Below are 50805 nucleotides of genomic sequence, written 5' to 3'. Positions count from 1 at the left end.
AATCACTGGGGGATAAGGCCCCCCACTGATTGAAGTTTCACTTTATCATTAATTAGTCCATTTCCCCCTGATGGTTTCACCTTCTGCTATAATCCGCTCGAATAGTTCTTCCACGGACGGGATATCCTTAATTAATCCCATAACTTGTCCAGCCCATGCAAACCCTTCCTGATCTTTCCCTTCATATATATATTTCTTATTAGCATTCCCGCTAATGTAATTTTTTAACTGCTCATAGCCGCCGTTTTGTTTTTCGATTTCCAGTATCTTATCCGACCATGGATTCGCAATCACCCTTGCAGGTGCACCTATAGTTCTTTTAATGACAACTGTGTCATTTTCTGTTCCTTCGACTAAGCGGTTTTTATATAATTCAGAAGCATGGACGCATTCCTTTGTTGCAACAAATCTTGTTCCCATCTCAATACCATCTGCTCCAAGACTTAATGCTGCCATCAAGCCCCTGCCGTCTCCGATTCCACCTGAGGCAATCACAGGTATGGAAACAGCATCGGCCACCTGAGGAACGAGGATGAAGGTTCCAATATCATCCCTGCCTAAATGCCCGCCACCTTCCTGCCCTACAACCATTACTGCGTCAGCCCCAAGCTCCTCCGCCTTTACTGCCTGCCTTTTTGCTGCCACAAGAACAAGCTTCTTAACATTTACACCCTTTAATTGATCAAAAATAGGTGCAGGATTTCCTCCTGTCATAGAAATAACGGGAACTTCTTCTTCAATGGCTATATCCAGATAATCAGAGAATGGTCTTCCATGCTGCCCAATCGCAAAATTAACCCCAAATGGCTTATCTGTCAATTTCTTAACCTTTTGAATCTCGTCTCTTAATTTTTCCGGACTGCTGAGAGACATTGCGGTAACCTGCCCTAAACCTCCTGCATTTGAAACAGCGGCAGCCAGATCTGAATAGGCAAGATGGGCAAGGCCGCCCTGTATAATTGGATATTTAATTTTCAGTAATTCTGTCACACGTGTATTCCAGTTCATTTATGTACCCTCCATTTCTTCATAACTTTTATTTCGATTTATATGGTTTAAATTCCTGTTAACTTCTAAAACTAAACGGAAACTGAATTGTGGAGGCGAATGTCCGAAAAAGACACGCTTTAACAGAATGAAAAAACAATAGAACTTTCTATGCAAAGGGATTGAATAATGCTATAATGCAAATGTTTTAAATCAGCTTGAAGCTTTTAGAAATATTATTATTAAAGAGGTGTGGGAATAAGTTGTCTCAATACAAAACACCGTTATTCAGCGGTTTGCTTGCACACGCAAAGAAGGATCCCGTACAGTTTCATATACCCGGCCATAAAAAAGGAGCAGGGATTGATCCGGAATTCAGGGAATATATTGGTGATAATGCACTTGCCATTGATTTGATCAATATTGGCCCGCTTGATGATCTCCATCAGCCAAAAGGCATTATTAAAGAAGCCCAGGATCTTGCAGCTGAAGCCTTTGGAGCGGATAAAACATTCTTTTCTGTTCAAGGAACAAGCGGAGCCATCATGACCATGGTTATGGCTGTATGCGGTCCAGGAGATAAAATTATTGTTCCGAGAAATGTTCATAAATCAGTCATGTCTGCTATTGTTTTTTCAGGCGCAACTCCTATCTTTATACATCCTGAAATTGATGAAAACCTGGGCATATCTCATGGGATTACAACTGAATCAGTATCAAAAGCCCTTGAACTTCATCCGGACGCAAAAGGGGTATTAGTGATTAACCCTACTTATTTCGGTGTTTCGGCAGATTTGAAGAAAATCGTCGAAATTGCACATTCATACAATGTGCCCGTACTGGTTGATGAAGCCCATGGTGTGCATATTCACTTCCATGATGAGCTGCCATTATCCGCCATGCAGGCAGGTGCTGATTTAGCAGCAACATCTGTCCACAAACTGGGCGGGTCCATGACGCAAAGTTCAATTTTGAATATGAAAGGTAATCTTGTTTCGGCTAAAAGGGTCCAATCCATTTTAAGCATGCTGACAACAACTTCCACTTCCTATTTATTGCTTGCCTCCCTGGATGTTGCCAGGAAACGTCTGGCTACAGAGGGAAAGGAACTCATTCAAAAGACGATTGATTTGGCCCAATCCATTCGCCGCCGCATCAATGAGATTGACCGGCTCTATTGTGTCGGTGAAGAAATACTGGAAACCAAAGCGGCGCATGACTATGATCCGACCAAATTGATTATTTCAGTCAAAGAGCTTGGCATGAATGGTTTCGATGTAGAGAATTGGCTTCGGGAACATCATAATATTGAAGTAGAAATGTCTGATTTATATAATATCCTTTGCATTGTTACCCCTGGTGACTCTGAACGGGAAGCCGATATTTTAGTTTCTGCTCTTGCCGAACTCGCCAGTGATCGCAAAGGGAATACTGAAAAGCTTGAAACTCAAGTGCTTCTCCCTAACATTCCCGTTTTATCGCTTACACCCCGTGATGCATTTTATGCTGATACAGAGCTTGTTCCATTCGACGAATCTGAGGGCAGAATAATTGCTGAATTCATTATGGTTTATCCGCCTGGGATACCTATTTTTATTCCGGGAGAAATCATAACCGGGGAAAACCTCCGTTATATAAAAACGAACATGGAAGCTGGACTGCCGGTTCAGGGACCAGAGGATTATGATTTCAAGTATCTTCGCGTTATTGAAGAGCACAAGGCAATCAGATAATATGCAAAAGAGCCTTCCATTTAGGAAAGGCTCTTTTTATGGTTAATGGTTATTTGTTTGTCTTCTCTGTTTTTTCTCCGTCGCAGCAATTGCATTTTTTTGAATATAAAACAGTTACTTTTTCATCCTCAAAGTGATCAATAGTTGAATTGCAAGCCTGGCATACGATTGTACCCATCTTTTCATTCTCCTTTTCAATGAGTTTTATTTGAAAGCGCTTTATCTTTAAATCTATAATAATATAACATTATTAATTTATCAAGCCTAATTGTATAACATAATTATTGTTTTAAATTGGCATTTCCCTTATTACCCATTAATACCCTTTATAAATAGTATGTCATAATATAAAAAACAGACCATTTATGGCCTGTTTTTTTATATTATTTTAGTCATATTGTTCCTCAAAACGGGCACCTGGGATTGCTTCTAAGAAAAATTCGCTTAAATCTGCAGCCTGTTCGTATAAATCAAGCTTGAATGCCTTTTGCAAATATTCGATGTCTTCGAGATCTTTAGGGTCGAGGAGGGTTGAGCGGCCTGTCTGCATACAAATAACCAGAGGCTTGGAAAAGAAGAGGTTTGTATATACGATTCCAAAATCATAACGCGTTGACTCCGTTGTAAAGCCAACAAAACGGACATTCACGTTTTCATGCTCATCATAGAGCTTCTCAAAAAAATCCATAAGATTCCTCCTTATTTATAATAATATTCTAAATATTATTATAATTCATTTTAGGCTATTTGACAAGTAATTTAAATTTCCCTTACTATTTTAAGTTGTCATAAGATTTTATCTAATGCTAGAATGGAAGAGGATGTTCATTACCATAATTATTGGGATAATGGGGGGAAAGAAGTTGGCAGCTAATTCATTTATCAAGCTGGTTCCTTCATCAGCTAAGGAAAATATTTCAACAGAAGAGCTTAAAGAACTTTTTTTATATTATAGGGATATTACTGGAAAAACAGGCAGCCAGATTAAATGGGAATATGATGATGCTGCTTTTCCTTATGAGATAAAAGAGACGCCTGAAGCAAAAGGAACCTGGTTTTACCTGCATTCTCAACATGACCGATATAACGCCATATTGCTTGGCATTGACAAAGAAAAAGTGAAGGATGAAGACGGTTCTGAACGTGAGCAGTCTTACATACAAGTTACATTGCCGGAAGGTGCTACATTCGGAGATAAAGGCAAAGCAAATGAATTTTGCAAATTTCTCGCTAAAAAACTTCAAGGTGAATTGCACCTTTTCAATGGAAGAGTTATGTATTTTTATAAAAGAAAATAATCGAATTATTTAAAAATGAGAACAGCAGGAGCTGTTCTCATTTTGTTTCCGTGCTGATCAGAACTGGATCAACTGGAGTAAATCCTTTATTCTTAAGCCCCTTCACAATATCCTCTAAGGCTTCTTTTGTCCATTCCCTATCATGCATCAATAAATTTGCACCTTTCGATAAATAAGGTGAATTAACCATTATATCTGCTAAGGCTTCTTTTGATTGATATTCCTTCTCCCAGTCATACCCGTATGTCCAATTCATGAGCACCATGTTTTCAGCTTCAGCAATTTTCCTGCTGTAGTCTGTATTAGACCCGAATGGTGCCCGGAAGAATTTTGGCCTCTCTCCAATAATCTCCTTAACTTGATCATTTAGGCCAACAATTTCTTTATACTGCTGCTCTTCAGGTAAGCTTTTCAGGTTGAGGTGGCTATTTGTGTGATTGCCAATAGCAAAGCCAAGTTCATGAATTTCCTTCAAAACTTTTGCTTCTTCCGGGGTATCTATGAAATGCCCATTAACAAAAAAGATTGCAGGTGCTGAAAGTTTCTTTAAAATCCTGGCCATTTCCAATGCATTTTTATCAGGAGCATCGTCAATGGTTAGTAATACTACTTTTGAATTGGCCTTATTGATTGGTTCTATTGACCAATTATGTTCATTTATCTTGTATTGCGGTTCTGGCAGAGATACCTCTTCTTCTTTCGGATTTTCACCTGCATCAGCTTGGGGTTTTTCAGTTTTAGCTGCAGGAACATTAGATTGATCAGCCAAGTTATTTTCTTCTTCTTTTTCAAAATCTGATTGCTTATCTTCTTCAGCCGAAAAATCCGTACATGCTGTCAGGATTATAACGAAAGTAATACAAATAAAAATTATAGCTTTTCTCATTGTTACCTCCTTAATGCATATTTCTTTAAACTCCCTTTCATAAGTGTTAGTATGTAACATGGCCTTTTTAAAAAAGTAGTTCCCCTTAGGATTCTTACTATTACCTACTGATTTTACCCGAAACAGTCTCGGTTTGAACATTAAAAGTAAAATTTAAAAATCAGATTGGATTTCTGTATTCTTTCGATTTTACTTTAAAGTCTGTTTCCGGGAAGCTGCTCTCCCCTGCTGAGCTCCAATTGCTTAAAAATCAAGCAAACACTATCAGGAAAGCAGGATGTTTAATGCCTGCATTTATAGGATTGGAAGTTTTACAGAATTATTTTAATTAGGTTTATTTTATTAAGACTGGAGGGATTTGATGAAGAAACTGACTCCCGTTTTTACGGTTTCAGTCATATTCACAGCAATATTTATTATATGGGGATTAGTTCCGAAGACCATACTGCCAAATGGTAACCTAGATTCTGTTACAGCATCTGTTCAGGGATTCATATTGGAAAAATTCGGGTGGTTTTACCTTTTATCAGCTTCTATCTTTTTAATTTTTTCAATCCTTTTGGCATTCAGCAAGTACGGAAATATTCGTCTGGGAAAGGATGCAGACAGGCCCGAATATAGCTACATAAGCTGGTTTGCCATGCTTTTCAGTGCAGGGATGGGAATTGGTCTGGTTTTTTGGGGAGTCGCGGAGCCAATGTATCACTACTTTGCGCCACCTTTCCTAGAAGGGCAGACACCAGAAGCAGCAAGAGCTGCCATGAGGTACTCTTTCTTCCATTGGGGGCTTCATCCATGGGCTATATATACAGTTATTGGGCTTGCACTCGCTTATTTTCAGTTCAGGAAAGGTGCACCGGGAGTTATCAGTTCCATTTTAAGGCCAATTTTAGGGAACAAAGTGGATGGTCCAATTGGAGTATTAATTGATTTTATAGCCGTCTTTGCTACTGTTTTTGGTGTTGCGACATCCTTAGGTCTCGGAGCCATTCAAATATCTGGCGGACTTTCTGAAACATTTGACAGCATCGGCAATAATTTCACCACTCAATTGGTTGTTATTTTGGTTGTGACAATATTGTTTATGATTTCAGCACAAACCGGTTTAAACAAAGGAATAAAATACTTAAGTAATTTAAATATTATTTTAGCTATCTCGTTATTGCTATTTCTGCTGTTTGTTGGGCCAACAAACTTTATTATGGATCTGTTTACAACGACGATCGGCTCTTATCTTCAAAATCTTCCTTCCATGAGCTTCAGGCTCAGTCCTTTTGATCAGGAGCTGACATGGTTTCAGGACTGGACCATTTTTTATTGGGCATGGTGGATTGCCTGGGCACCATTTGTCGGCACATTCATAGCCAGAATATCAAGGGGAAGGACAATAAGAGAATTCGTCATCGGCGTGCTTGCTGTTCCTACGCTCTTTGGAGCGCTTTGGTTCTCAGTATTTGGAGGAACAGGCATATACCTTGAATTCTTTGAGGCAAAGCCAATTATGGAAACAATCGAACAGCAGGGAATGGAAGTTGCACTGTTCACCGTGTTTGATAACTTCCCTTTCAGCACTGTCCTAAGCTTATTGGCTATATTCTTGATCAGTACATTCTTTATAACTTCTGCAGATTCAGCTACATTTGTTCTTGGGATGCAGACGACAAACGGAAGCCTGAACCCTTCGGGCAAAGTTAAATTTGTCTGGGGCATTATCCAATCTGCTTCTGCAGCCATCCTTTTATGGACGGGAGGGCTGGAAGCACTGCAAAGAGCTTCTATTATAGCTGCGCTTCCTTTTACTATCATTATGCTTTTAATCGTGCTCTCGCTGGCTAAATCGTTTAAAGAAGAAACCATACCAAAAAAAAAGAGATGATAAAGACTAAAAAAAATCGGCACCTGTAAATGGGTGCCGATTTTTTTGCTTGTATCTTCCCCAATTACCAATGTGTAATGTAGGACATCGCAAAATGAAAAGAAGCATATAAACTTAAGCTCATAACGGTAACCATAAATGTTTTCTTTGCTGACTTAATAACCCAATTCCCAATATTGATTGCCAAATAGAAGAAAACAAAAAACATTATAACTTTATAAACGAGCTGATCATATTTTGACAGCCACTCAATGAAAGTATATCCGCTCCAGATTAACATCTGCAGCAAAAGAGCTGTATAAATCTTCATACACTCCACCACCAAATTTTTTAATCCTTACCCGTTATTTTAATAGAAGAAACACTTGTGTTTGTAATATATGTTGAAAAGGATATTCTTATTTTTCATTTCTGTAACATTTGAATGACAAGCTAATATTTCCATTTACCATATGATAAAATACTCATAATTATTATGAATTGCTTACCTTCTGTCAAAAGGGTGGAAAATTCTCATGACTTCTATACTGTTTTTGCAGTTTTGTGTAAAAAGGTGGAATTTATTATAAAGTGAGGGCAAAAGGATGAAAGGTCTGCCATTGTTATTGATTACTGCACTCTTACTTGTCACCTCTTCATGCAATCATAAGGAAGTAAAAGAAGAGCTGAAGATAGACGACAGTGTTAAGCAGCTTATTTTTTTTACTGATAATAAACAATATGAGCAGGAAATCTCCTATTATGATGCCATCATCGAATTAAAGAGAAGCTATCCTGAACTGATTAAAGATATGAAAGTGATTACAGAAGTAGAAGCGAGTCACTTAAGCAATTATGAGGTAGAAAACTGTCCTGCCATGCTGCTGGTGTATCAGGACAAAGTTCTAGTAGAAATAAAAGGCACTGTATCTAAAGATAAGATCATTTATCCTCTCGCCAAAGCCATGGATAAAAAGATCGATAATCCGTAATCATCCACAAAAAAATCCTTCCCTGCCAGGGAAGGATTTTTTTGTATAATTATTTTACAATGTGAATTGGGCTTCCAATAGCAACTTCCGCTGCTTCCATTGTGATTTCACCCAATGTAGGATGTGCATGAATAGTCATTGCAAGATCTTCTGCAGTCATGCCTGCTTCAATTGCCAATCCAAGCTCTGCAATCATATCAGATGCACTTGCACCGGCGATTTGCGCACCAATTACAAGTCCATCCTCTTTGCGTGTAACAAGCTTTAAGAATCCATCAGTGGAATCAAGTGCAAGGGCACGGCCATTGGCTGCAAATGGGAACTTCGCTGCTGTTACTTCGATTCCTTCTTCTTTAGCCTGCTGCTCAGTATATCCAACAGACGCCAATTCAGGCTCAGAGAAAACAACCGCAGGGATAGCCAAGTAATCAATTTCTGCATTATGACCTGCAATGGCTTCAGCAGCAATCTTACCTTCGTAAGAAGCTTTATGAGCTAATTGAGGACCTTCAACAATATCACCGATCGCATAAATGTTGCTTACACTCGTCCGGCATTGTTTATCAATTTCAATAACACCGCGTTCAGTCATCTTAACGCCAGCTTGCTCTAAGCCAAGCTCGTCTGTATTTGGACGTCTTCCGACCATAACAAATACATAATCTGCATCAAGAGATTTCTCTTCGCCTTTTTCTTCAAACTTAACTGTAACTCCATTTTCATTCTCTTCAACACCTTTAGCAAATGCCTTTGTAATGAATTCAACGCCTTTTTTCTTCAGATTGCGTTTAACAAGAGATGTCATTTGCTTTTCGAAGCCGACAAGAATATCATCTGCACCCTCTAGGATCGTAACTTGTGAACCAAAGTTCGCATAAGCGCCGCCCAATTCGATTCCGATAACACCGCCGCCAATTACAACGATTTTCTCGGGAATTTCCTGAAGAGCAAGAGCGCCTGTTGAATCAAGAACACGTTTAGAGAATTTAAACGTCGGCAATTCAATAGGACGGGATCCTGTTGCAATAATTGCATTTTTGAACGTGTAAGTTTGTGCTGAATTTTCATCCATTACACGAAGGGTGTTACCATCAACAAAGTAAGCTTCACCGCGCACGATGTCAACTTTATTTCCCTTTAATAGTCCTTCAACTCCGCCTGTAAGCTTCTTGACTACACCGGATTTGAATTCTTGCACTTTTGTAAAGTCAACTTTTACGTTTTCAGCTGTAATTCCCATTACATCTGAGTGCTTAGCATTTTCGTAGCGGTGTCCTGCTGCGATTAAAGCTTTTGAAGGAATACATCCAACGTTTAAACAAACTCCGCCCATATTTGCTTTTTCTACGATCGTAACTTTTTGTCCAAGCTGTGCTGCACGAATTGCTGCAACATATCCCCCTGGACCCGCACCGATGACTATAGTATCTGTTTCGATTGGGAAATCTCCTACTACCATTTGTAATTACGCCTCCATTAACAATAGTTCTGGATCGTTCAGTAAACGCTTGATGTGATTCAATGCATTTTGTGCAGTTGCTCCATCAATAATTCTGTGGTCAAAACTTAGTGATAATGCTAATACTGGAGCAGCAACAATTTCTCCATCTTTCACCACCGGCTTTTCAGCAATGCGGCCAATTCCAAGAATGGCAACTTCAGGGTGATTGATGACAGGAGTGAACCATTGTCCGCCTGCAGAACCGATATTTGTGATTGTGCAAGAAGCACCCTTCATTTCGTCTGGAGCAAGTTTGCCGTCACGTGCTTTACCAGCCAATTCATTGATTTCATTTGAAATGGCAAATGTAGATTTGCGGTCTGCATCCTTAACAACTGGTACAAGAAGACCTTTTTCAGTGTCTGCCGCAATACCAATGTTATAGTAGTGCTTCTGGATGATTTCACCTGCTGCATCATCAATTGAAGTATTTAGCGCCGGGAATTCACGCAATGCACTTGTTAATGCTTTTACCACATAAGGAAGGAATGTAAGCTTAATTCCTTTATTCGCTGCAACTTCTTTAAACTTCTTGCGGTGTGCAACAAGTTTCGTAACATCAATTTCATCCATTAATGTAACGTGTGGAGCTGTATGCTTAGAGTTTACCATAGCTTTTGCAATAGCCTTACGGATTCCGCTCATTTTCTCGCGAGTTTCAGGATATTGTCCAGCAGGAATTGCTTGTGCAGCTGCCGGTGCAGTTTCTTTTGCTTCAGCTTGTGGAGCAGCTTCCTGTGCAGGCGCTTCATTAGCTTGAGCACCGCCATTTAAGAATGCATCTATGTCATCTTTCTGGATACGACCATTTTTGCCGCTTCCAGCTACCTGGCGAATATTTACGCCTTTATCACGAGCGTATTTTCTGACTGAAGGCATAGCAATAATGCGGCGGTTAGGATCCACATCCGTGTCAGAAATAACGACGCCTTCTTTTGGAGCCTCCTGTGCAGGAGCTTCCTCTTTCTTTACATCCTGACCAGCTTCAGCAGTAGCCTGTACCTGTGCTTCTGTTTTTTCTTCTTTAGGAGCCTCATCCTCATGGTCTCCCTTGAATTTAAGATCTTCATATCCTGGAGCATCAAAAGTGATCAAAACTTGACCTACAGTTGCCACTGTACCTTCTTCAACAAGGATTTCTTCAACTTTACCTTTAACTGGCGAAGGAATTTCTACAACCGCTTTATCATTTTGAACCTCACAAAGCACGTCATCTTCTTGTACTTCGTCACCCGGCTTTACAAACCACTTGACGATTTCACCTTCATGGATACCTTCACCGATATCAGGCAATCTAAATTGGAATGCCAATGGAATTCACCCTCCTATTATTTCAATCGTTCTAGTAAAACACGTCAGGGGGATATTTTCCCCCTTGTGTCATTAGTTATTCAATTAAAATTCAAGTACTTTTTTAGCTGTTTCAATTACATCTTTATAGTTTGGAAGCCAAACTGTTTCAGCCTGCGGGAAAGCAAATACCGTATCTGGTGCAGCTACACGCAGAACTGGTGCTTCCAGACTAAGAATTGCACGATCATTGATTTCTGCCACTACACTTGCTGCAATACCAGCTTGTTTTTGTGCTTCCTGAACAACAATCGCTCTTCCTGTCTTTTCAACAGAAGCAATAATTGTTTCAATATCAAGAGGTGCGACAGTACGCAAGTCGATAACTTCGGCAGATTTCCCTTCTTTTTCAAGTTCTTCAGCCGCTTTTAAAGACTCATGGACCATTGCCCCGTAAGTAACGATTGTCAGGTCTGAACCCTCACGTTTAACCTCTGCTTTGCCAAGCGGAATGGTATATTCCTCTTCAGGTACTTCCTGGCGGAAAGAACGATACAACTTCATATGCTCAAGGAAGATAACAGGATCGTTATCGCGGATTGCTGAGATAAGAAGCCCTTTTGCATCATAAGGAGTTGACGGAATAACAACCTTTAGTCCAGGCTGCTGCGCCATTAAACCTTCAAGGCTGTCAGCGTGCATTTCAGGAGTATGTACCCCTCCTCCGAATGGCGAACGGATCGTAACCGGTGAATTATATCTTCCGCCGGAACGGTAACGCATACGTGCCAGCTGACCGGAAATCGAATCCATTACTTCATAAACGAATCCAAAGAATTGGATCTCAGGTACCGGACGGAAGCCTTGTAAACCAAGACCGACAGCCAGACCGCCAATTCCGGATTCAGCCAGCGGTGTATCAAATACACGCTCTTCGCCAAATTCTTTTTGAAGGCCTTCGGTAGCACGGAAAACGCCGCCGTTAACGCCCACATCTTCACCGAATACCAATACATTCGGATCGTTGCGCAATTCTGTGCGAAGAGCATCAGTAATTGCCTGAATCATTGTCATTTGCGCCATGGCTTACTTCGACTCCTTTTCTTTGTATATTTCATACTGTTCTTTTAGGTTGTAAGGCATTTCTTCATACATGATGTTCATAAGGTCAGTAACTTTTTGCTTAGGTGTCTCATCAGCCTTTTTAATAGCTTCTTTAATATCTTCTTTTGCTTGTTCAATTACTTCGTTTTCCATATCTTCATTCCAGATTCCTTTGTCTTCAAGGAATTTGCGGAAACGAACAAGAGGATCTTTCTTTTCCCATTCATTATCAAGGTCAGAAGTACGGTAGCGGGTTGGATCGTCTCCAGCCATTGTGTGCGGTCCGTAACGATATGTCAGCGTTTCGATTAATGTAGGACCTTCACCATTAAGTGCACGTTCACGGGCTTCGCGAACAGCTGCATATACAGCAAGCGGATCCATGCCATCAACCTGAATTCCTGGAATACCGGCCGCCACTGCCTTTTGAGCAATTGTTTTAGCTGCTGATTGTTTTTCAACAGGAGTAGAGATTGCAAAACGGTTATTTTGCACAATAAAGATAGCAGGTGCTTTAAATGCTCCTGCAAAGTTGATGCCTTCATAGAAGTCACCTTGTGAAGCACCGCCGTCGCCAGTATAAGTGATGGCAACTTTCTTTTCGCCGCGCTTTTTCATGCCAAGGGCAACCCCTGCAGTCTGAATATATTGTGCTCCAATGATAATCTGAGGTGAAATAACATTTACACCTTCAGGCATATTTCCGCCTTCGAAGTGCCCGCGGGACCATAGGAAAGCCTGGTATAACGGAAGGCCATGCCAAATGATTTGAGGCACATCACGATAACCTGGAAGAATGAAGTCTTCCTTCTCCAGCGCAAAATGAGATGCAAGCTGAGAAGCTTCCTGTCCGGCAGTAGGAGCATAGAAGCCCAAACGGCCTTGTCTGTTAAGGGAAATAGAACGCTGATCAAGAATGCGGGTGTAAACCATGCGGCGCATTAATTCCTGAAGCTGCTCATCGCTTAAGTCAGGCATTGCTGAATCATTAACAACCTTGCCTTCTTCATTTAAAATTTGTAGAGTTTGGAACTGTTCTTCAACTGTTTCGAGCTGTTTTTTCGCATCGAATTGTGCCTTCTTTGTTTTAGAAGCCATATCAGTCACCCTTTCCTTTCATAAAAAGACGTTAATTAAGAGTTTTTATACACAAAATTTAGGTTACCCAAAACGAAGCCATATTAGATACTCTTTCAAAAAGCAAAAAAGTACTTTTCCAGGCATGTTTTTATTAGCATCTCTAAATAGCAGAACGTTCTTTTCTGCCATATGCATACTTACAACTAGTGTTCCACAGATCACTTCTAAAAAAACGTCTTTCTGTTCATCTTTAACTATCATATTCTGTATCAGTTTATTTTGCAACAAAATTGATACAGAAATACTTACGAGATTTAGTTTAATACACCTTCAGGACCTTCGTCAATTACCTTGCTTTTTGTTTTTTACAGTTACCATACTTTTTATATTCTATATCAAATTCCATAACTGTATTAACGCCTGCACCCTATCTGTATTATAAAAAACTATTATATTTTCATGTGTTATAGTAAAGAAATTTCACCTCTCATTATTTTGAAATAAAGACGCCTGCATAAATTTAAATAAGCGGATTCATAATGACCCGATGTCTCCATACGCATTAAAAGCCCAAAAATCAAAAAATGCCGCGCATTTACATGCCGGCATTAATATTATTCTTTTGTATTTATTTCGAGCCCTGCTTCTTTATAGAAATCCAGTTTTGCTTCATTATACTCTTTTGTTTTTTCATTGAAATGCTTATTTGAAGACAAGATCTTTTCATACATTTCATTTATTTCGTTAATTTGATTTTCAAGCTGCTCGAGAGTAAGGTCTTCCTTTTTAAACATTGCGTACAGCTCTTTATCCAGTTTAAGCGCTTTGGAATAGTCCTCATAAAGAGTGTCATGTATTTTATATCTTTCCATCATAATTTCTTGCAGTTTTTTAGCTTTATCTTTCAGCTTTTGACTCTCTATATCCTCTATTATAGGAGATAAAGATTCAAATTCCTTTTTGGATGCCTGGATGCTTTCCTGCTCTTTCTCCATATGATTTTTCCGCTTATCCACAATCGAGGAAGCCTCGTCAGACAGCTTCTTAATTTCCTCGAAGTCCTTCATTCCCAGGTTGATAATTTTATCGTATAATTCCTTTTCTCTTTTCTCCAGTTTTACCAGCGGTTCCTGCTGCTTTTCAAAGTCCTTTTCTTTTTCAACTACATTTTCCAGAACATCATACACTTTTTCCTCTGGTTTTGGCTTGTTCATACAGCCTGAGAGGAAGATAGCCAAGATTATAAAAACAAGCAACAGTCTGCTTTTGTTCAAAATTGACACGTTGAAACCTCCTTACTAATAACATTTTTAACTATAAAGGTACCCGCCCTGTTTGACAATAGCCCTTTGGTTTGACACTTTTCACAACAGTTCACAATTTGTCCTTTTTAGAAGTGTATTTAAAATTTATTCGCTGCATTTTTCCTTTATGACTTGGGCATAGGCCTACACCATTCATCATATAAAACATAGGCTATATTAATCGTCCGATGTGGCAAGGAAAAAAGATGGACGATAATCTTACTTTAGGGAGGTTATCCTTCATGTACGGATATGGCGGATACGGTTATGGATGCGGTTATCCAGTAGCGGGTGCCGGCTGCGGCAGAGGCTTTGCGTTAATTGTAGTATTATTCATTCTCTTAATCATAGTTGGCTGCGCTTGCTGGAAGTTTTAATTACTTGAGAAGGTGCCAAAAGCGCCTTCTCTTATTAACTTTTTTCCGCCTCTCTGATAGACTGAATATATTAATATTAACGTAAACCTGGCAAACCTTTTGCTATGCAGATGGTCTTCTTGCCAATAATTTAGCCATTTTTTTAATCTTTATTACATAGCGGGAGTGATAACCATGCTGAGCATGCAAGATATTATACGCGATGGCCACCCAACATTAAGGAAAATTGCCGCGGAAGTAAACATGCCTCCATCTCCAGTAGAAAAACAGATACTGAGGGAAATGATGGACTATGTAAAAAACAGCCAGAATCCAGAGCTTGCTGCTAAATATGGATTAAGGGCAGGCATTGGATTAGCTGCTCCTCAAATTAATATTTCCAAAAGGATGATTGCTGTCCATGTAACCTATAACGGCGAGCTGTTCAGTTATGCATTCTTCAACCCTAAGATCATCAGCCATTCTGTCCAGCGGTCTTATCTGGCTGCAGGAGAAGGCTGTCTGTCTGTTGATGAATCCATACCCGGTTTTGTGCCCAGATATTCAAAAGTTACTGTTAAAGGCATTGACCTGGATGGCAATGAAGTAAAACTCAAGCTGAAAGGTCTGCCTGCGATTGTCTTCCAGCACGAGATTGATCATTTAAACGGAATCATGTTTTATGATCACATAAACAAACAAAATCCTTTTGAGCCAATCGAAAATGCCATTGCTGTAGAACGCTAGAATGCCGATACATTCACAGCATTACAAAAGAAAGCCTCCAGCTATGAAACCGGAGGCTTTTTCGCTGCTATATTAATTCGAGCTCCTTTAATCCCTTCCAGATACCTTCCTTGTCAACTCCTGATGTTACGCGATCTGCTGCCTTCTTTACCACTTCTTCTGCGTTGCCCATTGCTATCCCTGTTCCGACAGCATTCAGCATCTCTATATCGTTAAGCCCATCTCCAAAGGCATATACATCCTTCAAATCAAATCCGAGTCTTTTAATCATTTGCTTGATCCCTTCAGCTTTAGACCCGCCAGCAGGCAATACATCTACGGAATATGGGTGCCATCTGATAAAGCCAAAGTCAGGATATGCAGATGAAGAAATATAGTTTTCCTCATCTTCTTTCTCGCAGAACAGAAGTGATTGATATAATTCCCTTCCGCTGTAAAACTCCCGGTCTTCCTCAGGAAGGGGGAACTTTAAGCTCCCCATGCTTTCCTCTATAAATGGATGATGGGATACTGAGGCTTTCATTGTTTTCTCATTCATAAACACTAATGGATGTCCGTTTGACTGTGCATGCCTATATAGCTTTTCAATTTCAGCCGTTTTTAAAGGATTACGGTATATCGGCTCGTGTTCAAATACGACATATTGGCCATTAAAGCTTACAAATGAATCAATATCTAGTTCATTGCGCAGGTTCTCATACATGAAAGGAGCTCTGCCGGTAGCAATCGCCACAAAGGTCCCGTTCTTTTTCAGCTTTTCTATTGCCTCTTTCGTACTATCCGGTAAATTTTTTTCGTGATCCAACAAGGTCCCATCTATATCAAAGAAAACAATCTTTTTCATATAAAACAATCTTCCTTTCAAGCAATATTCTGCTGGCTTTCATTACATATTTTATCGTAATAAAACACTAAACCCATAAAGTGAAAAAGTCAATTTCAATTGCTAAAAAGAATAGCATTTTCCATTTTTACCCACGATAAATTCATTTATTTTACCATATAATATAATTAAGAAAAGCGGAATCTCCTTGCCCGCAAAGGACGCAGATTAAAAAAAGCAGCCCGGTGGAGCTGAACAGCTTCAAAAAAACCACATTAATTACAAAAAACGTGTGAAAACGTCCTTGCTGCCTTTACTTTGGACAAGGATCGTTTAAAATAGAAAGTAAGGAGTTGATCCACTATGTTAAAGAAGCTGAGAAAAAAGCTTTTAAAACAGTGGAATGAAATGCTTCGAAAAAAATCTATTGCCTGACAAATTTGAGCCCTTCAAACTTGCGAAGGGCTCCTTCCTTATTGTAAATTGGTTATTAGTATACTTTTTACATAGATTCGGAAGCGTCTTGGCATTAAGAAGAATTAATATTCATATCCCGCAGGAAAAAACATGTAATACATGTTATTATTTTATATATTAGATAAAAGTTTTTTATCGGATTAAGGAGAGATAGTAATGATTTTCAAGGTATATTATCAGGATTCCAAGACAGAGGTACCGGTTAGAGAAAAAACAAAAACTATTTTTGTGGAAGGCGATTCTGAAAGAGACGTTCGCAAAAAGCTTGCTGACCGCAACTATAATATTGAATTTGTAGCATCTGTTCAGGGAGATTTCCTGGAATATGAAAAACAAAGTGAAGACTTTAAAGTATTGGAGATTGAGTAATTTATGAAATTTGTTAAAAATGATCAAACAGCCGTTTTTGCCCTGGGCGGACTTGGCGAAATCGGGAAAAACACTTACGCTGTGCAATTCCAGGATGAAATTATCCTGATTGATGCCGGAATTAAATTTCCTGAAGACGAACTTCTTGGAATCGATTATGTTATTCCTGATTACACTTATTTAGTTAAAAACGAAGATAAAATAAAAGGGTTATTTATCACTCACGGCCATGAAGACCATATTGGAGGAATTCCATATCTTCTAAGAGAAGTTAACATCCCGGTTTACGGCGGAAAACTTGCTCTGGGGCTCCTGAGAAATAAACTTGAAGAACACGGACTGTTAAGACAGACGACTCTTCATGAAATCAAGGAAGACGATATCATTAAATTCAGAAAAACATCCGTGACTTTTTTCAGAACCACTCATAGCATTCCTGATTCATATGGAATCGTTGTCAAAACACCTCCTGGACAAGTTGTTCACACCGGGGACTTCAAATTTGATTTCACCCCTGTAGGAGAGCCGGCTAACCTGACGAAAATGGCTGAAATCGGTAAAGAAGGCGTACTTTGCCTGCTTTCTGACAGCACAAACAGTGAAATACCTGAATTCACCATGTCTGAACGCAGAGTCGGCGACAGCATTCATGACATATTCAGAAAAGTCGAAGGACGGGTTATTTTTGCCACTTTCGCTTCCAACATCCACCGTCTTCAGCAGGTGACTGAAGCAGCCGTTATAAATGGCAGAAAAATTGCTGTCTTTGGCAGAAGTATGGAAGCAGCCATAAATATTGGACAGGAATTAGGATATATACAGGCACCAAAAGATACTTTTATTGATGCACATCAAATTAACAGACTTCCAGCCAACCAGGTAACAATTCTTTGTACAGGAAGCCAGGGAGAGCCGATGGCTGCCCTTTCAAGAATTGCCAATGGAACGCATCGCCAGATACAGATCATTCCTGGCGACACGGTTGTATTCTCTTCTTCACCTATTCCAGGAAACACAATTAGTGTCAGCAGAACGATTGACAGACTTTCCCGCGCAGGCGCAGAAGTCATTTATGGTAAATTAAGCGATATTCACACTTCCGGTCATGGCGGCCAGGAAGAACAGAAACTTATGCTTCGCTTAATAAAGCCAAAATTCTTCATGCCGATTCACGGTGAATACAGAATGCAGAAAATGCATGCCAAATTGGCTGTAGATTGTGGAGTTGAGGCAGAAAACTGCTTTATCATGGATAATGGTGAAGTTCTGGCTCTCAGCGATGATTCTGCTCAGGTAGCCGGAAAAATCCCGTCTGGGTCTGTTTATATTGATGGAAGCGGAATCGGTGATATCGGAAATATTGTTTTACGGGACCGCCGCATTCTTTCTGAAGAAGGTTTAGTGGTTGTCGTGGTGAGCATCAATATGAAGGATTTCAAAATTTCTGCAGGACCTGACTTAATTTCCCGCGGATTCGTCTATATGAGGGAATCCGGAGATTTAATCAATGACGCACAGTCACTCATCACAAAACACTTAAGCAAGGTTATGGAACGCAGGACAACACAATGGTCAGAAATCAAGAATGAAATTACCGACACGCTTGCACCTTTCCTTTATGAAAAAACCAAGCGCCGTCCAATGATTTTGCCGATTATCATGGAAGTTTAAAAGACCCAAGGCGTATATTCCATAACGGAAAGACCCTGTTTTACGGGATATACGGATCTATAAATATATACAGATAAAAAGGCTGTATCGCTCACATGAGCGATACAGCCTTTTTCTGATTATGACATCACTTTCTTTTCAAAGCGGTTGATATCTACGTCTGCTCCAATAACAATAAGAATATCGTCAAATTGTATTTTTTCATTCGCCTGCGGAGATACGATAATTTCATTTTTTCTTTTAATTGCTACAATGTTGATTCCGTATTTTGCCCGGATATCGAGATCAATAATACTGTGGCCGGCAAGTTTTTCATTAGCCACGATTTCTACTATGCTATGCTCATCAGAGAGCTCCAGATAATCCAGTACATTATTTGATACGATACTATGGGCAATCCTTCTGCCCATATCCCTTTCAGGATGAACAACCTGATCTGCCCCTATTTTCCTCAATACCTTAGCGTGATAATCATTTTGCGCTTTAACCGTGATCTTATTAACTCCTACCTCTTTTAAAATTAAGGTTGTCAGGATAGAGGCCTGAATATTATCGCCAATCGCCACAATAACATGGTCAAAATTACGTATTCCCAAACTCTTGATAACAGATTCGTCCGTGGTATCGCCAACTACTGCATGCGAAGCAACTCTTGCAAATTCGTTCACACGGTCTTCATTTACATCAATCGCCATAACTTCCATGCCTTCTTCAGCCAGAGTATGGCAGATGCTTCCTCCAAAACGTCCAAGTCCGATAACAGCAAATTCTTTCTTCATCCTATCTTCCTCCAGCAAAGTTAGCAATATAGACAATAATACCATAATAGCACAAACAGCAGTAAAGCTATTAGACCTTACTTCCCCTGACAAAATAAAACCTCCGCCAGGAGGTTTTATTTTGTTCATTAAATTGCTTCAAGCATATTGAATTGTGCCTTAACCAAATGAAAATATTCACCTTTTGCATTCATCAATTCGTTATGATTCCCCTGCTCTAAAATATTTCCATGATCGAGCACAAAGATTTGATCGGATTCCCGGATCGTCGACAGCCTGTGTGCGATAATTATGGCCGTTCTGCCCTTCAAAAGTGTCTTTAATGCCTGCTGGATCTTCATCTCTGTCTCTGTATCGATACTGGCAGTAGCTTCATCAAGTATAAGAATACGCGGGTCTGCAAGCAAGGCGCGGGCAAAGGAGAGCAGCTGCCTCTCTCCAACCGATAAAATATTCCCTCTCTCCTCCACTTCAGTTTCATATCCATTTGAAAGTTTATCAATGAACCCATGTGCACCGACAGCTTTGGCTGCTTCCACTACTTCTTCATCCGTTGCATCAGGCCTGCCAAAACGGATGTTATCGCAGATTGTGCCGGAAAATATGAAAGTATCCTGAAGAACGACACTGATTTGCTTGCGCAAACTTGATAAAGAAACATCCTGTAAATCATAGCCATCTATTTTTACAGTACCTCCTGTGGGATCATAAAAACGGCTGATTAAGTTCGCTATCGTTGTTTTTCCAGATCCTGTATGACCGACAAGCGCTGCTGTCTGCCCTGCTTTTATCTCAAGGGAAACTCCATTTAAGGCTGTTCTTTTTTCATCGTAAGAAAAAGTGACATTCTCAAATTCTATCTTGCCTTCTATCTCCTGCAAATTCACAGCATTTTCCCTTTCAGATACGATTGGTTTCTCATCAAGAAATTCAAAAATTCTTTCAGAGGAAGCCATACCCATGAGCAGCTGGTTATATACCATTCCAAGCCGGGAAATAGGCTCCCAAAACATCCCTAAATAAAAGGCAAAAGAAACAAATATGCCGATCGATATTGATCCGGTTTGAATCAGATGGGCCCCAAACCAAATCAGTACAGCGGTACCCAGGGCATTGGTCACTTCAACCAGCGGCCTGAACATAGCGTTTTTCTGGGAGGCAACCCTCCAGCTTTCAAAGTTCTCTGTATTCACACCATCAAAGAATGCCATATTCTCTTTTTCCTGTGTAAAAGACTGGGTAATCCTTATCCCCTGAATGCTCTCATTTAAGTGAGAATTCAATTTGGATTGTTTTAACCGGACAGTTTGCCAGGACCTGCGGATATTTCTCCGCAAACTGGTTGAAATAAAAAACATGATGGGCAGGATGATCATTATTGCCAGAGTCAGTTCAGGACTTAGTGTAAATAAAATAATAAAAATCCCTGCCAGCATGATCAAATCCATTAGAAGATTAATAACTCCATTTGTAAAAAGCTCCTGAAGCGAATTAATGTCATTCATGATTCTCACCAGTATGGAACCTGCCGAACGCTGATCAAAAAAACGATGTGAAAGCGTCTGTACGTGTGTAAATAAATGTTTTCGAAGATCATAAATAACACTTTGGCCGAGCTTATTCATCCATTTAATCCTGAAATAATTTGCAGCATATGAAATCGTGTAAAGGCCTGCAATCAAAGATACAAGGACAGCGAGCAACCGGCCGTCCTTTTCAATTAGCGCTTTATCTAATGTATACACACCGATTAGGATAGGAATGATCAGCCTGACTGCTGTATTAATTAATACCATAATAATAGAGAGCGGGAGTAAATTTTTTCTGTAAGGTTCCATATAACTGAATAAGCGCAGCATCTGCTTCCAGTTAAATGGCTTTTCGATTACTTCGTCAGCAGAGTATTGGAACCTGTTTAACACATTGTCATTTTTCGATTTATTTTTTTTCAAGGACGCACCTCCTAGCCTGCATTTGATTGGAGAACCTTATCCCGGTCCTGATATTGAATATCGTAAATCCGCTGATATGGGCCATTATTTTTTAGCAGCTTTTCATGTGTCCCTCGCTCAGCCACTTTCCCGTTCTCAAGTACAAGTATTTCATCTGCATGCTTAAGGGATGAAATCCGATGGGCAATGATAAACGTAGTTCGATCAGCCATTACTTCCTTCAAAGCTTTTTGTATTCTGAATTCGGTTTCCATATCCACAGCACTTGTTGCATCATCCAGAACTAAAATGCTGGGATCTGCACAAATTGCCCTTGCTATCGCAATCCTTTGTTTCTGGCCGCCTGATAGCCCCATGCCCCTCTCGCCAAGAACAGTATCGTATTGACCAGGAAGCTCCATGATAAATTCATGAGCCTGTGCACGTTTGGCAGCTTCAATAATTTCCTCCATGGTTGAATCAGGCTTCCCAAATGCAATATTCGCTTTAATCGAAGAAGAAAACAAAAAAGATTCCTGAAGAACAAAGCTGATGTTTCTTCTCAGAGACTGAAGAGAGTATTCCTGCACATTTACCCCATCAATCATTACATCCCCTTCAGCCGGCTCGTAAAATCTTGTCATAAGCTGCGTTAAGCTCGTTTTCCCAGATCCTGTAGAGCCGATTAACCCAATCACCTTTCCTGGCTCAGCATGAAATGAAATATCCGATAATGCTTCATTGACATCCTTGGAGTACCTCAGGGTAACATTGCGGAATTCGACATCACCATGCAAACGCTCTGCCTTTAGACATGTATCAGCATCCTCAATCTCATTATCTGCTTCCAGGATCTCAATGAGCCGCTCTCCGGAGGCTTTTGATTGTGAAAATAGGTTAACGATGAAGCCCAGGTTCATAATTGGCCACATAATATACCAGACAAGGCTATAAAAAGCGACAAGTTCCCCTGGCTTCAAACTGCCTGCCATAACAAGATATCCGCCGTAAGCCAGAAGCAGTACAACACTTAAATTGCCCAAAAACTCCATTAAGGGAAAATATTTGGCCCAAATATCAGATGTAAAAAGATATTTATCCTTATAATCACTGTTAGAGTCATTGAATTTATTAATCTCAAAATCTTCCCGGGATAATGATTTCACAGTATTAATTCCGCTTATATTCTCTTGAACCTTTGTATTCAGGTGCCCGAATGATTTTCGGATGCCCCGGAATGCGGGATGTACAGCTTTGTCAAATCTAAAGGTGACTACCGCCAGAAAAGGCAGCGTAATCAGTGTGACAATAGCCAGCGGAATAGAATAATAAAACATAACTGACATACTGATGAGGATCAATAAACCAAAACGAATGAGTTCAGAAAATCCGAATGAAAGAAAGAACCGGAATCCCTCGACATCTGCAGTCAGCCGGGACATTAAATCGCCTGTTTTGGCATTGTCATAATATCTAAAAGGCAGAAACTGCAGCTTTTCATAAAGTACATTTCTAAGCTTATAAACCGATGTGATTCCAAATAAATCACCGGTGTACTGATGAATATAAGTCGCTGCCCCCTTTACGGCCATTATGGCAATGAAACCTAAAGCCAAATATGGGATCCACCCATAATTCCCTCCAATGACCACTTCATCAATTGTCACCTGCAAGATCATTGGGTACACAACCGTTATTGCTGTCACAATAAACAGAAAAAGTATGGACCAAATAAAGTAATGTTTAAATGGCCAATAATATTGCTTTAACTTTTTAAATGTTTCCATCTGCATTCCCCCTTTTAGTTTGCGGAAAAATTAGAAAAGTTAGAACGTAATATTAAATATATCGAGTTTCGAAGTATTTTTCCACCCCTTTTTGTTTGATTTTGCACTTTTTTTGAAATCAAACAATGATTTTCCAAATATGTATGCCTCTCCATGCTGCGCGTATAAATTCCAAGCAAAAAGCTGATTTCATAGACCCTAAATGGAATCTTTGAAATCAGCTTTGTAAAGTGCCTTAACCTTTATACTTTAAATATGCTGCAATCAATTCAATTGCGGTTTCAATTGCATTTTCATTTGGATTCAGCCTGGCATGATGAAGTCCATATTCTGAATCGACCCCAAGCCAAAACATGAACCCCGGAATTTCTTCAAGCATATAGCCAAAGTCCTCACCTGTCATGGCTTCACGGCATTCAACCACGCTGATGTCTGTACTGGAACGGACAAACTCCATAAATTCTCTTGTTAAGATCTCCTCATTGTAAACCTGATGATACATGCTGCCATAGTCGATGGAAGCTTCACATTCATACCCAACTTCAATTCCTTTAACAAGTGCCTGAATTCTGCTTTTTACCTTCTTCATTGATTCAGGAGACAGAGTGCGAATGGTACCTTCAAGCCTTGCTTTTTCAGCTATGATGTTTTGAACAGTGCCACCTGTTATTTTTCCAATTGTAACGACTGCGCTGTCCAGGGGATCCACGTTCCTCGAAATGATGGATTGAAGCTGGCTGACCAGGGTACATGCTGCCACGATCATATCATTGGTATTATGCGGATATGCGGCATGTCCCCCTTTTCCCTTTAAATCAATAAATAGCTCCGACGTATTTGCAAAAAGCAAGCCTTCCCTCAATGCGATTGTTCCGACAGGATATTCCGGAGCAATATGCAGGGCCAATATCATATCAGGCTTCCATTCTTTCATTATGTCAGATTTAAGCATGGGTTCTGCCCCGCCAGGCCCTTCTTCAGCTGGCTGAAAAATAAACAGCAAATCATCGTTAATGCGTTCTTCTATGAATTTCGTTATTAAGCCAAGTGCAATTGACATATGAAAATCATGTCCACAGGCATGCATTTGCTCACTATGCTCTGATTTAAACGGCAGGCCTGTCTCCTCTGTAATTGGGAGGCCATCTATATCAGCACGATACCCGATCATCCTGGAAGGATTACTTCCGCTGATTTTTACAAAAATACCCGTTTTCCAAGTTTTAATTTCCAAATTGTCCTGAGGGAGAGAATACAGGTAATCTAACAGAAACTGCTGTGTTTTAAATTCACGGAACCCTAACTCCGGTATTTTATGCAGCTCCCGCCGTAATAAAACGAATGGATTGTTTGTGACCAAAACTAGCTTCCCCCTTGTTAAAAATGCTCTTATATATTTCTTCACACAATAGCAATCATAAATTAACCCTTTAGAAAAAGCGCGGATCGAGATCCACGCTTTTTAAACTATTATAATTGGCGAAGTTCTTGCTTAATTTCTGTTTTGGACTTAGTTTTTTCATCAATCTCTTTAATCACACGAGCTGGTGTACCTGCAACCACTGTATATGGCGGCACATCATCAATGACAATAGCACCTGCAGCAACTACAGCTCCCTTACCGACGGTTACTCCTTCGAGTACAACCGCATTGGCTCCGATAACTACATCATCTTCTACAACGACTGGTTTTGCTGAAGGAGGCTCAATAACGCCGGCCAATACAGTTCCTGCTCCAATATGACAGTTCTTGCCGACTGTAGCTCTTCCGCCAAGGACAACATTCATGTCAATCATTGTGCCTTCACCAATCACTGATCCGATATTAATGGAAGCACCCATCATGATTACAGCGTTATCGCCGATTTCTACCTGGTCACGGATGATGGCACCCGGCTCAATGCGCGCTTTAATATTTTTCATATCAAGCAATGGAATCGCTGAGTTTCTGCGGTCATTTTCAATCACGTAATCTTCAATTTTTGACTGGTTTGCTTCAATTGCCTGGCTAATTTCAGACCATTCACCAAACACAACCCCGGTGCTGCCGTTTATAAAGGCCTTTGCAGAGGCTCCGAAGTCGATTCCTTCTAATTCACCTTTAATATAAACCTTTACAGGTGTGGATTTTGTGCTGTTCTGGATAAAAGAAATAATCTCATTTGCATCCATCATTTTCATAATAAAAATCCTCCTCTATGTATAACATTACAACTAGGATTACTTTAACAAACAAAAGCGCTGAAAACAAGAAAAATAACTAGGGATAAGAAAACGGAAGATCATTGTCTTTCTTCTTCAATATGCTCCTTTATTAACTCAACAAATGCCTGCACCTGCTTGAGCTGAAAGGCAGATTCGTACCCCAGGAGCCACGTATCACGCTTAATTGGCAAATTATTTTCATCAAGCAGCGGAATCTTGAAAATATTTTTCTCTGCACCATTCAGCGTAATGGCCGGGAGAATGGCGTACCCTATTCCATTGAAAGTCATTTGCTTGCATGTTTCAATTTGGTCAACTACTATTGTCCTTTTTGGAGAAGTTTTGAACTGCCGCAGCCACCAGTCCTGAATTTCCTGATAATAGTTTGAATCACTCTTAAATTGAATAAATGGCCGGTCTGTTTCAAGAACCTGCTCCGGTCTTGTAATTTCTGTGTCAACCAGATAAAGACTGTCCTTAAATAAAGGGATTTTAATCCCTTTCCAATCCGGAGTCCCTCTGATAATTCCAATATGAACCTGATCATCATAAAGAGATTTTAATATTTCACTGCTCCAGCCGGTGATCAGAGAAATTTTCGCCTGGGGATAGCGGCTGACAAACTTTTTAAGGACCTGTGGCAGCCAATTCTGTCCGACAATTGAAGCAACTGCAATTTTTAACGTTCCATGAACCTCCGAATTGAGGGCATTAATTGACTCCCTCACTTTTTCTTCTTTGGCCAGAACTTCATTTACGAATTGAATAACAATTTCTCCTGCCGGTGTCAGAGACAGTCCCTTTTGGGAGCGGAGGAATAGCTTGTTCCCCCATTCCTTTTCAATATTCACAAGGCGCTGCGAAAGCGCCGGCTGCGATACAAATAAACGCTCAGCCGCTTTTCTCATATTCATTTCCTGTGCCAGCACCGATAAAAGATGAAATTCTGTAAGTGAAGACATAAACATCTTCCCTTCATAACTTTTTCTTATAGTATATCTTAATTACTTTTAAATTTCTTTATCATCGATGATGGTTTGGAGACAAAGTTCCAGGAGTGAAGCATAAAAAATCTCTGCACGATAAATGCAGAGATTTACATGCGCCTAATCGGCGATTTCCTTTTCATGTTTTGGCAGTGCAATGACCAATAAGAAGCTTATCACGGCAAATAAGAGTACTGCATAATACACCGAATGAAGTGAAACGGTAAGGCCATTCTGCAGAATTTCCTTTATTCCCGCATCCATGCTGTTTCTCGCATCTTCATTTAATAATACATTTGCTGAATCTAACGATAAGCTGGCGTCTATGCCTTCACCATTCTTCTGTATATATGATTTGATCTGACTGTTTAAAATTCCGCCAAGCAAGGCTGCTCCTATGGTGTTGCCCAGATTTCTCATAAACATATTGGCAGCAGTGGCAATACCCCTTTGATTCCATTCCACTGTACTCTGAATGGATACAATAAAAGCTGTAGTGGTTAAGCCCATGCCTGCCCCGACCAGAAAGCTCCCCGCTGCTGCCCATACGGGTCCCGCTTCGGGAGTGAGGGTAACAAACATAATACTCCCCGCTATCAAAAACACTCCGCCTATGACAGATGTACTTCTAAAACCAATTTTTAAAAGCAGCTTGCCTGCCGCTGCAGAAGCAATCGGCCATCCAATAGACATCGTGGTAAGTGTAAAGCCGGCTACTATCGGAGATCTTTCCATGACACCCTGTACAAATGCAGGCAGAAAACTTGAAATCCCTATAAGCATGACACCAGTGGTCAAGGAAGCCAAATTGGCAATTAATATCGGCTTCTCCTTCCATATATTAAAAGGCATCATTGGTTCTGCAGCTTTTTGTTCCTGCAGGATAAATAAAATAAAGGCAATTACACTGACCGATAATAGGCTGATGGCTTCAATGGAATTCCATGCCCAATTTGTTCCTCCCTCCACAAGCACAAACATGAGAGATGAAATGGAAACAGTTAATAGCACAGCTCCGGCATAATCGATCTGGTGTTTTTTCCTTTCCACATTTTCATGGAGGAAAAGCCACAAACCTGCAATAGCCATGATGCCAAGCGGAATATTAACCCAAAAAACATACCGCCAGCTGACGAATTCAACCAGCAGTCCGCCTATTGCCGGGCCCATGATAGCTGAAACTCCCCAAACGCTTGATAAATAACCCTGCACCTGTGCCCTTTCCTCTTTTGTATAAATATCTCCGACAATGGTTGTTGCAATCGGCATGACGGCTCCGGCACCAAAACCCTGGATTAACCTGAAAATGATCAGTGCAGTCATTGATTCCGCAAAACCGCATAAAATGGAACCAATTAAAAAGATGATAATCCCGAACGTTAAAACGGGCTTCCGCCCAAATAAGTCAGAAAGCTTGCCGTAAATCAAAACAGTCACAGCATTCATTAACAGATATGCTGAAAACACCCAGCTATATAAAGCAAATCCGCCTAAATCCCCGACAATGGCAGGCATCGCGGTTGATACTATGGTCGCCTCAATGGCCCCCATAAACATGGCAAGCATTACTGAAGCCAGCACAAAAGGCTTTTTTGTCACTTTCCTCTTACCTTGAGGCATTTTTTTATGTAAAGTTTGGCTCAAGTATTTCCCCTCCATGAATAAATCCGAAAATAACGGCCATAAACCGGTCTGAATACTCATCATTGAAAATAAAGCAAGCTCCCACTGCGGGGAGCTGATTTTTATTGTTTATTTAATCGTCTGATATGTTTGTTTAGTTGATCCAATACTGTTCTGCGGGTAAGTATTCCCTCAAAATAGCCTTCCTTGTTTTCAACACAAATAAATGGATGGTCAACTAATAGCGCGATCGATTGCTGGATAGAAGATTCAGCATCAAGCCTTGGGATATTTGCGTTCATAGCCTCTTCAACCCTTTTTTTCTCCAGCTGCTCAAACTCAATCCGCTCGAGACCAAGAATGGAATCCATAATAATGGGTGTGCTGATTAAGCCCTGCAGCTTATATTGAGGGTCCAGTACAGGAATTGCTGTATATCCGCTTTTCGTTAGTACTAAGAGGGCATGCTCAAGGCTATTGCCAACCTGCACATGTGCTACCCGTTCAGAAGGAATCATGAAATCACTAATGTTAAATTCTAAAAATTCCTCGCTATGAAGACTGATCATCACCGAAAACTCCTCAAAAATTAGTTATACTTCTTAACCATTTTATCACAGTCTTCGGCATTTTGCGCCTATTATCCTTTACTGGTTTGAATGTCTTTAACTTCATAGCCGCAGTCAGGACAGTGAAAAATAACATTTTGATTTGATTGTGCAGTTAATACAGCATCAATTTCTTTTTCTGCCCTGCAGCCCGGACATTTTACAGTTGGCATCATTCTGCTTCACCTCAATTTAGATCATATACTGCTTATTGTTCTCAATACCTAATTTTTCGAGCCTTTATTGTCTTTTAAAATTTCTTTCATTTCTTCAAGAGTTTTCCTGATCCGTATTACTTCTCTTTTTGTATTAATTAAATCTGCAAGCAAAAGCAGAACAGTAAAAAACAGCATAATCATGAGCAGGTAATACATTTCACACCTCTGGCAATTGATTTATTATAAAAGTACATATAAGAAAAGAGGCCAAGAGGCCCCTTATGTATGTGGTGAATTATTGAATCAAATCGAAAATTTCGATTGTGATCATATCAATGTTGTCGAATTGATATCTTTTTGGCTTTTCTTTATCGTTATATACTTCCAGCTCAAATGTTTCATTTTTCGGATGAAAAGTTACCTGGCATTTTCTTTCACCATTCACCTCGAAAAATCTTTGCATTGGCTCTCCGCCTGTTGCTTGTTCCTGTAAGCTTTTTAAGCGTGTTAATATACCTTGAAGCTGTGACATGCTCTCTCTCCTTTCCAAAACAAAACCCAGAATTCACATTTAGGTTTCTCTTTTGGCATGTTTCTATCCTAAAGAAATAAATTCAGAATATTCAAGCTCGATGCTTTACATACCAATATTAACAGAATAAAATATTGTAAGGTGTTTGTACAAGCAAAAGCTTTATAAAGGACGTGATTTTTTTTGGCAAAACCTGAAAAATTGGCCGAAAACCTATATTTAATTGACGATTATGACCTTTCATTGGAAAAACGTACCGGTACCTATGTTTTAACAGAACAAAAGCTGACTTTGATTGAAACCTCTGCCAGTCCCTCAATCCCCTACATTTTGGAAGGACTCAGCCAGCTTCACTTTACACCGGAGGAAGTTGATTATATCATCCTGACACATATTCATCTTGATCATGCCGGCGGCACAGGCGTATTATTAACCCATTGTCCAAACGCAAAGGTAATAGTCCACCCGAAAGGTGCCAGGCACTTAGCAGACCCTTCACGCTTGATTGCCGGTGCAAAAGCCGTTTATGGTGATCAATTCGATGGACTGTTTAATCCAATATTGCCTGTTCCAGAGGAGAAGATTATCACTAAAGAACATGAGGAAGAGCTTGAAATAGGCCCAATTTGCACTCTGAAATTTTATCATTCGCCCGGACACGCCAATCACCACTTCAGTATCTTTCACCCTGCCTTAAATGGAATGTTTACGGGAGATACTGCCGGTGTATTTTATCCGCAGTTGAAAGAGCTTGGGATTGAATTGTATCTGCCCTCGACTTCACCAAACCAATTCAGTCCAGTCAAAATGCTCGAATCCATTGACATGTACGAAAAAATGGACCTTGAATTTATTTTCTTTGGCCATTACGGCATGAGCTCAAACCCTAAAGAAGTCTACAGGCAAATAAAGGACTGGCTTAAGATTTTCACGAATGCTGGTGAAGCTTCGGTATCAGGAGGCGGTTCTATAAATCAACAGACACACGCAGCACAAGCCATCCTCGAAGAGAAAGTTAAAACTTATCTTGATGGCAAAGGCGTCCCATCTGACCATCCTGTATACGAAATTCTTTCTATAGACATCGCTGTCTGTTCGATGGGATTGATTGATTACCTGCATAAAGCAAACTGATTGCCTGCTGGATGATCCTGCTTTATGATAGAGTAACAAAAGACAGGGAGGATACAAACATTGGAAGAGATTGTTTTATATACACAGCCGGATTGTCCGCCCTGTGAAATCACAAAGATGTTTTTGAATGAGAATGGATATGCCTATACAATTAAAGACATAAAAAAAGATGCCGCTGCAAATAAAGAGCTGACAAAGCAGTTCGGCTCCTTTTCCACCCCAACTGTGGTTATCGGGGACACCGTCATTAGGGGATTTGACCTGGAAAAACTTAAATCAGCTCTGGGAAAAGAATAAAAAAAGAGCTTAAAAGCCCGTTAAGCTTTTAAGCTCTTTTAATTGGCTGCCAGCTGTCCGTTCAGATCCTGCTGTTCAAATAAACCAATTATACTTTGATTATCTGTTAAAAGCATGCTTCCTGACCGAAACATGGCATCAAATGGATTTAACAGGAATCCTAATTGATAGGAAGGCTTATTTAGCCAATTTGTATCAGGAGTTTTAAAAGAGGTTTGCTTGGCCGCTTCTTGCCCGTCCTCACCTTTGTTTATTATTTTCCCGGGAATATTTTCACCCAGGAATTTGGCGACTTTCATATTCCCGCCTCGTTCTTCCAGCAAGATTCCCTCATAATGACTCTCATAGCCCACAGGTCCTTCATGGTTTTCCTGAAAATATTCATACACATATACTTTACCGTTTTCTTCAACAACTTTTGTATTATCTGAATACGTGAAAAATGGAATGTAGTATGCGGCTGCATCTCCTCCAAGGGTAAAGTATTTGCCTTTTTCTGAAATAAGATTTTCTTTCAGAAACTGATTTTTAGCTTCTTCAAAAAAATATGGGTCAAGCAATTCTTCCACTTCATTCATGCTTCGCTCTTCCCCGCTAAGCTCAACCTGGGCTTGAAAAGCATTCTGCAGGAATTCGTATACCTCTTCTTTATTAGTATTTCCCTCCGCATAAGTATGAGAAGGAATCGCTGCGATCATGACTGCAATTGTGATAATAATTCCTGTTAGGTGCTTGTACATTCCACTCTCCCTTTCTTTATCGATCACTAAGTTTGTACCTTCAATTTTACCAGCAAATAAATTTCCTGATACTTGCTTTCGTTCTCCAAATTCTTGTGCGTTTTGACAGAAAAATTCTTTTCTTGTTAAGAATCTACCCGTATTGACAAAGAATTAACGCAGCAGATAGAAAAGCCCCAAAGTAATTTGGATGTAAATATTGTAAATTGATCAATTCCATTTTTTTCACATAAAAAAACCCCTCCAGTGGAGGGGCTTCACCAAGTCCAAGTAAGTGCAAAATAAATAATCATGACAAGTAGGATTCCAAAGCAAATGGCATAAGTTAAAAAAATAGGATTTCTAATATATGCATGCTTTTGAACATTATCCGGCAGTTCTGAATCGATATCGCCCTTTACTGCCTTTCGTTCTTTTCCAATAAACAAAGTGTAAACTAAGGAATATACAAGTATCCCAAGTCCGATCAGTAGTATGATCAATGTGTACATGCTCATGGTTAATCTCTCCTTGAGGAAAGTTCTACACTTACAATTCCTCAAACCATGAGTGTTTATACTTAAAATCTAATGTTTATAATAACCCATCATGCTCATATAAATATTCATACGATAAATCCACAAATAAGTAATCACTGGCATTAAGAGGGAAGGAAAAAGTCCTTATGGTTTCACCTGTCTCAATATCGGTATATAAATCAGAGAGGATCCCTTTTTTATTTATTCGCATTTTCATTATATTTTCAAGGAAATACGGACGCCAGCTCCAATTTTTATGAAGATAGTCCTTTTGGGTTAGCCATCCTCCATCCCTTTTGAAGTAATTCGCAGATTTCTGAAATCCGTCTTCATCGCAGATATACAGGCGAAAAGCAGCCCCGTCCAAAAGAAGGGCGATCTGCTCCAAGGTTTCTTCATATACAGTAATTTTTTTATTTTTATTTACATAATCAATCAGCTTTTCATTGAACTCAAGTGTAACCTGATACAATGACTCCAATTTTTTCTTTTCATGCACAATAAACCTATGGAATTCGTTTCGTAACTTTTCCTTTAAAATATCTCTGTCCGGAAAATTTTCTGCAGGTTTTTGCAAATAATATCCCTGATAGTAACGGCCTCCATTTTTCCAGGCATATTGAAGCTGGTAAACCATTTCAATATTTTCAAAAAGCAGGCTAGCTCCAATTTTCCTGGCAAGCATGGATAAGGAATAAAGGATATCATTAAAATTATAAGCAGATGCATTGGATTTCATGGACTCCAGATCCACCTTTAAAATGTCAGGAGCCAATTGTCCGATTCGATCGAGATGACTGCTTTCATTTCCAAGTTTATCTATTGCTAACTTGATTCCGTAGGTCCTGTAATAATTTAAAAGATGATCCAGGTGGTCAATATCGCCTTTGTAGTTCCCTTCGGTAATTTCCAGTACAATCCGGTCAAGGCTTATGCCCTTTTTTTCATATTCCTGAAGGGTATTTAAAAATTGTTCCCCATCATTATACATGAGCAGGTCAGCATCTCTATTTATAAAAATCAGAATATCTTTCTCTAGATGCTGCGCCATGCCTAAAGCCTTTTTTAATATTTCATAATCAACCTCAATTCGGAACTCTTCAGGAATATTCTCATCCTGGAAGAATGGCCCCAGACTGATAACCCCATCAGACCCTTTATATCGGCCTAATACCTCATAACCAATGACACGATGCTCATCTGCACTGAATATTGGCTGGAAATAGGGAAATACATTATCCAAATCTGTAAGGATATCCAATGCATCCATGTCCTAGCCTCCCTATGTATATAAAGTGAAACTGCGATTAATGAGTTATTATACCATATTCGTTTAAAACTTTTACTATTCAAAATATAGCTTCCACTTCTAGATGAAAAATGATTGTTTGGCAAAAGCTTTGCATCATATTGCAGTGTTATACTCCACAAGCTAATATCAGGACATCAAGAGAAAGAGGGTATTTCATGAGGAACTTCCTATTTATATCCCTTCTTATTCCTTTGCTTGGCTGTGGACATTCAGAACCGGCCAGTCCTGTACAAGAGACTGGCATGGATTCAAGAGAGCTGACTGCCCAAATACCAATCAACGCAAATAAGGACCAGCAGAAAATAACAGCCCGAAATGCGGAAGCCACTACGGGTGTTAAAAAACGATCTGTCATGATTGATGTTCCACTAATCAGACAAAATCCCGAACTGAAGTATGGATGTGAAGTAACCAGCCTGACAATGGTTCTGCAGCATGCAGGTGTCCAAGTCGGGAAAATGGATTTGTACAATGCAGTAAAAAAAGATAATGATCCGCTGATTCGCGCAAAAGGTGATATTTTAAAATGGGGTAATCCTGCAGAAGGATTTGTGGGAGATATGACAGGGAGAAATGCCGGATACGCAGTTTTCGATAAACCAATTGAAGAATTGGTGAATAAATACCTGCCAGGAAGAGCCGTTAATTTAACCGGCAGGGATTTTAATGCAGTTCTCATGCATGTTTCCAAAGGATATCCTGCTGTCGTCTGGACGACAGGAGATTATAGGCTTCCTGACCGCTGGGAATCCTGGATGCACTCCGGCAAAACCATTAAAACTCCATTAGATCTTCATGCAGTCGTATTGGTAGGGTATGATGATCAGTTTGTTTTTCTAAACGACCCCCTCTCAGGGAAAAAACAGGTGAAAGTTTCAAAAGAACGATTTATTTCATCATGGAAAGCATTGCAGTCGAGAGCTGTAAGCTATCAATAGAATATGCCAGCCGGCTGAAAACAAATCAGCCGGCTTTTATAAGCATTAAAACGGAAACTGTTTCAGCCACTGGCCGCCATCCATTGTGATGCACTCCCCATTAATATAACCTGCATGCTCCGAGAAAAGGAAGAAGGCCAATTCGGCAATTTCCTCCGGCTTTCCAAGCCTGCCAAGCGGTACACTTTGAAGTGTCCTTTTTGCAGCTTCCTCCGATTCCCACAGCCTGTCAGCCCCCCCAGTCCTTTCAATTGGACCTGGAGCTATAGCATTTACCCTGATACCATATTTTCTTCCCCATTCGACAGCCAATGTTCTTGTCATGGATAATACTCCTGCTTTTGCTGCAGCCGAGTGTATGACCCCTGCTCCGGCGTCCCATGCATATGTAGCCACCATATTGATTATGCTTCCCTTAATCCCCTTTTTAATCCAGTATTTACCAATTTCGCTTGAACAATAAAAGGTTCCATTCAGGACAATATTAATAACAGAATTCCATCCATTTGCACTCAGCTGCTCTGCAGGGCATATAAAATTTCCTGCTGCATTATTAACGAGGAAATCAACTTGCCCAAATGTACGCAGCGTTTCATGAAGCATATGTTTAACATGTTCAATCTCACGGACATCCATTTGAATGGTCAAAACTTGTCCATTGGTTGTTTCAATTTCAGCTTTTGCTGCCTCCAGGCGTTCCGGGTTTCTTCCTGTTATCACCACATTGGCACCGGCTTCTGCAAACCTCTTTGCCATAAACTTCCCCATGCCGCTTGAACCGCCAGTAACAATGACTGTTTTGTTCTTCATCCTATTTCCCCTCTCAAAAATGAATGATCATTCATTTACATTTTACCATTAATTATAGAATTTTCGAATTATTATTTACAAATAAATAAATTAATTTAAGGAGAATGAAGGATAAAAAAACAAGCATAGTTAATTCTTCTTTTTAATAGGATAGTTTGATAGTATTAAAGATACTGAAGGCGATATCTCTATTCTCATGCTGACTCCAGAAAAAATTATTAAAAGATAGGTTGGTATGCCCAATGCCGGAAAAAGTGTCCAGAAGATCTTTTTTAAAAAGAACTCTCGGCTTTTTTGCTGCTGTGTTTGGAATTAGTGCAGGCGGCTATTATTATGCACGGGATATTGAGCCCCGGCTCATGGAAATCACAAACTGCAAAATTTCTGACAGCGCAATTCCCCAAGCGTTTAATAATAAAAAAATCATCCAATTCAGCGACACCCATTTAGGATTTCATTATGACCTGAAACAGCTGGAAGAATTGATTGAAAAGATAAACAGCCTGAAGCCTGATATTGTTTTCTTTACAGGTGACCTGATGGATGAACCTAATAAATATCAAAAGGCAGACCAAATAGCACCACTCCTGAAAAGAATTCAGGCACCTCTCGGCAGGTTTGCTATTTATGGGAATCATGACCACGGGGGCTATGGTTCAGATATCTATAAGTCCATTATGGAAGAATCAGGCTTTATTCTTTTAATGAATGAAAATCGCAAACTCGAATTTTCCGGAAGCAGCATCGGGATTATAGGCATTGACGATGCCATGCTCGGAAGGCCGGACATAAAGCTTGCCAGCGAAAATATGGACGATGGATCATATAATATTTTATTGTCCCACGCACCGGATTTAGCAGATGCAGCCTCAGCCTTCAGCATAAATCTGCAATTGAGCGGTCATAGTCATGGCGGCCAAATAAAACTGCCGTTCTTTGGAGCCTTAGTTAAACCACCACATGCTGAAAGATACTATGAAGGCTTCTATGAAATTGGCAGTCAAAATCCATTAACTCTTTATGTAAACAGAGGGCTTGGGACAACCCGTCTGCCATTCCGCTTTTTATCCAGACCTGAACTGACGGTGTTTACCCTGCAATCAGACAGCAGCATCTAAAGGGAAAGTTAATCATTGCAGCTTTCCTTTTTTTGCTGCATTCAGGACAAATTTAAATAATAAGATACAAGATGATTTTTCCATGCATATATTTAAATAAACCTTTTCAGAAAGAGGTGGATGCTATTTACCATATAGTAAAGCCCGGTGAGACAATGTCAGTCATTGCTCAAAATTACCGCCGCCCTTTAAGCGAGCTTTTGGCGGCAAATCCTGCCATTGTAAATCCAGGACTGATTTATCCCGGCCAGCGAATAGTGATACCAGGATTGCCTGAACCTGATTCCATACCATATACAATCATAGTTTCAAGAAGCAAAAAAAACTTAACTCTTTTATCTAACGGTGCCGTACAAAAAGTCTATCCCATTGCGGTCGGAAAAATGCTGTCTCAGACGCCAATTGGAGAGTTTGTAATTGTGAACAGAGAACCTGACCCCGGGGGTCCATATGGGGTTATGTGGCTTTCTCTGTCAAAGTACGGCTACGGAATTCACGGAACCAACAACCCTTCCTCAATTGGCCAATCTGTTTCCAAAGGTTGTATACGAATGTATAACCAGGATGTCCTCCAATTGGCACGCATAGTACCAAATGGCACAAAGGTAATAATACAACCATAGAGACGATCGTCCCTTTATAAAACTTTCGCAAAAAATTGCGAAAGTTTTTTATTTTTGTTGATTTATTTGCCAACACGACATATCATAGTGATATATCATATTGATATATCGTATCGATACATTGAAAGGAGTTTTATTTTTGTCTATAGAACATACCATCCTTGCTGTACTAAGCTTTTGGCCCAGCACAGGATATAATATTAAATCAGAATTTGAACACAAAGCTGCTGGCCTATATTGGGGAATGAGCTATGGAAGCATATACCCGAAATTAAAAAAGCTTGAGGAAGAAGGTTTTATCTATGCAATAGAACAAGAAGATGAAGGAAGAAAGAAAAAAATGTATGAGCTCACTGCTAAAGGCTGGAAAGAGTTTGAGAATTGGCTGAAGACTCCTCCTTCTTTCCCCGTTATTAAAGACGAACTGCTAATGAAAATGTCAACCTGGCATGAAGATATGGATAATGAAGTGTTAATCAGCCACTTATTAAAAAGAAAAGAAGAAGCTTCAGATATTCTTAAATTCGTAAAAGAGTGGCCAAGAAATGGATATTCCTATATCACCAAGCTTGGCACTCTCTCGATCCGATATGCAGAAATGAAGCTGGAAACAGAAATTAAATGGATTGATGAATCAATCGAAACACTGCAAAAAGATAATTTACCAGATGGCCAGGATCCTCATGGCAATACAGAAAAGCTTCTGAACAGGAGAAGGATGGCCATTGGAAGGGATGAAGGGAATTGACAGCGAAATCAGGTATTTTTAAACCGCTCAAGCTAAAGTCCTTTCGCGCACTTTTTGGCGCCCAGTTATTTTCAGACTTGGGGAACTGGCTGGATTTAATTGCTTTGCAGGTTATTGTCGCTTATCACTGGGGTCTGGATGAAACCGCAATTGCCTCTGTAATAATAGTTCTCGGTCTTCCCTGGGTCATCATTGGCCCATTTGCAAGTGTGTTTGTAGACAGAATGCCCAAGAAAGCAGTTATGATTGTATGCCTCCTTTTAAGAATAGTCTTTGTAGCAGGTTTATTTTACGCTCCTAACCTATACATTCTGCTATTATTTGTGTTTTTAAAGGGAACCGTATCAGCACTTTATGATCCTGCAAGGCAGAGTGCCATCCGAATGATTGTACCTGAAAGCATGCTGCCTGAAGCAGTAACTCTGAGCCAGCTTTCAGTCAACACGATGAAAATTGCGGGGCCTGCATTAGGAGGAGGGATTATAGCTGTTTTTGGACCCAAAAGTCCTTTTCTGTTTGAAGCAGCAGGATTCTTTATAGCTGTTATCTTCCTGCTGTTTCTTCCCAGCTTAAAGTCATTTGAAGCGTCAGATAAAAAAATGGCTGGCGGCCACACAGCCAAAGGGGAATTTTGGAAAGATTTTTCCGAAGGCATCAAACATATTCTTCATACTCCCCTTTTAAAGATCTCGATTATTCTTTCTTCTGCAGCGTTTTTTATTATTTTCCTTTATGATGGGTTATTTGTTTTTATTGCAAAGGAGATTGGATTTAATGAGGGGAATTTTGGTTTGCTGATAAGTGCAGTGGGAGCAGGAAGTGTTGCGGGTTCACTTTTGCTGGGCCAATGGACAGGGTGGAATCGGAAACCCATCCATTTAATGAGTTCTTCAGCCATATTGAGCGGCATTTTTATAGCAGCAGTTGGGCTTGGAGGATTAGGTTTTCTTAATTTACCACAATTGGCCTGGATAATCGGTGCATGTCTTTTAGGCCTCTTAGGGGCGGGAGAATCTGTCCCCTACGGCTATGTTCTTCAATCTGAAACACCGAAGCAAATGATGGGCAGAGTATCTGCTGCCGCCATGTCCCTGCAGACTTTTTCCATGCTTATAGCACCTGCAGCCGGAGCTCTTCTTGCCAAACAGCTGGGTGTCTCTTTTGTTATGATTGGCGCAGGCATGGCAACGACATTATTAGGCTTCACCATGCTCACAGTTATATGGAAAAAATCAGGATCCTTCCAGTCCATAAACGGAAAGCAGCTGGATGGATAAGCTTTTCTTATATAAACCCTATCCTAAGTTGGTTTTATTGACTAAAAGGGGTATAATATAATTATATCCCTTTAAAATATGAAAGGAGATTGGAAATTGAATTCTGATAAGAAACAATATCCCCCTCTGCAGCCAACGGTTGAAAACCTCTCTCAAGCCATCTTCACCGTTAACCGCCATGCAAAGACAGCACCTAGTCCTAAATTTTTGTATAAATTAAAGCACGATGCCCTGCACAAGCTGATCAAAGAAGGTAAAGCCCAAAAAGCAGGCCTGCACTATTCCGGCAATCCTAAAAATAGCCAGCAGCAATCAGATGTTCTTGTAAAGTGCGGGAACTACTCTTTCCATCTCCCGCCCTCTAAAGAGGATTTTTCCGAGCTTCCCCATTTGGGCAAGCTGGACTCCTTCGTCCGAAATCCTAAGTCCTCCTTATCACTTAACGCAGCGAAAAAATTGCTAATGTCATATACAGGACTAAAAGAGCTAAATAGCCCGCTGAATGAAAAAAAACAGCGCTATCAAAAGCCAGTATTTAAGAAATTAGGAGAAAGTTACTTTTAATTAAGAAAAGCGGAAGCGCCTGTTCACCCCCGACACCTCAAAGGGGGTAGGCCCTGGAGCTAGACATTTAGCAAAGTACCAAAAAGCTGGAATGAAAAACTCCAGCTTTTCTTGTTGTGCCTTATAACGCATGCTGATCAATTAATAGCACTAATTCAGCAATTTCCGGCTTGCTCACCTGTGCATCTGCCCCAACCATTTGTCCTTTATGGCGAAGATCTTCGGTAATCAATGAAGAAAAAATAATTACCGGGATTTCTGCAAGCAACGGGTGATCTTTCACTTTCTTTGTGAGGTGGTGCCCGTCCATTTGCGGCATTTCGATATCCGTGATCATGAGCTGTACTTCATCAGTGACATTCCGTCCGGATTCTGCTAAAGAATGCAGATATTCATAAGCCTCATTGCCGTTCTCAAAAAATTCAATCCGGGAAAAACCCGCTTCATTTAATGTATCGTTCAAAAGCTTTCTTAATAATGGAGAATCCTCTGCAATAATCAGCTTCTTATCAGATCTTTCACGCTTTCCAAGTTTTTGCACCTTCTGGATGCTGATCCCTGAATCAGGATTAATTTCAGTGACCATTTTTTCAAAATCAAGCAGCAGGACCATTTCTTCACCAAGCTTTATGATTCCGATAATCTGGCTTTCCTGTCCCTGGTACATTTCAGATGGTTTTTCAATTTGGTTCCAGGAAATACGGTGAATCTTGGAAACATTATGAACATGAAAAACAATTTTCTGCTGATTAAACTCTGTAACAATAAACTTATCCTGCTGGGGAGTTTCCGATGTAGCCATATTCAATGAAGAAGCTACATCCACTACAGGAAGCACCTCACCCCTCAATTCAATGATTCCTTCAATATTTCTATGAGAATGAGGGACAGGAGTGACCTGTACAGGGTTTATAATTTCCTTCACTTTAATCACATTAATGCCAAATTTATTCCTGCCTATCGAAAATTCAACAATTTCGAGTTCATTCGTTCCGCTTTCAAGTAAAATGCCTTTTTTCTGATCCACTTTTTTTCGCCCTTCCTTTTTCATCTGCCTATATATCTAAATTCGGTGCTTCAAATTAAGTCTTCTATAGCAGAGCACTTGCCATATGATTCTTTTTCTTTATTAATATACCATGAATGGGTAAAATTTCTTATTAAATTTTCTATTTTTTAAATCATAAGTCCCCATTATGCATCAGTAGTCTTTAATGCTAAAACAATAAAAAGCAAGCCTGGAGAGGCCTGCTCTGGGATGCTATACAAGATGTACGGTTATTCAGGAATGCTTTCGTCTTTTATTTTTGAATGAACGAGCAGTCCGATTATGGTCAAAATCATTAATGAGCCTAAAGCCATTCTGCTCGCCATGTTTCCATAGCTTGCGAAGATCAGGGTAATGCTTCCGTAAATGAGCGGACCAATAATGGATGATACTTTTCCTGAAAATGCAAACAATCCAAAAAACTGTCCTCTTTTATTTTCAGGGGTTAATTCCACAATATACGTCCTTGTGGTTACCCACATGGAACCGAGGGCAACGCCAAACATGCTGCCTGCAATCCAGAACATGGCTTCATTGACAGCTCCAACCGCAATTGCCAATGCAACAAGAAGAAGGATTCCAACATACTTAACCGCTTTATTTGCCCCTTTCGCCTTGGTTATATAGCCAAATACAAAAGAACCAATTATACTGGACACCGTGGAAACCAGATATAACAAAATGAATTTTCCAGTAGTAAAGCCGACAATTGTTTTTGCATAAACGGCCATCATCGCAATCGTGGTAGCAATTGCATCATTTAAGAAAAAATAAGCAATCATGAAAGTGAAAATTGATTTATAATGTTTCATTTCTTTGAAAGTCTGCCAAACTTCCTTATAGCCGGATAAAAATGTTTGTTTTTCTTTTGGCTGATAAGGCTTATCTTTTACAAAGAAAAACAGCGGCAATGAAAACACCAGAAATAGGATAGCCGTTGGTATGAAAGATTTGTGAAAACCATCATCACCTACATATAAATAAACAGTCAGGCCAACAAGGGTTCCAATATAGCCGACAGCCACTCCAAAACCTGATATCAGGGGAATATCCTGCTTTGTTCCCAAGTCGGAAATCATTGCATCGTAAAACACCAGACTGGAATGGAAAAAAAACTTTGCAATTATAAAACAAAAAATAACAAGTGCAAGGTAAACAGGCAGCCCGAATATTTTCCCGCTAATCTGGCTGGATGCAAAAACACCCATCAATATCGTTGCCATGACAGTAATTAGCGTGAAAATCACTATATATTTCTTTTTTCTTCCTGTCCTGTCTATCATAACTCCGAACAAGGGTGAAAACAGGACAAGAAAAAAGCTTGCCAATGCATTAGAATAAGATATAAACGTACTTGCAATCTGATTTAAAACTTCATTCTCCCCTATTACTTCCTGCAGGTAAAATGGAAAGAATATTGTATTTATATTGGATGAAAAGATGGTATTCGCAAAATCATATAGTGCCCATGATACAATCGGCAGGGTCATATACAGGCGCAGGGAATTAAATTTCCCCGGCTTCTTGAGCTCCGTTTTTTCTATTTCCATGCCATCAGCTCCTTCATGTAAAAAACAGTGAGTCTGTTACCGCATTTTAAACCCTGATGCCGGCAGCCTGGATAATTTGCTTTTTATGGTGAATGTCATGTCCAATAAAATCAGCAAAATAATCACGCACAGTTAAGGAATTACTGCCTATTGTAAATGCTGTATCCAGATTTTCTTCAGTCATTCCCTCAAGTAAATGAAGGAACTTTTTTCTGACTGATAATAGTTCTTCAATTATTTCCAGTTGGGTATGCTTTTGAGCATATTCTGCTGCAGCATCATTCACATACTGAAAGTCAGGATAGCTCTCAAGCTCTGCGCCCTCTTTAAAAAATGGGAAACGCTTTTCAAGGGAATATCTATCCCAAAATAACAGATGGGCAACTACTGCGGCAACCGGCCATTTTCCGGCTTTAACAGGCTTTAGCCAGGTTTTTTGGTCAAGCTCTTTTATAGACTCCAGCCACACTGAAAAAGATTCATAGTGAGTAATAATATCCTTCTTTTGCATTTTCATCCTCCCTTTCTAAAAATATATTCTGCATGCAAGCAATAAATCCTTTTTAGTGCTGATCCTTAAAAAGCTGTATAGCAGCTAGGCCATACAGCTTTTTTTTGAATTATTTTTTTACTACAACTGTGCCTGCGATTAAATCGTGCAGTGCCTGTTTTTTTTCTGTAAAGGCAGCAATGATGTAGCCGATAAGGAAAATTCCAGATAAGATCCCCATGGCCAAATATCTTCCAAGCGCTCTCCAGAAGGAAATGCGATTACCATTTAAGTCAGTAACTTTTAATCCAAGCAGCTTTTTCCCTACAGTACCCTGCCATGCGGATGCATGCAGGCCTGCAAAATAGGCAACAGCAATGACAAGATTGACAATAAAAGTTACTCCCAGTGCACCAAAATATGACCCCATGAATGCAAGAGCTTCTGCATCGGACATTTCTGCTTCCATATAAGATGGATCGCTTATCATCGTGTTAAAAGCGTCAGAAGTGCCAAAGAAGATCATAAAAATAACGATGCTTAGAATGGTAAGCGGGATTCCAACAATAATAGAATCAATTAAATAGGCCGCAAATCTGAGCCAGAATCCGCCATATTCCTTTGTGCTTTCATAAGGCTGCTTCTCTAAAGATGTCTCCACTTAAAAACCTCCTTAAATTAATTAAGCAGGAAACTTATAAACTAAGAGTATAGTTTCCACTATCTACTAATGTTAATCTCTAAATGAATTATATTCAACTATTTGTAAAATCTTACACTGATTTATTTTTTCATTTATTTTTTTAAAACGTTTTCATCTTGACTATTCTGTGAACACTCTTCTAACACTGTAGACACCCTTTTACGTAAGGCATAAAATAAATCTGTAAAGCAGAAAGTAAGGTTTTACATAAATAAAAAAAGAGGTGCAATCAGGCATGAAAGGTACAGCAATCCTTTACCATGATGAAAATAAAGTTACGATTCTGGAAAATGTGGAGCATTCTGTGTTTGAGGAAATGAAAGATCAATGCGGCGATAAACATTGCCATTGTCATATAGAAAATAAAGTAATCGACTTTGGTGCTGTATCCCCGGTTTTATGGCATGAAGATGAAGTTGATTGGGATTACGGATACTAATTATATTATTGCAGGCTCTGAATAGAACTCAGGGCCTGTTTTATTTTTTGCTGTTTGCCGCTGTGCCAAAGTGTTAGAATAAACAGTATGATGATGCGAGGTGAATACATTGGAACATTTAATCAACCAAAGAGTGAAGGACATAGAAATTTCCGGAATCAGAAGGTTTTTCAATATGGTTGCCGGCACCAAAGATATGATTTCTCTTACAATTGGACAGCCTGACTTCCCTACGCCGCTGCATGTTAAAGAAGCAGCAAAACAGGCAATCGACGAAAACTTTACCTCCTACACACACAATGCGGGCGATATTCGATTGCGTGAAGCTGCAGCTTCCTTTGTAAAAACAAAATATAACCTTACATATAACCCTGAATCTGAAGTCATTGTGACATCTGGAGCGAGTGAAGCAATTGATATTGCCTTCCGGACAATTTTGGACGAAGGATCGGAAGTTATCCTGCCTGGTCCTGTTTATCCAGGATATGAGCCAATCATAAAACTTTGCGGTGCAATTCCGGTACATAGTGATATTTCGAAAAACAAGTTCCGATTTACGGCAGATTTAATCGCGGAACATATGAGTGAAAAAACAAGGTGCATTGTTCTTCCATACCCATCGAATCCGACAGGTGTCAGCCTGACGCTGGAGGAACTTGAGCAAATTGCTGCTCTTGTTAAGGGCAAAGATATCTTTATCCTTGCTGATGAAATTTACAGCGAACTGATCTATGATCAACCCCACCACTCAATCGCTTCCCTTTTACGGGATCAAACTGTCGTCATTAATGGTTTATCCAAATCCCATTCCATGACAGGCTGGCGCATTGGGCTATTATTCGCACCGGAAAATCTGGCCAAGCATATCTTGAAGGTTCATCAGTATAATGTGACTTGTGCAGCATCTGTCTCCCAAATGGCTGCCCTTGAAGCGCTGACAGCAGGGATCGACGACGCCCTGCCAATGAGACAGGAATATGCCAAGCGCCGTGACTATGTTTATGAGCGATTAGTACAAATGAATCTGGATGTAGTCAAACCTGATGGCGCTTTTTATTTTTTTATAAAAATTCCTGATGGTTCCATGAACTCCTTTGAATTTGCCCTTTCACTTGTTGAAGAGGCAGGAGTTGCAGTAGTTCCCGGCAGTGCATTTTCCTCATATGGGGAAGGCTATTTCCGAATATCTTTTGCCTATTCCATGGACACATTAATGGAAGGGCTTAACCGGATCGAAAAGTATCTGGAATGCATTAAAATATAAATATCTAAGCGCCAATCCCTGTTTAAAGAGATGGCGCTTTTTTTTCGTATAATCCATTAAAAAAGCAAAAAGGCAAGCTCCAGCCTGCCTTTTTGCAACTATTGCCCCTGATATTCCCCATTGTTTTTTGAAGCTTTTTCCTTTTTAGCTTTATCCTTCTGAATTTTATTTGTATCAGCACTTCCAAATTCATGAGAGAATTCAGAATCAATAGCAGCAGAATCGAAACCTTTTTTGTTCTTCTGCTGAGGATCATTTTTTTTGTTTCTTTTAGCCACCTGTCTAACCCCCTTTTCACTTTCTTTATTAGTTTGAAGTGAAAAAAGAGGGTTTATTCATAAAATGGGGCTTATTACTTTTCCCAATATTTATATAATGCCTGTGTACCGCTGTTTTCTTCTCCGTTTTCAACAAGCTCAGCATACATTTTCCTTGCGAGCGAGAGTCCCGGAGTCATCATCCCCATTGCTTCAGCTTCATTTATGGCAATATTCATGTCTTTTATGAAATGTTTAATATAAAAGCCCGGTTCAAAGTTCCCCTCAATCATTCTGGGTGCCAGATTGGATAAAGACCAGCTTCCTGCTGCTCCAGATGTTATGCTTTGAAGAACTGTTTTTGGGTCCAAACCTGCTTTTTCAGCATAAACAACCGCTTCACACACCCCGATCATATTGGATGCTATCGCAATTTGATTGCACATTTTCGTATGCTGTCCGGCTCCCGCATTCCCTTGATAAACGATATTCGTTCCGAGGAGATTGAAAATCGGTTCTACAGCCAGAAATGCGTCCCTGTCTCCTCCTGCCATTATTGAAAGCTTTGCATCTCTTGCGCCGATATCTCCACCTGAAACAGGGGCATCTATTGCATATATGCGGTTTTTGCGTGCTTCTTCATATATCCTTTTGGCTAATGTTGGTGTCGAAGTTGTCATGTCAATTACATATGTATTGTCTCTGCCATTTGTGATAATGCCATTTGCCCCGAGATACACTTCCTCTACATCTGCGGGATAACCAACAATGGTAATAATAACATTTGCTTTCTTTGCAACTGCTGCAGGAGTCTCAGCCCACTCTGCGCCATGCTCTATCAGTTCAGAGGCTTTCTCTTTGGTTCGTGTATACACGACTAACGGATAGCCGGCTTTCAACAGGTGTCCCGCCATGCTCTTGCCCATAACCCCTGTTCCTACAAACCCGATAACTGTATTTTCAGGTGAAATCATGGTACCCACTCCCTTGAAATTTCTGAATTTTTTACATTAATACTACCATTATTTTTGTTTGAATAAAAATATTAGGATCGCCAAAACGACAAAAGACCAGGCAAATACCTGGTCCATCCCCAATTTTATGCGCGTAATTTATAATACCCAAATAGAGTTAAAATAAAACACCCTTTAAAGCTGGGATGAAAAGTTGTTTAAGAATGCTCTCGCTACCACTTCATCCTCATTTATAATTTCGACGGAAACTGCATCTTCATGCACAATCATTTTTTCTATTTCGAAAACGTGCAGATCCTGTATAAGAGGAATGGGATTCATAAAAATATAGTTCCCCTTTTCATTATTGCTTTCTATATATTCCCCATCAATAATAGTGTCCTCCCCATAAACAAACTCATTCGTCCCCAAGGCAGCAGCCAGCTTTTCATTATGTATGGAAACTTTTACTTTGTATAATTCTTCTTCTGATAGAATTTTTTCATTAATTTTAAACCGGAACTGCAGCTCATTATTTTTAGTCAGCAGGGCTTCAGCATGACTATTGACGATTGAATCCTCTGTATCCTGCATGCAGCCTGACAGAAGCAATGCCAATAGTGCGGTGAACATCAGGTTAATGATTCTTTTATTCATTAAGAATTCCTCCTTTTTCATTACCTTTTCCTTTACTGTCTGACAATAAACCCCAATTATAAAACTTAATTAGAATCCTTGGAAATAACAGAAATGAGCATAAATAAAAGAAGCCATTATCAGGCTTCATCAGTGTAAAACGCGGCTTAAAAATGCACTTTGTTTCTCATATAAGTCGTTCTGCTGTTTTTCTTTAATAAATCTATATCGATCATGAAAGAGAAAGCTGATTATTATGGTAACCATTTTCCATCTCTCCTTTTTGTTATTGTAGCTTAATTATAGGAGAGTTTCTTATTTTGGATAACAACCATAAGATGTGATTTCAGTCATCCTTAAGACTGAGAACCATAAAAGAAAAAAATAAACCGGCCATTAAAGGCCGGTTTAAAAAGGGGGGAAAATGAGAATGATCAGCTTAATTAAGTCTGACCTAAGTGCTTACTTCTAATTTACCCGGGTGATTATATTTAAAACTCACAAAATGTTACAGTTTGATTACAGTTTAGCTGTTTCTTTTACAGCTTGGACTACTTCTTCAGCTGTATTCATATGAAGCGCTTTTTCAGCCAGGGCTTCCATGTCTTTTTTGTTCAGACGGCTGATTTGAGAACGGGCTTTAAGTATTGAAGTAGCGCTCATCGAGAACTCGTCAAGTCCTAATCCCAGCAGCAACGGGATCGCCGTTTCGTCCCCAGCCATTTCACCGCACATGCCAGCCCATTTTCCTTCTTTATGCGCTGCGTCAATTACCATTTTAACTAAACGCAGAATCGCAGGGTTATACGGCTGGTAAAGGTAAGAAACACGCTCATTCATGCGGTCTGCAGCCATAGTGTACTGAATTAGATCATTTGTGCCTACACTGAAGAAATCGACTTCTTTAGCGAATTGCTCAGCCATAACAGCGGTTGAAGGAATTTCAACCATAATTCCAATTTCAATGTTATCGGCAACTTGTGTGCCTTCGCTAACAAGCTTCTGTTTTTCTTCTTCAAGGATTGCTTTTCCCTGACGGAATTCATCAAGAGTGGCAATCATAGGGAACATGATTTTCAGGTTTCCAAAAGTACTTGCTCTTAATAAAGCCCTTAATTGCGTCCTGAACATATCCTGTTCTTCCAGACATAGGCGAATAGCACGGAAGCCAAGGAATGGGTTCATTTCCTTTGGAAGATTAAGATAAGGAAGCTCCTTATCCCCGCCGATATCCAGTGTGCGGACTACAACCGGTTTCCCGCTCATTCCTTCGAGTACAGCTTTATAGGATTCAAACTGCTCCTCTTCTGTTGGAAGCTGATCTCTACCCATATATAAAAATTCCGTACGGTAAAGGCCAACGCCTTCTCCGCCATTTTCAACTACACCCTTCAAGTCTTTAGGAGTACCAATATTGGCAGCCAATTCAACATGATGGCCATCTGCTGTCACTGATTTCTCATTGACAAGCTTGGCCCACTCAGCTTTTTGCTCCTCGAATTTTCGGTGCTCTTCTTTGTATTCAGCAATAGCCTCCGGGGTCGGATTAATATGTACCAAACCTTTTAATCCATCCACGATAACCATGTCGCCATTATTTATTTGCTTTGTAGAATCCTTTGTTCCAACTACTGCTGGAATTTCCATCGAACGGGCCATAATGGCAGAGTGAGATGTTCTTCCGCCAATGTCAGTTGTAAATCCTTTAACGAACTGGCGATTTAACTGAGCAGTATCGGATGGTGTCAAGTCTTCAGCTATAATGATAACTTCTTCTGCAATCATGCTGGGATTCACTACTTGTACTCCGAGCAAATGTGAAAGTACACGTTTCGTTACGTCACGGATATCCGCTGCACGCTCTTTCATGTATTCATTGTCCATTTGTTCAAACATAGTAATGAACATATCCGCAGTCTCTTTTAAAGCAGATTCAGCATTTACATTTTCTGTTTTGATTTTATCTTCAATTGGCGAAATTAATTCCGGATCACTCAATACTAGAAGATGAGCATCAAAAATAGCTGCTTTATCTGCACCCAGCTCTTTATGGGCATTATCGCGGATAACTTCCAATTCACCTTTAGATTCAGCTAAAGCTGATTGAAAGCGTTCCACTTCCTGTTCAGCATTTTCGACTGTCACTTTATCAAAAGAGAGATCCGGCTCAACCAAACGGTAAGCCTTGGCAATAGCAATACCGCTTGACGCCGCAATACCATTTAAAAAGCTCATTATTCAGCCAATCCTTCTTTTTTCAATGTTTCTTCAAGGCTGTTAAGAGCATCCTGTTCATCGCTGCCTTCAGCAATAATTGTAATATCGGCACCTTGTCCAACACCTAAAGACATAACGCCCATGATTGATTTCAGGTTTACTTTCTTTTCTTTATATTCAAGGTGAATTTCTGAGTCAAATTTGCTTGCAGCTTGTACAAGCATTGTAGCTGGACGAGCGTGAATTCCTGTTTCTGCAGTTACTTTAAATTGTTTTTGTACCATATGGGATCAATCTCCTTCGTATTATTGAATATAAATTAAGATGTGCAAGGCGTTGCCTCACGAACTTAATAACGGGAACTGGAATTTTTTCAGCAAAACCAGCAGCAGGATGAAACCGTTATATTCCGTCCTATATGCTGTTTTATTTTTTCCAATGCCGTATTATTCATGTATATAGTTGTTCAAAAAGGCTGAGAAAAAGAGCAATCAGTTCTTCTCGAAGCTCCTCTGCTTTTCGAACACTTCCATAGAATCAGGTAAGATTACCGGGCTGTAATTAAGTCATCGGACAACTTACATCTCAGACAAAAGAATAGCATTTCACATTCATTTAGACAATGAAAAACCCTTAATTTTTAACGTTTGTTCACATTTTTTTGAATAAAACGCTTTCATTTGCCAAGGATTTCTACTTATCATTTCAGTTCTATTTTTTTAAAATCTATGGCGTTTGTTGATACTTATCTTGTTTTCTAACCAGCTTCGATGTTTCTTTGTATTGAAGGACATTATAGCCTATTCTCATTTTTGAAATTGTCCCTTTAAGAGCGGTTTCATGATCGCCTTCCCGTTCCGTATAGAGTGTAACAAGATCTGAGACTGATCGTGCCAGCATTTCTATTACATGTTTCAAGTCTTCATGACGATAAGTGGTGTTGTCTTCCATTAGGTGCTCGAGGATATCCTGAGATAAGCTTTTCACTCTGTATGCTTTTTCTTTTTCAAGGTTCATCTGTTTATCCCGCCTTTTTGATTAATTTCTCAATTATATGCGGGCAAGAAGGGTGAAATGCTGTGAGCTTGGCTAAGAATACACTAGTTTTTCCCCTCAGGAAAAAATTGGGCATCCTGATTGAAAAAGTTTTTATAAGATAGAAGGATAAATAAAATTACAGATAAACCTACACTGCCCAAAATCCCCAGCAGAATGACAATCTGATATTCAATCGCAAGCAACGGACTTACTCCCGATAATATCTGCCCGGTCATCATACCAGGCAAAAAAATGATGCCCATTCCAAGCATATTGTTTATAGTCGGCAGAACAGCGGAATCAAAAGAATGATTAACATATGGCTTAACTGCAGTTTTGGGTTCAGCACCAAGCATCAGGGCACCCTCGATCATATCTCTTTGGGAGGTAAAGGAATTCAGAAGCTCCTTTACACTCAGCGTGATGCCTGTCATGGAGTTGCCAATTATCATGCCTGCAATTGGAATAAAGTAGCGGGGATCATACCAGGGCTCAAAATGAATAACAACAAAATTAAAATATATTAAACAAAATGCTGTACCAGTTATCATGGAAATCGCAATGGTTTTTTTTAGACTTACTGACAGTCTGGTTCCAGCCTGTTTATAGATTGTGTAAATTGCAAAACCTTCCATAATACAGATCACACCTAACGTTAAGAACGGATTGGAAAGTTCAAATAGATAGGTTAATACATAGCCTGCAATCACAAGCTGAAGTGTCATTCTGAAAGCAGCCATTGCCAGCATTTTTTGACGAGCGATGCCTCTCACCTTGAAGATTAAGATTAGAAGCAGTACAAATAGGTAAGCTGATATTAGTCTCCAAAGTTCAATATCAATAATTGAGCTATTTTCCATCAGACTCCTCCATAGGTGTTTTCTCCATCTCTTCCGCAGACCGGGATAAAGTGAAACTTCAATCAGCGGGGGCTTTCCTTATCCCCCACTGATTGTTAGTCACGTTCTAGTGTCGCTAAGATCTCCGCTAGCGCTTCGATCAATCGATACTACGAACCCGATTGGTTCAACTAAGCCTCTGCCTGCGAG

The 50805-nt window shown here is 39.8% G+C and carries 55 protein-coding genes; 18 read left to right on the top strand and 37 right to left on the bottom strand.

Annotated elements, in window-relative coordinates; all coding sequences use genetic code 11:
• Positions 1-48: 48 nt before the first annotated feature.
• Positions 49-1008: an NAD(P)H-dependent flavin oxidoreductase gene (locus CHI10_RS09655; RefSeq protein ID WP_095244087.1), complete on the bottom strand. Its 960-nt coding sequence runs from the start codon at positions 1006-1008 to the stop codon at positions 49-51.
• A gap of 242 nt (positions 1009-1250) precedes the next feature.
• Here CHI10_RS09655 and CHI10_RS09650 point away from each other — a divergent pair, with 242 nt between their 5' ends.
• Positions 1251-2720 (top strand): aminotransferase class I/II-fold pyridoxal phosphate-dependent enzyme, encoded by a 1470-nt coding sequence (locus CHI10_RS09650; protein WP_095244086.1) that lies wholly within the window; start codon positions 1251-1253, stop codon positions 2718-2720.
• Positions 2721-2769: 49 nt separating this feature from the next.
• Here the strand turns inward: CHI10_RS09650 and CHI10_RS09645 are convergent, their stop codons facing one another.
• The gene (locus CHI10_RS09645; RefSeq protein ID WP_048010629.1) at positions 2770-2898 is read right to left on the bottom strand and encodes a GapA-binding peptide SR1P; all 129 of its coding nucleotides are present in this window, start codon (positions 2896-2898) and stop codon (positions 2770-2772) included.
• A 210-nt stretch (positions 2899-3108) separates the two neighbouring features.
• On the bottom strand, positions 3109-3408 hold the full coding sequence (locus CHI10_RS09640; RefSeq protein WP_035328617.1) for a DUF3055 domain-containing protein: 300 nt from the start codon (positions 3406-3408) through the stop codon (positions 3109-3111).
• 175 nt (positions 3409-3583) lie between these two features.
• Here CHI10_RS09640 and CHI10_RS09635 point away from each other — a divergent pair, with 175 nt between their 5' ends.
• Complete coding sequence (locus CHI10_RS09635) at positions 3584-4018, top strand: DUF1885 family protein (RefSeq protein WP_179288991.1); 435 nt, start codon at positions 3584-3586, stop codon at positions 4016-4018.
• 37 nt (positions 4019-4055) lie between these two features.
• Here the strand turns inward: CHI10_RS09635 and CHI10_RS09630 are convergent, their stop codons facing one another.
• Entirely contained in the window at positions 4056-4904 is an 849-nt protein-coding gene (locus CHI10_RS09630) for a polysaccharide deacetylase family protein (protein ID WP_095244085.1), read from the bottom strand.
• 361 nt (positions 4905-5265) lie between these two features.
• Between CHI10_RS09630 and CHI10_RS09625 the strand changes: the two genes are divergently transcribed.
• A complete protein-coding gene (locus CHI10_RS09625) occupies positions 5266-6780 on the top strand; it encodes a glycine betaine uptake BCCT transporter (RefSeq protein WP_095244084.1) in 1515 nt (504 codons plus the stop codon).
• 64 nt (positions 6781-6844) lie between these two features.
• On the opposite strand, the gene CHI10_RS09620 is transcribed toward CHI10_RS09625, so the two are convergent.
• Positions 6845-7090: a hypothetical protein gene (locus tag CHI10_RS09620; protein ID WP_048010632.1), complete on the bottom strand. Its 246-nt coding sequence runs from the start codon at positions 7088-7090 to the stop codon at positions 6845-6847.
• Positions 7091-7364: 274 nt separating this feature from the next.
• Between CHI10_RS09620 and CHI10_RS09615 the strand changes: the two genes are divergently transcribed.
• Positions 7365-7751, top strand: a complete 387-nt coding sequence (locus CHI10_RS09615) for an NUDIX hydrolase (RefSeq protein ID WP_095244083.1) — start codon at positions 7365-7367, stop codon at positions 7749-7751.
• 49 nt (positions 7752-7800) lie between these two features.
• Here CHI10_RS09615 and lpdA read toward each other — a convergent pair whose 3' ends face one another.
• The 5 genes from lpdA to CHI10_RS09585 form a co-directional block, all read right to left on the bottom strand.
• Entirely contained in the window at positions 7801-9210 is a 1410-nt protein-coding gene (lpdA, locus tag CHI10_RS09610) for a dihydrolipoyl dehydrogenase (protein ID WP_095244082.1), read from the bottom strand.
• Positions 9211-9216: 6 nt separating this feature from the next.
• Positions 9217-10563: a dihydrolipoamide acetyltransferase family protein gene (locus CHI10_RS09605; RefSeq protein ID WP_095244081.1), complete on the bottom strand. Its 1347-nt coding sequence runs from the start codon at positions 10561-10563 to the stop codon at positions 9217-9219.
• A gap of 84 nt (positions 10564-10647) precedes the next feature.
• Positions 10648-11625: an alpha-ketoacid dehydrogenase subunit beta gene (locus tag CHI10_RS09600; RefSeq protein WP_095244080.1), complete on the bottom strand. Its 978-nt coding sequence runs from the start codon at positions 11623-11625 to the stop codon at positions 10648-10650.
• 3 nt (positions 11626-11628) lie between these two features.
• Positions 11629-12744: a pyruvate dehydrogenase (acetyl-transferring) E1 component subunit alpha gene (pdhA, locus tag CHI10_RS09595; protein WP_095244079.1), complete on the bottom strand. Its 1116-nt coding sequence runs from the start codon at positions 12742-12744 to the stop codon at positions 11629-11631.
• Positions 12745-13340: 596 nt separating this feature from the next.
• The gene (locus CHI10_RS09585; RefSeq protein ID WP_095244077.1) at positions 13341-14009 is read right to left on the bottom strand and encodes a YkyA family protein; all 669 of its coding nucleotides are present in this window, start codon (positions 14007-14009) and stop codon (positions 13341-13343) included.
• Positions 14010-14272: 263 nt separating this feature from the next.
• Here CHI10_RS09585 and CHI10_RS09580 point away from each other — a divergent pair, with 263 nt between their 5' ends.
• A complete protein-coding gene (locus CHI10_RS09580; RefSeq protein WP_081757237.1) occupies positions 14273-14407 on the top strand; it encodes a YjcZ family sporulation protein in 135 nt (44 codons plus the stop codon).
• Between the two features lie 174 nt (positions 14408-14581).
• Positions 14582-15133, top strand: coding sequence for a peptide deformylase (gene def / locus CHI10_RS09575; protein ID WP_095244076.1), 552 nt, complete (start codon positions 14582-14584; stop codon positions 15131-15133).
• Between the two features lie 67 nt (positions 15134-15200).
• Here the strand turns inward: def and CHI10_RS09570 are convergent, their stop codons facing one another.
• The gene (locus CHI10_RS09570; protein ID WP_095244075.1) at positions 15201-15977 is read right to left on the bottom strand and encodes a Cof-type HAD-IIB family hydrolase; all 777 of its coding nucleotides are present in this window, start codon (positions 15975-15977) and stop codon (positions 15201-15203) included.
• A gap of 612 nt (positions 15978-16589) precedes the next feature.
• On the opposite strand from CHI10_RS09570, the gene CHI10_RS09565 reads away from it, so the two are divergent.
• Together CHI10_RS09565 and rnjA are read left to right on the top strand one after the other, a co-directional pair.
• Positions 16590-16802, top strand: a complete 213-nt coding sequence (locus CHI10_RS09565; RefSeq protein WP_095244074.1) for a DNA-dependent RNA polymerase subunit epsilon — start codon at positions 16590-16592, stop codon at positions 16800-16802.
• Between the two features lie 3 nt (positions 16803-16805).
• Positions 16806-18473 (top strand): ribonuclease J1, encoded by a 1668-nt coding sequence (gene rnjA / locus CHI10_RS09560; RefSeq protein ID WP_095244073.1) that lies wholly within the window; start codon positions 16806-16808, stop codon positions 18471-18473.
• A gap of 119 nt (positions 18474-18592) precedes the next feature.
• Here rnjA and CHI10_RS09555 read toward each other — a convergent pair whose 3' ends face one another.
• The 11 genes from CHI10_RS09555 to CHI10_RS09510 all read right to left on the bottom strand — a co-directional run bounded on the left by CHI10_RS09555 (position 18593) and on the right by CHI10_RS09510 (position 29082).
• On the bottom strand, positions 18593-19252 hold the full coding sequence (locus CHI10_RS09555) for a potassium channel family protein (protein WP_095244072.1): 660 nt from the start codon (positions 19250-19252) through the stop codon (positions 18593-18595).
• A gap of 128 nt (positions 19253-19380) precedes the next feature.
• Entirely contained in the window at positions 19381-21204 is a 1824-nt protein-coding gene (locus CHI10_RS09550) for an ABC transporter ATP-binding protein (RefSeq protein WP_095244071.1), read from the bottom strand.
• Between the two features lie 11 nt (positions 21205-21215).
• Positions 21216-22970, bottom strand: coding sequence for an ABC transporter ATP-binding protein (locus tag CHI10_RS09545; protein WP_095244070.1), 1755 nt, complete (start codon positions 22968-22970; stop codon positions 21216-21218).
• Between the two features lie 235 nt (positions 22971-23205).
• Positions 23206-24330, bottom strand: a complete 1125-nt coding sequence (locus CHI10_RS09540; RefSeq protein ID WP_095244069.1) for an N-acetyldiaminopimelate deacetylase — start codon at positions 24328-24330, stop codon at positions 23206-23208.
• A 110-nt stretch (positions 24331-24440) separates the two neighbouring features.
• The gene (dapD, locus tag CHI10_RS09535; RefSeq protein WP_095244068.1) at positions 24441-25151 is read right to left on the bottom strand and encodes a 2,3,4,5-tetrahydropyridine-2,6-dicarboxylate N-acetyltransferase; all 711 of its coding nucleotides are present in this window, start codon (positions 25149-25151) and stop codon (positions 24441-24443) included.
• A 101-nt stretch (positions 25152-25252) separates the two neighbouring features.
• On the bottom strand, positions 25253-26137 hold the full coding sequence (locus CHI10_RS09530) for a transcriptional regulator CcpC (RefSeq protein ID WP_095244067.1): 885 nt from the start codon (positions 26135-26137) through the stop codon (positions 25253-25255).
• Positions 26138-26281: 144 nt separating this feature from the next.
• Entirely contained in the window at positions 26282-27781 is a 1500-nt protein-coding gene (locus tag CHI10_RS09525; protein WP_095244089.1) for an MDR family MFS transporter, read from the bottom strand.
• Positions 27782-27906: 125 nt separating this feature from the next.
• A complete protein-coding gene (gene cbpB, locus CHI10_RS09520) occupies positions 27907-28353 on the bottom strand; it encodes a cyclic-di-AMP-binding protein CbpB (RefSeq protein WP_095244066.1) in 447 nt (148 codons plus the stop codon).
• Between the two features lie 71 nt (positions 28354-28424).
• Complete coding sequence (locus CHI10_RS22305) at positions 28425-28568, bottom strand: hypothetical protein (RefSeq protein ID WP_095244065.1); 144 nt, start codon at positions 28566-28568, stop codon at positions 28425-28427.
• Between the two features lie 48 nt (positions 28569-28616).
• A complete protein-coding gene (locus tag CHI10_RS22300) occupies positions 28617-28766 on the bottom strand; it encodes a hypothetical protein (protein WP_179288990.1) in 150 nt (49 codons plus the stop codon).
• A gap of 79 nt (positions 28767-28845) precedes the next feature.
• A complete protein-coding gene (locus CHI10_RS09510) occupies positions 28846-29082 on the bottom strand; it encodes a YkuJ family protein (RefSeq protein WP_035328567.1) in 237 nt (78 codons plus the stop codon).
• Positions 29083-29265: 183 nt separating this feature from the next.
• Between CHI10_RS09510 and CHI10_RS09505 the strand changes: the two genes are divergently transcribed.
• Positions 29266-30216, top strand: a complete 951-nt coding sequence (locus tag CHI10_RS09505; RefSeq protein ID WP_095244064.1) for an MBL fold metallo-hydrolase — start codon at positions 29266-29268, stop codon at positions 30214-30216.
• Positions 30217-30276: 60 nt separating this feature from the next.
• Complete coding sequence (locus CHI10_RS09500; RefSeq protein ID WP_095244063.1) at positions 30277-30513, top strand: glutaredoxin family protein; 237 nt, start codon at positions 30277-30279, stop codon at positions 30511-30513.
• A 38-nt stretch (positions 30514-30551) separates the two neighbouring features.
• On the opposite strand, the gene CHI10_RS09495 is transcribed toward CHI10_RS09500, so the two are convergent.
• From CHI10_RS09495 to CHI10_RS09485, 3 genes are all read right to left on the bottom strand, one after another.
• On the bottom strand, positions 30552-31253 hold the full coding sequence (locus tag CHI10_RS09495; RefSeq protein ID WP_095244062.1) for a DUF3993 domain-containing protein: 702 nt from the start codon (positions 31251-31253) through the stop codon (positions 30552-30554).
• Between the two features lie 257 nt (positions 31254-31510).
• Positions 31511-31750: a hypothetical protein gene (locus tag CHI10_RS09490; protein ID WP_095244061.1), complete on the bottom strand. Its 240-nt coding sequence runs from the start codon at positions 31748-31750 to the stop codon at positions 31511-31513.
• A 76-nt stretch (positions 31751-31826) separates the two neighbouring features.
• The gene (locus tag CHI10_RS09485) at positions 31827-33041 is read right to left on the bottom strand and encodes an EAL domain-containing protein (protein ID WP_095244060.1); all 1215 of its coding nucleotides are present in this window, start codon (positions 33039-33041) and stop codon (positions 31827-31829) included.
• 197 nt (positions 33042-33238) lie between these two features.
• On the opposite strand from CHI10_RS09485, the gene CHI10_RS09480 reads away from it, so the two are divergent.
• Positions 33239-34021, top strand: a complete 783-nt coding sequence (locus CHI10_RS09480; protein ID WP_095244059.1) for a C39 family peptidase — start codon at positions 33239-33241, stop codon at positions 34019-34021.
• 45 nt (positions 34022-34066) lie between these two features.
• On the opposite strand, the gene fadH is transcribed toward CHI10_RS09480, so the two are convergent.
• Complete coding sequence (gene fadH, locus CHI10_RS09475; RefSeq protein WP_095244058.1) at positions 34067-34831, bottom strand: 2,4-dienoyl-CoA reductase; 765 nt, start codon at positions 34829-34831, stop codon at positions 34067-34069.
• A gap of 242 nt (positions 34832-35073) precedes the next feature.
• On the opposite strand from fadH, the gene CHI10_RS09470 reads away from it, so the two are divergent.
• The 5 genes from CHI10_RS09470 (at position 35074) to CHI10_RS09450 (ending at position 39161) form a co-directional block, all read left to right on the top strand.
• Positions 35074-35949: a metallophosphoesterase gene (locus CHI10_RS09470; RefSeq protein ID WP_095244057.1), complete on the top strand. Its 876-nt coding sequence runs from the start codon at positions 35074-35076 to the stop codon at positions 35947-35949.
• Positions 35950-36074: 125 nt separating this feature from the next.
• Positions 36075-36572, top strand: a complete 498-nt coding sequence (locus CHI10_RS09465) for a L,D-transpeptidase family protein (protein ID WP_095244088.1) — start codon at positions 36075-36077, stop codon at positions 36570-36572.
• Between the two features lie 139 nt (positions 36573-36711).
• The gene (locus CHI10_RS09460) at positions 36712-37320 is read left to right on the top strand and encodes a PadR family transcriptional regulator (RefSeq protein WP_095244056.1); all 609 of its coding nucleotides are present in this window, start codon (positions 36712-36714) and stop codon (positions 37318-37320) included.
• Positions 37317-38597, top strand: a complete 1281-nt coding sequence (locus CHI10_RS09455; RefSeq protein WP_095244055.1) for an MFS transporter — start codon at positions 37317-37319, stop codon at positions 38595-38597. The genes CHI10_RS09460 and CHI10_RS09455 overlap by 4 nt, the downstream gene beginning before the upstream one ends.
• 96 nt (positions 38598-38693) lie before the next feature.
• The gene (locus CHI10_RS09450) at positions 38694-39161 is read left to right on the top strand and encodes a YkyB family protein (protein WP_095244054.1); all 468 of its coding nucleotides are present in this window, start codon (positions 38694-38696) and stop codon (positions 39159-39161) included.
• A 121-nt stretch (positions 39162-39282) separates the two neighbouring features.
• On the opposite strand, the gene CHI10_RS09445 is transcribed toward CHI10_RS09450, so the two are convergent.
• From CHI10_RS09445 to CHI10_RS09430, 4 genes are all read right to left on the bottom strand, one after another.
• On the bottom strand, positions 39283-40188 hold the full coding sequence (locus CHI10_RS09445; RefSeq protein ID WP_095244053.1) for a chemotaxis protein: 906 nt from the start codon (positions 40186-40188) through the stop codon (positions 39283-39285).
• Positions 40189-40439: 251 nt separating this feature from the next.
• On the bottom strand, positions 40440-41759 hold the full coding sequence (locus CHI10_RS09440) for an MFS transporter (RefSeq protein WP_095244052.1): 1320 nt from the start codon (positions 41757-41759) through the stop codon (positions 40440-40442).
• Between the two features lie 46 nt (positions 41760-41805).
• Positions 41806-42270 carry a DinB family protein gene (locus CHI10_RS09435; RefSeq protein WP_286137281.1) on the bottom strand — a complete coding sequence of 155 codons (465 nt, stop codon included), beginning with the start codon at positions 42268-42270 and terminating at the stop codon, positions 41806-41808.
• A gap of 109 nt (positions 42271-42379) precedes the next feature.
• A complete protein-coding gene (locus CHI10_RS09430) occupies positions 42380-42910 on the bottom strand; it encodes an RDD family protein (protein ID WP_095244050.1) in 531 nt (176 codons plus the stop codon).
• A gap of 277 nt (positions 42911-43187) precedes the next feature.
• Between CHI10_RS09430 and CHI10_RS09425 the strand changes: the two genes are divergently transcribed.
• On the top strand, positions 43188-43391 hold the full coding sequence (locus CHI10_RS09425) for a hypothetical protein (RefSeq protein WP_035328525.1): 204 nt from the start codon (positions 43188-43190) through the stop codon (positions 43389-43391).
• A 109-nt stretch (positions 43392-43500) separates the two neighbouring features.
• On the top strand, positions 43501-44655 hold the full coding sequence (locus CHI10_RS09420) for an aminotransferase A (RefSeq protein ID WP_095244049.1): 1155 nt from the start codon (positions 43501-43503) through the stop codon (positions 44653-44655).
• 98 nt (positions 44656-44753) lie between these two features.
• Here the strand turns inward: CHI10_RS09420 and CHI10_RS09415 are convergent, their stop codons facing one another.
• The 7 genes from CHI10_RS09415 to CHI10_RS09385 all read right to left on the bottom strand — a co-directional run bounded on the left by CHI10_RS09415 (position 44754) and on the right by CHI10_RS09385 (position 50616).
• Positions 44754-44933, bottom strand: coding sequence for a hypothetical protein (locus CHI10_RS09415; protein WP_048010668.1), 180 nt, complete (start codon positions 44931-44933; stop codon positions 44754-44756).
• Positions 44934-45007: 74 nt separating this feature from the next.
• On the bottom strand, positions 45008-45886 hold the full coding sequence (locus tag CHI10_RS09410; protein WP_095244048.1) for an NAD(P)-dependent oxidoreductase: 879 nt from the start codon (positions 45884-45886) through the stop codon (positions 45008-45010).
• Between the two features lie 174 nt (positions 45887-46060).
• Positions 46061-46522 carry a hypothetical protein gene (locus CHI10_RS09405; protein WP_095244047.1) on the bottom strand — a complete coding sequence of 154 codons (462 nt, stop codon included), beginning with the start codon at positions 46520-46522 and terminating at the stop codon, positions 46061-46063.
• 498 nt (positions 46523-47020) lie between these two features.
• Positions 47021-48736 (bottom strand): phosphoenolpyruvate--protein phosphotransferase, encoded by a 1716-nt coding sequence (ptsP, locus tag CHI10_RS09400; protein ID WP_095244046.1) that lies wholly within the window; start codon positions 48734-48736, stop codon positions 47021-47023.
• On the bottom strand, positions 48736-49002 hold the full coding sequence (locus CHI10_RS09395) for a phosphocarrier protein HPr (RefSeq protein WP_035328512.1): 267 nt from the start codon (positions 49000-49002) through the stop codon (positions 48736-48738). The genes ptsP and CHI10_RS09395 overlap by 1 nt, the downstream gene beginning before the upstream one ends.
• Positions 49003-49444: 442 nt before the next feature.
• Positions 49445-49735 (bottom strand): HU family DNA-binding protein, encoded by a 291-nt coding sequence (locus tag CHI10_RS09390; RefSeq protein ID WP_095244045.1) that lies wholly within the window; start codon positions 49733-49735, stop codon positions 49445-49447.
• An 83-nt stretch (positions 49736-49818) separates the two neighbouring features.
• Complete coding sequence (locus CHI10_RS09385; RefSeq protein ID WP_095244044.1) at positions 49819-50616, bottom strand: ABC transporter permease; 798 nt, start codon at positions 50614-50616, stop codon at positions 49819-49821.
• Positions 50617-50805: the final 189 nt, after the last annotated feature.

Origin of the sequence: Bacillus sp. 7894-2 (assembly GCF_002272225.1) — a bacterium.
Classification (GTDB): domain Bacteria; phylum Bacillota; class Bacilli; order Bacillales; family Cytobacillaceae; genus Cytobacillus.
This window is presented reverse-complemented; position numbering and strand designations above follow the sequence as displayed.

Excerpts from the sequence above, each read along its gene's own strand:
- ptsP (WP_095244046.1), bottom strand. The coding sequence starts at position 48,736 with ATGAGCTTTTTAAATGGTATTGCGGCGTCAAGCGGTATTGCTATTGCC.
- CHI10_RS09470 (WP_095244057.1), top strand. The coding sequence starts at position 35,074 with ATGCCGGAAAAAGTGTCCAGAAGATCTTTTTTAAAAAGAACTCTCGGC.
- CHI10_RS09570 (WP_095244075.1), bottom strand. The coding sequence starts at position 15,977 with ATGAAAAAGATTGTTTTCTTTGATATAGATGGGACCTTGTTGGATCAC.
- CHI10_RS09485 (WP_095244060.1), bottom strand. The coding sequence starts at position 33,041 with ATGGATGCATTGGATATCCTTACAGATTTGGATAATGTATTTCCCTAT.
- CHI10_RS09390 (WP_095244045.1), bottom strand. The coding sequence starts at position 49,735 with ATGAACCTTGAAAAAGAAAAAGCATACAGAGTGAAAAGCTTATCTCAG.
- CHI10_RS09385 (WP_095244044.1), bottom strand. The coding sequence starts at position 50,616 with ATGGAAAATAGCTCAATTATTGATATTGAACTTTGGAGACTAATATCA.
- CHI10_RS09510 (WP_035328567.1), bottom strand. The coding sequence starts at position 29,082 with ATGTCACAGCTTCAAGGTATATTAACACGCTTAAAAAGCTTACAGGAA.
- CHI10_RS09395 (WP_035328512.1), bottom strand. The coding sequence starts at position 49,002 with ATGGTACAAAAACAATTTAAAGTAACTGCAGAAACAGGAATTCACGCT.
- CHI10_RS09530 (WP_095244067.1), bottom strand. The coding sequence starts at position 26,137 with ATGTCTTCACTTACAGAATTTCATCTTTTATCGGTGCTGGCACAGGAA.
- CHI10_RS09405 (WP_095244047.1), bottom strand. The coding sequence starts at position 46,522 with ATGAATAAAAGAATCATTAACCTGATGTTCACCGCACTATTGGCATTG.
- CHI10_RS09425 (WP_035328525.1), top strand. The coding sequence starts at position 43,188 with ATGAAAGGTACAGCAATCCTTTACCATGATGAAAATAAAGTTACGATT.
- CHI10_RS09620 (WP_048010632.1), bottom strand. The coding sequence starts at position 7,090 with ATGAAGATTTATACAGCTCTTTTGCTGCAGATGTTAATCTGGAGCGGA.
- cbpB (WP_095244066.1), bottom strand. The coding sequence starts at position 28,353 with ATGATCAGTCTTCATAGCGAGGAATTTTTAGAATTTAACATTAGTGAT.
- CHI10_RS09410 (WP_095244048.1), bottom strand. The coding sequence starts at position 45,886 with ATGATTTCACCTGAAAATACAGTTATCGGGTTTGTAGGAACAGGGGTT.
- CHI10_RS09435 (WP_286137281.1), bottom strand. The coding sequence starts at position 42,270 with ATGCAAAAGAAGGATATTATTACTCACTATGAATCTTTTTCAGTGTGG.
- CHI10_RS09565 (WP_095244074.1), top strand. The coding sequence starts at position 16,590 with ATGATTTTCAAGGTATATTATCAGGATTCCAAGACAGAGGTACCGGTT.
- CHI10_RS09600 (WP_095244080.1), bottom strand. The coding sequence starts at position 11,625 with ATGGCGCAAATGACAATGATTCAGGCAATTACTGATGCTCTTCGCACA.
- CHI10_RS09640 (WP_035328617.1), bottom strand. The coding sequence starts at position 3,408 with ATGGATTTTTTTGAGAAGCTCTATGATGAGCATGAAAACGTGAATGTC.
- CHI10_RS09440 (WP_095244052.1), bottom strand. The coding sequence starts at position 41,759 with ATGGAAATAGAAAAAACGGAGCTCAAGAAGCCGGGGAAATTTAATTCC.
- CHI10_RS09655 (WP_095244087.1), bottom strand. The coding sequence starts at position 1,008 with ATGAACTGGAATACACGTGTGACAGAATTACTGAAAATTAAATATCCA.
- CHI10_RS09630 (WP_095244085.1), bottom strand. The coding sequence starts at position 4,904 with ATGAGAAAAGCTATAATTTTTATTTGTATTACTTTCGTTATAATCCTG.
- CHI10_RS09645 (WP_048010629.1), bottom strand. The coding sequence starts at position 2,898 with ATGGGTACAATCGTATGCCAGGCTTGCAATTCAACTATTGATCACTTT.
- CHI10_RS09545 (WP_095244070.1), bottom strand. The coding sequence starts at position 22,970 with ATGGAAACATTTAAAAAGTTAAAGCAATATTATTGGCCATTTAAACAT.
- CHI10_RS09615 (WP_095244083.1), top strand. The coding sequence starts at position 7,365 with ATGAAAGGTCTGCCATTGTTATTGATTACTGCACTCTTACTTGTCACC.
- CHI10_RS09480 (WP_095244059.1), top strand. The coding sequence starts at position 33,239 with ATGAGGAACTTCCTATTTATATCCCTTCTTATTCCTTTGCTTGGCTGT.
- CHI10_RS22300 (WP_179288990.1), bottom strand. The coding sequence starts at position 28,766 with ATGTATTACCTGCTCATGATTATGCTGTTTTTTACTGTTCTGCTTTTG.
- def (WP_095244076.1), top strand. The coding sequence starts at position 14,582 with ATGCTGAGCATGCAAGATATTATACGCGATGGCCACCCAACATTAAGG.
- lpdA (WP_095244082.1), bottom strand. The coding sequence starts at position 9,210 with ATGGTAGTAGGAGATTTCCCAATCGAAACAGATACTATAGTCATCGGT.
- pdhA (WP_095244079.1), bottom strand. The coding sequence starts at position 12,744 with ATGGCTTCTAAAACAAAGAAGGCACAATTCGATGCGAAAAAACAGCTC.
- CHI10_RS09555 (WP_095244072.1), bottom strand. The coding sequence starts at position 19,252 with ATGAAGAAAGAATTTGCTGTTATCGGACTTGGACGTTTTGGAGGAAGC.
- CHI10_RS09625 (WP_095244084.1), top strand. The coding sequence starts at position 5,266 with ATGAAGAAACTGACTCCCGTTTTTACGGTTTCAGTCATATTCACAGCA.
- fadH (WP_095244058.1), bottom strand. The coding sequence starts at position 34,831 with ATGAAGAACAAAACAGTCATTGTTACTGGCGGTTCAAGCGGCATGGGG.
- dapD (WP_095244068.1), bottom strand. The coding sequence starts at position 25,151 with ATGAAAATGATGGATGCAAATGAGATTATTTCTTTTATCCAGAACAGC.
- CHI10_RS09580 (WP_081757237.1), top strand. The coding sequence starts at position 14,273 with ATGTACGGATATGGCGGATACGGTTATGGATGCGGTTATCCAGTAGCG.
- CHI10_RS09495 (WP_095244062.1), bottom strand. The coding sequence starts at position 31,253 with ATGTACAAGCACCTAACAGGAATTATTATCACAATTGCAGTCATGATC.
- CHI10_RS22305 (WP_095244065.1), bottom strand. The coding sequence starts at position 28,568 with ATGATGCCAACTGTAAAATGTCCGGGCTGCAGGGCAGAAAAAGAAATT.
- rnjA (WP_095244073.1), top strand. The coding sequence starts at position 16,806 with ATGAAATTTGTTAAAAATGATCAAACAGCCGTTTTTGCCCTGGGCGGA.
- CHI10_RS09490 (WP_095244061.1), bottom strand. The coding sequence starts at position 31,750 with ATGAGCATGTACACATTGATCATACTACTGATCGGACTTGGGATACTT.
- CHI10_RS09525 (WP_095244089.1), bottom strand. The coding sequence starts at position 27,781 with ATGCCTCAAGGTAAGAGGAAAGTGACAAAAAAGCCTTTTGTGCTGGCT.